General features: G+C 64.2%; 20 protein-coding genes (1 of these 20 only partly in view). 17 read left to right on the forward strand and 3 right to left on the reverse strand.

The window, feature by feature from the left end:
- The 7 genes from QZ307_RS00075 to QZ307_RS00105 all read left to right on the forward strand — a co-directional run.
- Nucleotides 1-29,259: the 3' portion of an LPXTG cell wall anchor domain-containing protein gene (locus QZ307_RS00075; protein ID WP_295994091.1), read on the forward strand. 40,818 nt of this gene lie to the left of the window's left edge; 29,259 of the gene's 70,077 nt are visible here — the last part of the coding sequence; the start codon falls outside the window, past its left edge; the stop codon is at nucleotides 29,257-29,259.
- A gap of 225 nt (nucleotides 29,260-29,484) precedes the next feature.
- Complete coding sequence (locus tag QZ307_RS00080; RefSeq protein ID WP_295994093.1) at nucleotides 29,485-30,306, forward strand: AzlC family ABC transporter permease; 822 nt, start codon at nucleotides 29,485-29,487, stop codon at nucleotides 30,304-30,306.
- Complete coding sequence (locus tag QZ307_RS00085; protein WP_295994095.1) at nucleotides 30,303-30,641, forward strand: AzlD domain-containing protein; 339 nt, start codon at nucleotides 30,303-30,305, stop codon at nucleotides 30,639-30,641. The genes QZ307_RS00080 and QZ307_RS00085 overlap by 4 nt, the downstream gene beginning before the upstream one ends.
- A gap of 144 nt (nucleotides 30,642-30,785) precedes the next feature.
- The gene (locus tag QZ307_RS00090) at nucleotides 30,786-31,688 is read left to right on the forward strand and encodes an HAD-IB family hydrolase (protein WP_295994143.1); all 903 of its coding nucleotides are present in this window, start codon (nucleotides 30,786-30,788) and stop codon (nucleotides 31,686-31,688) included.
- Between the two features lie 74 nt (nucleotides 31,689-31,762).
- Nucleotides 31,763-33,151 (forward strand): ribonucleotide reductase subunit alpha, encoded by a 1,389-nt coding sequence (locus tag QZ307_RS00095; RefSeq protein ID WP_295994097.1) that lies wholly within the window; start codon nucleotides 31,763-31,765, stop codon nucleotides 33,149-33,151.
- Between the two features lie 68 nt (nucleotides 33,152-33,219).
- Nucleotides 33,220-34,038, forward strand: a complete 819-nt coding sequence (locus tag QZ307_RS00100) for an adenine glycosylase (protein ID WP_295994099.1) — start codon at nucleotides 33,220-33,222, stop codon at nucleotides 34,036-34,038.
- A gap of 190 nt (nucleotides 34,039-34,228) precedes the next feature.
- The gene (locus QZ307_RS00105) at nucleotides 34,229-34,798 is read left to right on the forward strand and encodes a manganese efflux pump MntP family protein (protein ID WP_295994101.1); all 570 of its coding nucleotides are present in this window, start codon (nucleotides 34,229-34,231) and stop codon (nucleotides 34,796-34,798) included.
- Between the two features lie 783 nt (nucleotides 34,799-35,581).
- Here QZ307_RS00105 and pheA read toward each other — a convergent pair.
- Nucleotides 35,582-36,430, reverse strand: coding sequence for a prephenate dehydratase (gene pheA / locus QZ307_RS00110; RefSeq protein WP_295994103.1), 849 nt, complete (start codon nucleotides 36,428-36,430; stop codon nucleotides 35,582-35,584).
- 279 nt (nucleotides 36,431-36,709) lie between these two features.
- Here pheA and QZ307_RS00115 point away from each other — a divergent pair, with 279 nt between their 5' ends.
- From QZ307_RS00115 to QZ307_RS00145, 7 genes are all read left to right on the forward strand, one after another.
- Entirely contained in the window at nucleotides 36,710-37,987 is a 1,278-nt protein-coding gene (locus tag QZ307_RS00115; RefSeq protein WP_295994105.1) for a hydrogenase small subunit, read from the forward strand.
- A 73-nt stretch (nucleotides 37,988-38,060) separates the two neighbouring features.
- A complete protein-coding gene (locus QZ307_RS00120) occupies nucleotides 38,061-39,677 on the forward strand; it encodes a nickel-dependent hydrogenase large subunit (RefSeq protein WP_366143061.1) in 1,617 nt (538 codons plus the stop codon).
- Between the two features lies 1 nt (nucleotide 39,678).
- The gene (locus QZ307_RS00125) at nucleotides 39,679-40,365 is read left to right on the forward strand and encodes a cytochrome b/b6 domain-containing protein (RefSeq protein ID WP_275207987.1); all 687 of its coding nucleotides are present in this window, start codon (nucleotides 39,679-39,681) and stop codon (nucleotides 40,363-40,365) included.
- Between the two features lie 229 nt (nucleotides 40,366-40,594).
- Nucleotides 40,595-43,285, forward strand: coding sequence for a YhgE/Pip domain-containing protein (locus QZ307_RS00130; protein WP_295994112.1), 2,691 nt, complete (start codon nucleotides 40,595-40,597; stop codon nucleotides 43,283-43,285).
- A complete protein-coding gene (locus tag QZ307_RS00135; RefSeq protein ID WP_295994115.1) occupies nucleotides 43,278-45,470 on the forward strand; it encodes a YhgE/Pip domain-containing protein in 2,193 nt (730 codons plus the stop codon). Before QZ307_RS00130 ends, QZ307_RS00135 begins: the two co-directional genes overlap by 8 nt.
- A 237-nt stretch (nucleotides 45,471-45,707) precedes the next feature.
- Entirely contained in the window at nucleotides 45,708-46,148 is a 441-nt protein-coding gene (locus QZ307_RS00140) for a viscotoxin-A3 (protein WP_295994117.1), read from the forward strand.
- Complete coding sequence (locus QZ307_RS00145) at nucleotides 46,148-46,657, forward strand: hydrogenase maturation protease (RefSeq protein WP_295994119.1); 510 nt, start codon at nucleotides 46,148-46,150, stop codon at nucleotides 46,655-46,657. Before QZ307_RS00140 ends, QZ307_RS00145 begins: the two co-directional genes overlap by 1 nt.
- On the opposite strand, the gene nth is transcribed toward QZ307_RS00145, so the two are convergent.
- A complete protein-coding gene (nth, locus tag QZ307_RS00150) occupies nucleotides 46,654-47,316 on the reverse strand; it encodes an endonuclease III (protein ID WP_295994122.1) in 663 nt (220 codons plus the stop codon). The two genes, QZ307_RS00145 and nth, sit on opposite strands and share 4 nt — an antisense overlap.
- A gap of 447 nt (nucleotides 47,317-47,763) precedes the next feature.
- Here nth and mfd point away from each other — a divergent pair, with 447 nt between their 5' ends.
- Both mfd and QZ307_RS00160 read left to right on the forward strand, forming a co-directional pair.
- Nucleotides 47,764-51,597, forward strand: a complete 3,834-nt coding sequence (mfd, locus tag QZ307_RS00155) for a transcription-repair coupling factor (RefSeq protein ID WP_295994124.1) — start codon at nucleotides 47,764-47,766, stop codon at nucleotides 51,595-51,597.
- Between the two features lie 187 nt (nucleotides 51,598-51,784).
- The gene (locus QZ307_RS00160) at nucleotides 51,785-52,729 is read left to right on the forward strand and encodes a DMT family transporter (protein WP_295994126.1); all 945 of its coding nucleotides are present in this window, start codon (nucleotides 51,785-51,787) and stop codon (nucleotides 52,727-52,729) included.
- Between the two features lie 398 nt (nucleotides 52,730-53,127).
- Here QZ307_RS00160 and QZ307_RS00165 read toward each other — a convergent pair whose 3' ends face one another.
- Nucleotides 53,128-54,081 carry a hypothetical protein gene (locus QZ307_RS00165; protein ID WP_295994128.1) on the reverse strand — a complete coding sequence of 318 codons (954 nt, stop codon included), beginning with the start codon at nucleotides 54,079-54,081 and terminating at the stop codon, nucleotides 53,128-53,130.
- A gap of 212 nt (nucleotides 54,082-54,293) precedes the next feature.
- Here QZ307_RS00165 and QZ307_RS00170 point away from each other — a divergent pair, with 212 nt between their 5' ends.
- On the forward strand, nucleotides 54,294-54,755 hold the full coding sequence (locus QZ307_RS00170; RefSeq protein ID WP_295994130.1) for a hypothetical protein: 462 nt from the start codon (nucleotides 54,294-54,296) through the stop codon (nucleotides 54,753-54,755).
- Nucleotides 54,756-57,671: the final 2,916 nt, after the last annotated feature.

Consider the following 57,671-nt stretch of genomic DNA (forward strand, 5'->3'; position numbering starts at 1 on the left):
GAGCCCGGTCGCTATCGCCTGCGCTTCACCTTCCCGGAGGAGTACTACAACTACTCGCCCACGCAGAAGTCCATCGGCCAGGCCGACCTGTACGCCAATGCCGATGACAAGGACCTGACCGTCGAGCGCATCGAGGCCGATCACGCCAATGGCGTCGACGCGGCCCTGGTGGTTACCACGAGCACCATCAATGTGGAGCCTGTGGCCTACGACCAGTCGAAGGTGGGCGTGGACCAGCGCCGTGCCGATGCGGTGCACGCGGCCTACGACCAGAAGATGACCTCCATGAAGCTGGGCATCGCCCAGGGTGTCACCTTCGAGGGCGTTACCTACCGCGACGACATTCTGGCTGACGGCACTCCCGAGGAGGACATCCAGATCAACTCGCTGCTGGATTCCGTGGGCGTGGGCACTGGCGACACGGAGAGCCAGATGCAGGGTGCTACGGCCACGCCGGAGAAGCGCCTCGAGGGCATCCGCGTGAACGTTTACGAGTACAACAACGGCTCCATCTCCTCGAGCCTGGCCACCGACGCCGACGGCGACGCGGCCACCCTGGTGACCGACGAGACCGGCTTCTTCCGCTTCCGTTTGAAGGCCGGCAAGACCTATATCATCAAGACCTCCGAGACCGTGGCCAACCGCCTGATCAAGCCCACGCTGAACACGTGGACCTCGGATGCCCTGAAGTACCAGAAGGACGGCTTCTACTACAACGACTCCTACGTGCTGGTGGCCGACAACGACCTGCGCTACGTGTCCGGCTCGGCCCGTACCTACCCGCTGACGGCCACGCTGCCGCTGGACGAGGAAGGCAAGGTAATCTACGAGGATCCGGCCAACAAATGGAAGGGCTACGAGCGCCAGGATAAGCTGGCCCTGGGCTACGTCGACGGCACCAAGGGCTACCTGGGCAACAATGTGTGGAACGATGCCAACTACGACGGCGTCCAGCAGGACGACGAGGCCGGCATCGGCCAGGGCCCCGAGAACGGCGGCGTGAAGGTGAAGCTGGAGACGTGGTACTACGCTCCGGTGGAGTCCACGGTGAAATATGTGCAGAAGACGGTGGACGGCCAGCCCCAGTGGAAGATGACCGCCGACGGCAAGTACCCGGTGGAGGACGAGAACGGTAACAAGACCCCCATCATGGAGTGGGTCATGGAGGATTCCGCCGAGTGGGCCTGGCAGCTGTATCCTGGCGATGAGCTGCGTGAGGCCTACACGGGCGATGCCGCCGCTGCGGGCACCTACCTGTTCCGCGACGTGTCCACCTACGTGGTCGATCCGCGCGACACCCGCAACGTGGGCGACGACTACAAGACCAAGCGTCTGGCGGGCTACCGTCTGCGCATCGACCAGGACGACCTGAACGCCCTGGATGAGGACTACGCCATTACCGTGCGCAATGCTTTCAGCACTGACAACGAGGGCAACCTCGGCCAGTCCATCGACTCCGATTCCGATGTGATGACCAAGCCGAAGAAGACGGCAGTGCTGCGTCAGGCCAACGGCACCACTACGAAGTACGCCGACGGCAATGAGTACTACTATCAGGACGAGGACGGCTCCTATAAGCTGGTCACGGCCAGTACGCCCGAGGGCACCCGCTACGTGAAGGTTCACGACGCCGACAAGAACCGCGACCTGTACGTCGAGGCGCGCGATATTCCCGTGTCCAATGTGGCCACCGATATCGACAACCAGCCGCTGGTATACCAGAACCCCGACGGTACCAACACCTCGGTCAAGCTGAACGAGAACGGCAAGCCCATGACCGATGGCACGGGCAACTACGTATACGGCGGCGACGAGGCCTCGACGCTGACCTACTACCTGAACGAGCCGGGCTCCCAGCACGAGCCGGGCAGCTTCCGTAACGAGTTCATCGTGCTTGCCTCTATCGGCCAGCAGACGGCCTCCGGCAAGCTGGTCGACGGCTCCGGCGAGGATCTGAAGCCCTTCACCGAGGTAACCGAGCACACGCCGGTAGAGATCACTTACACCACCACCTATCGCAACGAGACCGATCGCGCTCAGACCATCAGCGTGAACGACCCCTATCCCACGGGCGACAACGTGAAGGTGGGCGCTACCACCTGCAGCCTGAGCGGCGTGGCCGTGAACAAGAACGGCGCGGACGGCGACGGCAACCCGCAGGTGCAGTTCACCGGCATCAAGCTGAACGCCGGCGAGTCGGTGACGGTTTCGGTGACTTACACCTTCGAGACCGTGAAGACCGTGGTGCACGTCGTTACTATCGGCGGCGGCGAGGACGGTGAGATCGAGACGAACACCGTGGCGCACAAGGTCAAGCGTGACCTGGATGCCCTGAAGCCGGTCATGCCGCTGTTCCAGGCGGGCATGCTGTCCGATTCGAACCGCTTCAAGTACGACGACAACATGAACCCGATCGAGACCATCGAGCCGAGCCGCGTGGTGGGCAACTACGTGAAGGCAGACTCGGGTGCGCAGAAGACCTTCGCCCAGGCCGTGAAGGACATCAAGGCTGACGGCCTGACCGTGGGCCGCATCACCTTCGACGCCACGCCGGGGTACCTGCCTGGCACCGTGGTGAGCCAGATGCCCAACCCCGGCCTGAAGAAGCATGACAACGCGCCGGTGAACCTGGTCATCGCCGGTTCGGCGGATAGCATTGGCGGTGCCACCTACGATGCCTACGACAATATGCTCACTTTGGGCACCGTGGACGGCGTGGCTCTGCCCGTGAACCGTTACGAGGACACCGATGCGGCCGAGACGGCGCTGAACGACCTGTGGAACCAGGTAACCAGCTTGAACCGCCTGATTCCCAAGCAGCCGTCGCTGCCGCCCGTGCCCATCAACAGCAAGGCCGAGGAAGAGGCGCTGAATGCCATCGATCCGAACGCGGGCAACCTGAACCTGCAGATTCCGCGTGTGTACGGCCCGAACCATGAGAAGTACAGCAAGGAAAACTACATCGACAAGATCACTGTTCAGGATCCTGACAACATCACCGAGCTCGAGTGGGAGGCCGCCGAGGCCAAGGGCATGCAGGCCTGGGCCTCCGATTGGGCCGATTTCCTGGCCAAGTGGGGACCGATTCTGGGCTTCTGCTACTACGACGTGAACGAGGAGCTGGTGGCCATCCAGACCAACTCCGAGCAGACGAACCATTACGTGCAGCCTTACAACGCCAAGGGCATCATCATGTCCGCCGATAGCGAGATCAACTCGTACCTCACCTACGAGGCAGCCTACAAGGGCGACAAGGACTTCGAGTACACTCTGAACGAGGCCGATCCCGAGGTGGCCGGCAGCAAGACGCGCAAGGCCACGCTGCCCGACTTCCCCGGCTACGACGCCATTTACAAGAAGCTGAAGACGGACTACGATGCCGCTTTGGCGCGCTACAACGCGGCCAAGGCCATCTACGACACGCTGAACGACGAGTACAACTCCTATAAGGCCAAGATGCGCATCTACCTGGCCGAGAAGCTCGAGTACGAGTCTGAGGAAGACTACGGCTCCGGCAAGATGCTGTTCACGGACGATGAGGCCCAGACTGTCAACCCCACGGTGTACGACCTGGGCGACGCGGCCCGTCTGTACAACTGGGACGCTGGCCTGGTGCCGGTGCCGCGCTCCAGCATCACCGGTAAGGTGTGGGACGACTCGTTCTACGAGACCAATGCCAATACCGACGATGCCGCAGCCCGCGACAAGGCTTACAACGGCATTCAGGACGACGGCGAGCCCGGTCTGGCCGATCAGGAGGTGTACCTGACCCAGTGGTACTACCTGCCCTTCGCCAATTTGAACGGCAACGAGACCGCCGAGGAAGGCGACGAGGAAGCCGAGACTCCGACGGCCGAGGACTTCCTGTTCCAGACGAAGGATCTGGCCTCGATGGACGCCGACGAGCTGAAGGCCTGTGCGCTGGAGGCCGGCGTGCCCGAGGACGCCGTTGAGGCTGGCCAGTACGAGGCCGCCGCTGACGGCTCCGGCTTCTGGGTGCGCAACCTGCAGTTCGGCAAGGATAAGCTGACGAGCCACACCACCGTGGAGCAGGTGACCGACGAGGACGGCAACCCCGTGGTGGACCCGGAGACCGGCTCCTTCGCCGAGAAGAAGACCGTCACGCCGCGCTCCACCGACGCGTGGAATGTGGAAGGGGAGGACGGCGTCATCGCCGTGAAGACTTCCGACGTGCGCCACTATCAGGAGACGGTCACCGAGGGCATGGGCGACGACGCTCACGACGTGGTCTACGACCGCGTGGACGAGTCGACCCGCGGCGTGTACACCTTCGACAACCTGCCCGCTGCCTACACCAGCGCCGACGGCAGCCATTACCTGGCCAGCTATCGCGTTGAAGTGGGCGACCTGAAGCTGACGTCCTTTGATGAGGACTCCACGGCTGATGACGAGAAGTGGCTGCTCACTCGTTACCACAAGACGCTCGATACCGTGGACCCCGCCGATCCGCTGGCTTCCTACGACGTGGACTCCGACGCTACCAGCGAGGTTCCGGCTCATGGCGGTGGCGTGGCCATCACTGCTCAGGACACCGTGGTCACCTTGGACGGCACGGCCCATGACGGCGTGCGCGCCCATACCGGTCACATTATCCTGGCGGACAAGGCCAAGAACACGAAGTACAGCAACATCGATAAGACCACTACGGCCATCGACCTGCAGGCCTCGAAGGTGACGGTGCCCCTGGCCGACATCATTGAGAAGACCGTCGAGGGCGACGGCGCGGTCGAGGGCGATTTGCTGGTGCCCACCGATCGCTACATTACCTACGACTGGCTGACCTACAAGCCGCTGCTCGACGAAGAGGGCAACGAGGTGATCGATCCGACCACTAAGATGCCCGTGCGCCAGGTGCAGGGCGGCGATGCCGGCGAGATCAAGCCGCCGACGCAGCGCATTTCCGGCGTGGTGTTCAATGATGTGGACAACGACGGCCTGAACGGCACCGTTGCCGCGGGCGAGACTGACACCGTGGTCGATCAGCCGGTGGCCGGTGCCCAGCTGACGCTCGAGCGCTACTACACCCTGGCTGAGGGCACCGAGGCCGACGATGCTGCGGTGGTGGGCAACGGCTGGCACGCCGATCCCACTTGGGCCACGGCCGAGGCCGTCGAGGCCTACGAGACCGATCCCACCGTGGGGCTGCCCGGCGACAACCACTACGGCTCCTATGAGGCCGAGGCCGACGAGGAGGCCATGTACTACCGTTACGTGACCAACCCCAACGGTGAGGGCGGTTCGTACGTGGCCATGACTCAGGACGATTTGGAGGCGCTGTTCGCCGGCGGCAATACGAGCGCCGAGGCCTTCGAACAGATCGAGGCTCCCGGCCCCGGCACCAACGGCAAGTACGAGCCGCTCGAGCTGGTGAAGTACGCCGACGGCACCATCTGCCCGCGCATCGAGACTGTTACCTACTACGAGAAGGTGGCCGGCACCGACGGCGCCGCCGATAGCTACCGCGCCCTGTCCGAGGCCGAGTTGCAGGCGAAGTTCAGCGCCGAGGTGGCCGAGGTTTCGGCCTGGGCCAAGAAGAACCCCGCTGCCGACGATGCCGATGCGGAGTACGAGCCCGTGCTGCTGGTGCGCAACGCCATGGGCATCGCGGTGCCGAAGACCTCGGAGGTCGAGGGCACCCACAATGCGCTCACCCTGGCCGATGGCTCCTATGAGTTCACGAACTTGAAGAGCCAGGGCTGGCTGTCCTTCGACGAGGACGGCAACGTGGTGGCCGACGGCACCGAGGGCGCTACGGCGAAGCTCGTGGTGTTCGGCTACCGTGTGCGCCTGACCGAGGCCGACTGGTGGAACCGCTACTGGGGCACGGCCAAGTACCTGCAGGGCGCCAGCTATGTGCCGGAGTCCGACGACTACCTGGCCGACTCCGATCTGGTGCATCGCGACGGCTACCTGATGAGCGGTACGGCCGAGGGCACCGACGCCGAGGGCAATACCGTGGCCGACTCCATGGAGTACACGGTGCTGCTGAATGTGGAGACCGCCGATACGCCGTCCGCCAACAAGCGCAAGGCCGGCAACCCCGACAACCCGAACCAGAACTCTCAGGACCGCTACGGCACTAATGATCGCTACGGCGAGAATGCTGTGGCCACCGTGCTGACCACCAACGCTGCCCGCGAGCTGGCCAACGCCGCCGCTGGCATGGGCGTGGCCACGCAGGACGACGGCGAGGGCGCCGACGACGCGCTGGACACCAGCTTCCATCCGGTGCTCACCTACGACCTGGCCCGCGGCGCCGACCGCGCCGGCAACGACGCCGGCCTGCGCGAGCCCGTGCAGCAGAAGATCGCCGGTCGTGTGTTCCAGGACGCCGACTACGACGGCACCCTGAACCATACGCCCACGGCGAATGAGACCGAGGGCGAAGAGGCTGCGCCGGCGGTTACCACCGATCGGGGCATGGCTGGCAAGCGCGTCATCCTGAAGCAGTGGTACTTCAAGCCCGTTACCGAGACCGTTACCGAAGAAGTGGACGGCGTCGAGACCGAGGTGGAGAAAACTGCCTGGAAGTGGGTGCAGAACAAGAACTTCGGCAACGATGCCTACACGGTGGCCGAGAACCTGGTTACCTACGAGAGCAAGACCGTGACCAATGCCGACGGCACCACGTCCGAGGTATCGGTGGTGAAGGAGTCCGAGAATGCGGCCTATGCCGACGGCCTGACCACCATCATCCCGAACGCCACCTACGTGGAGGGCGAGGGCGTGTCCGTGCTGACCGATGCCGACAGCTTCGGCGACGATGATACGCAGCTCACCGTGGCCGGCGACTACCTGTTCGATCGTCTGCCCGCTCGCTACGTGGAGGCCCGTGTGGCCGGCACGCCGGGCGTGGAGGGCGACGAGGACGAGGGTATCGAGGAGGTGCCCGCTGTCCCCGGCACGCTGGATGCGCCGGCTGAGGAATGGCTGGCCGGCTACACCGTCGAGGTGCTGGGCGGTGCCGTGGACACCACGAACACCGAGGCCATCCCCGGCCTGCCCGCCACGCTGCTGCAGACCGACGACGTGGACGACAAGCAGAATTCCAAGGCCATCAGCGCCCTGGCGGCCCAGGCCGACGAGCAGAACTTCGCCGACTACACCGACGGCAACTACCCGGTGCGCATGAACGAGCTGACGGTCCAGACCACCGACGGCGCGGGCACCACCGTGAAGGCCACCATGGACGGCAAGATCATTCTGGCCGCCCAGGCTTCGGCCCAGGCCGCCGCCGAGGGCGCCGAGGCCACGCGCAACGCCGCCACGGGCACCCGTGCCACGGCGGCCACCGAGGCTGCCCGCGGCACCCAGCCCCAGTACTACGTGAACCAGACCCGCAAGGCTCAGGCCGCTGAGGACGACGAGTACCTGGCCGCCGGCTCCGCTGCCTCCGCCACGGTGGCTCCCACCGATGCCGAAGGCAACCCGGCCGACCAGACGGTCATCTACGACTGGTCCTGCGGCCGCGACGAGCTGCGCATGCATGCGGGCTTCGGCGAGTACGGCTTCACCACCATCTCCGGCAAGCTGTGGCAGGACCAGAACTTCGACGGCATCCTGAATCCCGGCGAGACGGTCATCCCGTCCGGCAAGCTGGCCATCACCCAGTGGTTCTACGTCACCGACGAGAAGCTCATCGCTGCCTTCAAGGCCGACGAGGACAACTTCGAGGTGGACGAGATCACCAACACGCTGAGCCGCGAGGCCGATGGCACGCCGAAGGACACCGAGGCCGGTGCCTGGGTGCGCGTGAAGAACGCCGGCACCGAGGGCGCCCGCTCCACCTTCACCCGTCCCGAGGCCCTGACCGACCCGACCACGGGCGTGTACAAGTTCGAGAAGCTGCCGAGCTACGTGTACCTGGCCGGCGACGTAACCGAGGCCGGCACCGACGAGGAAGGGGAGGAGACCGCCGCCGCCAACACCCTGCGCGTGCTGCAGCCCAATGACACCGACCTCACCGAGATGCTCGAGGCCAACGAGGTGGCCCTGGACAAGCTGTTCATGACCGCCTACCGCATCACCTTGTCCGAGGTGGCGCCGAACTACGCGCTGACTACCTTGCATGTGGGCGTGAACATCGGCGACAAGACCTTGGGAGACCTGTCCACCATCACCCAGAACGGCGCGGCCCTGGAGGATTCCGACTCCGACGCCTTCCGTCCGAACCCCAACGGTGACCGTGTCATCCAGGTGGTGGAGGAGTACTTCGACAACTCCTTCGACGGCGAGAACACCTTTGAGGAGTACGAGGAGAACACCCAGCACAAGTACGGTGACGACGACCGTGCCCAGGCCGTGGAAGACGCCACGCCGAACGTCAACGGCACCGGCACCGTGCAGAAGAGCCTGTGGCGCACCGACGGCTACGTCATCGTGGCCGCCCGCGGCGCCGACGGCAACCACTACCTGACCGCCGGCGAGAACGGCGCTGTGAACCATGACGCCGCCAGCTACCAGTACGAGCAGGTCTACAACGGCGTGCGCTATGACGTGCCGCGCCCGATGTTCGCCCAGCGCGGCGGCCAGGTGGGCCTCGTGAAGATTCCGCGCACGAGCCTGACCGGCCGCATCTGGGACGACACCGGCGTGAAGAACGCCGACGGCACCTACGACTACGCCACGGGCTACAACGGCGTGCAGGACGAGGGCGAGGCCGGCATCCCCGGTCAGACCGTCTACCTGACCCAGTGGTACTGGAAGCCCAAGGCCATGACCGCCAACGCCCAGTCCGGCGAGGGCGAGTGGGTGCGCAACGAGCTGTTCGGCGCCGACACCTACACCTCTAACAAGTACAGCAAGGCCGAGGGCGAGGCCGACGCCGCCATCATCTACGACGGCAACGCCAAGGCCGAGGGCGAGACCCACGGCGCGCCGCTGACCGCAGTGGAGGGCAAGAACGGCGTGCTGTCGGTGCAGACCAACGAGGACGGCCAGTGGCTGGTGGAGAACCTGCCCACGGTGTACGTAAGCGACGACGATCAGTACTACCTGGCCTCCTACCGCGTGGAGTTGGCCGACCTGTACCGCGAGGCCTCCAACGCCGCCGACGGCACGGTGAACCAGTGGGTGCTCACCCGCTACCACCACGACGGCGTGGACGCCGACGACGCCAACCGCGCCACCGTCAACGGCTCGGCTTCCGTGGTGTCCGACTCCGACGTGGCCCTGACCAACCGCTTCGGCGTGGCCGGCGGCATGATCATCGCCAGCCGCAACAGCGCCGACACCACGGGTATCGCCTCCGACGGTGCCGGCGTGGACGGCGCCGCCACGGCCCGCACCACCCGCAGCCACGACGGCCAGATCATCCTGGCCCAGGTGGCAACCGACGAGAACAACAAGAACGCCAACGTGACCCTGCCCGCTAGCGACGGCATGGGCACCGAGGAGGAGACCTACGACTGGATCGCCGATCCGGATACCACCGACGAAGGCGTGGCTGTGCCCGTGGAGGCCGGCGACGTGGGCCAGGTGGAGGCTCCGCGCCAGTCCATCTCCGGTTTCCTGTGGAACGACACCGACAACGACGGCATCTACGACGGCCCGACCGACGAGGTTACCGACGAGAACGGCGTGACCACGGCCGCCTTCGCCGGCGAGCCTCTGGAGGCCGGCCGCACGGTGGCCCTCGAGCGCTGGACCATCACCGCCGAGCAGACCGCCGACGGCTCCTTCGCCGTGGCCGAGGATGCCCAGTGGACCCGCGACGCCGACTGGGCCGACAACTGGGCGGCCTACGACGCCGACCCGACCGTGGGCCTGCAGAAGACCGTGAACGGCGCTAACGTGAATGCTCAGCGCACCACCGTTACTGACGAAAACGGCGCCTATAGCTTCGGCGAGCTGCCGAGCCACCTGTTCGTGCCCGGCACCACCACCGAGGTGGAGAAGGAAGTGGAGCAGCAGGCCACCGACGAAGAGGGCAACCCGCTCTTCGACACCGAGGGCAACCCGGTGATGGAGACGGTCACCGTGACCGAAACCACCACCGAGGGTGCGAAGATCGTGCTCTACGGCTACCGCGTGCGCGTCATCGACGTTCCCTTCTGGGAGCGCACCATCGGCGCAGCCAAGTACCGCCAGGGCGATGACTTCACCGTCGATTCCGACCTCATCTACGCGAACGGCTACCTGAACGCCGAGGGTGAGTACGACGTGCTGCTGAACGTGGTGACCGCCGAGTCGCCGCGCACCAACCACCTGGTGGCCCCGCAGTCGCTGAACGCCAACCAGAACACGCTCGACCGCTACGCCGCCGACCAGCTGGCCGCGAATGCCGAGGCGGAGGTGGCCGAGCCTGCGGCGGTGACGGGCCGCAACGGCGAGAACCTGGGCACCGTCACGGACGGCTCCGGCTACACCGTGGCCGAGAACGGCCGCTTCACCTACGACCTGGGCCTGGGCGCCGACCGTCGCTTCAGCGACGCCGGCCTGCGCACGCCCGTGGCCAGCAAGATCGCCGGCGTGGTGTTCAACGACACCGACTACGACGGCACCCTGAACCGCACCGCGGTTGAGGGCGAGGGCGACGACGCGACCACCACGGTCACCCGCGAGCCCGGTTACGCCGGCAAGAAGGTCATCCTGAAGCAGTGGTACTACAACAACGACACCAAGGAATGGACGCTGAACGCTGACTTCGGCAACGACTACTACACCAAGGCCGAGAACGGCGCTTCCGTGACCACCACGGCGCCGGCCGATCAGCTGTTCACCCTGCCGAAGGCCACCTACGACGTGAACCGCAAGGGCGTGTGGACCCTCACCGAGGCCGACGGCTCCTACGAGTTCGCCAACCTGCCCACCCGCTACACCGTGGTGCGTCAGAACGAGGAGGGTGTGCTGGAGGCCGCCACCGAGTACCTGGCCGGCTACACCGTCGAGGTGCTGGGCAACGACGATACGGCCGAGCAGTCCATGAACGGCATGCCGGCCACCCGCATGCAGGTGAACGTGGAGGGCAAGGAGAGCTCTGAGCTCGATGCCGCCACCGACCCGCTGAACTCCAAGGTGCTCTCGGCTTCCGCCAACAAGCGCACCGACCTGTACGTCGCGGGCAACTACCCGCTGCGCTGGAACGAGTACACTACCCAGGCCCAGGCCCCGGCCGAGGGCGCTGAAGTGGCCTTCAGCAAGGCCACCCTGGACGGTCGTATCGTGCTGGCCGCCAAGGCCACCGACAACGCCGAGGGCGAGGGCGCTCCCGTCCAGCCCACCGGCTCCACCCAGGGCCAGTACCGCGTGACCACCACGGGCAAGGCTACCGATGCCGCCGATGCCAAGGACGAGCCGGTGGACTTCGACTTCTCCGTGGCCCGCGAGGAGACGAGCCTCCACGCTGGCTTCGGCCTGTTCGGCAACACCACGGTGACCGGCAAGGTGTGGCAGGACGACAACTTCAACGGCATCTACGACACCGCCACCGAGCAGCCTCTGGCCGACAAGCGCCTGACGCTGACCCAGTGGTACTACGTGGCCGGCACCATGGCCGGCGAGGGCGATGCCGCTACCTTCGTGCCCGCCGAGGGCGAGCTGGTGGCCGACGGCGCCACCGTCAACCCCGTGAAGGAGACCATCAAGGGTGCCGACGGCAATCCCGTGACGGTGGTGCGCGGCGCGTGGGTGCAGGTGCCCGCCGCCGTGTTCCCGGCCCAGTCCGCTACGACGGACAAGAACGGCTCCTACGCCTTCAGCGAGCTGCCCAGCTTCGTGTACGTGGAGAACGAGAGCGGCAAGAACACGGTGCACGAGCCCGGCGAGCAGGCGAGCAGCCCGCTCGAGAACGCCAAGGTGGTAACCACCGACAAGCTCTACGTGGCCTCCTACCGCCTGGTGCTGGCCGAGGTGGCTCCTTCGTTCTCGCTGACCAAGGCCCATGTGGGCATCAACCGCACCACCTCTACCTTCACCACCGACGCCAACGGCAACGTGGTGGAGACGAAGACGCCCGTGGACACCTCCGATCCGTCGAAGACCGACGGTGTGGAGGACGTGGACTCCGACGCCTTCCGCGTGCCCGACGGCACCGCCGAGGGCTTCATCGAGCTGCGCCAGGAGTTCTTCGATGGCGACATTGCCGGCTGGCGCACCGACGGCTACGTGCTGACCGCCGACCATGCCGACGAGGGCGACGGCCACCAGTACGAGACCGACTATAACTCCGTGGCCTACGACGTGCCCGATCCGATGGGCACCCAGCGCGGCGGCGAGGCCGGCCTGTTCGCCGTGCCCCGCGCCTCCATCGAGGGCAAGTTGTGGAACGACGGTATCCATGGATACGGCGCCGAGGAAACTTACAACGGCGTGCAGGACGAGGGTGAGCCGGGCCTGGAGGGCGAGACCCTGTACATTACGCAGTGGTACTACGATCCGGCCAACACCAACCCCGCCGACGGCGACAGCCACTGGTTCCAGAACAAGAACTTCGGTTCCGACCGCTACACCTCGAACCGCGCCATCAAGGGCGACGGCGACCTGGAGCCCATCATCTACGACGGCAGCACCATTTCCGAGGACAACCCCACGGGCAATGTGCTGGAGTACGTTGTGGATGAGAACGGCAACGTGAAGTCGGGTATGGAGGGCGTCCTTCAGGTGAAGACCGACGAGGACGGCGTGTACCGCTTCGCCAACCTGCCCACGGCCTACGTGACCGATGACGATAAGCACTACCTGGCCGCCTACCGCATCGAGCTGGAGGACGTGTACCATAGCAAGAACCTGGACGGCTCCGACAACGAGTGGCTGCTCACCCGCTTCCACACCGAGAACGCCGATCGTACGGCCGACTCCGACGCGGCCGATGTGACCGAGCGTGGCGTGGCCGGCGGCATCATCATCGAGGGCAGCTATAACGAGGGCGAGAAGAAGGCCCTGAGCCGCGCCAACGACGGCCAGGTCATCCTGGCGGCCGAGCGTGCCACCAACGACGCCAATGCCGGCAACGCTGGTGGCTGCGTGGCCATCCCGAACGGCAACGCCATGGACACCGAGGCCAGCGTGCTGTACGACTGGACCCGTGTGGTCACCGAGACCTACAACGAGACCGTCACCGACGAGGAGGGCTTGGAGACCGTCATTCCCCATACCCGCCACGTGGCCCGCGGCGGCGATGTGGGCCAGGTGCAGGCTCCCGTCCAATCCATCAGTGGCAAGCTGTGGTTCGACAACGACAACGACGGCCTGCAGGGCTCCGAGGGCGACGAGCCGGCCGAGAACCTGGCCGTTACGCTCGAGCGCTACTACTATGTGATCAACTCCGAGCAGAAAGAGTGGCTGCGCGACGACAAGTGGGATCCGGCTGACGGGGAGAAGACCGCCTGGGCCGACGCCAAGCAGTGGGCCGCCTACGACGCCGACCCGGCGGCCGGCCTCGGCACGGCCGACGAGCATGCCGATAAGGTGGCCCGCACCGTGCGCACCTCCACGGCGGCCGCCGGCATTACCGGCAACGGCGAAACCGACCCGGTGGCTCCCGTCGAGGGCGGCGTATTCACCTTCGAGAACCTGAAGACCCAGGAATGGGTGGGCACGGGCGCGAACCGCAAGCTGGTCGTCTACGCCTACAAGGCCCGCGTCACCGACGAGCAGTGGTGGCTCGGCGCCTACGACACCGCCAAGCTGCAGGTGAACGGCTTCGACTCCGCCAGCTACACGGCCGACTCCGACCTGATCCACAACACCGGCTACCTGATGGCCGAAGACGAGTTCGACGTGCTGCTGCAGCTGGCCGACAAGTATTCGCCCATCTCCAACAGGCAGGACGCACCCAACTCGAAGAACCCGAACAACCGCGAGGACGAAGCGGCCAAGGACGTCTCCGACGTGACGAGCGACGAGCGCTGCTACGATCTGGCCTGGGGTATCAACCGTGCCAGCAACGACGGCGGCCTGCGCCTGCCGCTGTTCCAGCACATCGCCGGTCTGCTGTGGCGCGACTCTGACGGCAACTTCACCGAGACGGACACCACGAAGACCGACTACAACGGCATCCAGGACGAGGGTGAACCGGGCCTGGCGAACAAGCGCGTCATCGTGAAGCAGTGGTTCTACGACGCCGAGGCCAAGACCTGGACGCAGAACAAGGACTTCGGCAACGACGACTACACCCATGCTGAGTTTGGCGCCACACGCAATCCGGCTTCCGCCACCGTCACCACCATCCCCGGCGCCACCTACGATGCCGTCGAGGGCGGCGTGTGGGTGACCACCGACGATGACGGCCATTACCTGGTCGACAAGCTGCCCACCCGCTACGTGGCCGAGCGTGCTATTGTGGACGGCGTGAAGCAGCTGTCCGAGGCGCGCCTGGCCGGCTACACCGTGGAGGTGCTCGGCAACGTGCACAACGCCACGCTGACTGACACCGAGGCTCGTGCTCAGGCCGTGGCCGGCCTGCCGGCCACCCTGGTGCAGCAGGGCGACGACGACCTGGTGAACTCCCAGGCCGCCAGCACGAAGGTGTCCGCCACTGTGGATGCGGCCGGCAACGCCAACGGCAACTACCGCCTGGCCTGGAACGAGGAGACGGCCCAGTACGACTACGCCGACGGCACCGCCACCAAGTACACCATGGACGGCAAGATCATCCTGGCCGGCAAGGCCGTGGCCGATACGTCCGAGGACGGCCTGGTGAAGGGCAGCCAGCCCCAGTACACCGTGACCACCAACGGTCTGGCCGCCGACGGCGCCGAGGCCAGCGAGATTACGTTCGACTGGTCGCTCGGCCGCAACGAGGACAACCTCGACGGCGGCTTCGGCGCCTTCATGACGGCCAAGATCACCGGCACGGTGTTCCAGGACAAGAACGTGGACGGCTTCTTCAGCGAGAAGGACATCTACGGCAACGCCACGAAGGACAAGCCCGTGGCAGGGGAGACCCTCCAGGTGGCCCAGTGGTTCTTCGTGCCCAACGGCGACAAGATGGCCGACGGCACCACCTTCACGGCTGACGCTTTGATGGCTGCCGACTATGAGTACGACGCCAAGAGCAGCGACGACGGTATCTGGTTCAAGTCCAAGAACTTCACCTACCGTACGAACGTGGCCGACCTGCCCACGATCGACGTGACCGAGAAGGACGAGGACGGCAACGAGACCACTACCCAGAAGCCCGTGGACATCGATACGCGCATCGCCGTGGACGACGCCGGCTACTTCGAGGGCGCCGTATCCAACGCCGAGGGCACCTACCTGTTCGACGAGCTGGTCAGCTATGTGCACGTGGACACGCTGGACGGCACCGTGGCCGACATCCAGCCCTACTTCCCGAACCGCAAGCACGTGAACCTGCCCGTGGGCGCCGTGGCCCTGCCCGGCACCACGCCCGACACCCCCGAGGCCAGCGACGGCTCCGAGGGCGAGGGCGACGGCGAGAACGCTGGCGAAACCGTCGAGGGCGGCGAGACCGTCGAGGGCGAGGACGCCGGCGAGAATACGGACGGCGAGGGCACCGAGGGCGACGGCGAGGATGCCGGCGAGACCCCCGAGCAGCCCGAGGTGCCGGCCGAGCCCATCATGGGCGAGGGCGTCACCATGGACGTGGTGGACACTGCGGCCGACCCGCTGGCCGTGACCGCCGCCAAGGCCGGCTCCGACCGCATCTACATGACCGCCTACCGCGTGAGCCTCGACGAGGTGGAGCCTGACTACGCCATCTCCTTCCCGCACCAGGGCCTGGTGGAGGATGAGTCCGGCAAGCTGGGCAATGCCACCAACCTCGATCACGACCTGGATATCACCAACGACTCCGATGCCATGCGCACTGAGGGCAACACGGTGGAGCTGTTCGAGGAAGTGGCCGACGAGACCGACGACACAGCCACGCCGGTGCGCGTGACCGTGGTGGACGGCGATAGCACCAAGGAAGTAACCGTCCGTACCGACGGCTACGTCATCGTGTCCGCCGAGATCACCGACAAGGCCGAGACCGTCGAGGGCGGCCAGTACCAGATGAGCAACGGCGCTGCCGCTGCCTCCGGCGCGGCCGTCATCGGCGCCGAAGTGTTCTACAACGGCAAGCGCTACGACGTGCCCCGCACCGTCGACACCCCGCTGCGCGGTGGCGACGCGGGCCTGGTGGAGCTGCTGAAGGCGAACATCTCCGGCCGCGTGTGGAACGACGTGAACTACGACGGCCTGCAGGCCACCAAGACCGCCATGGTGGACGGCGAGTTGACGACTGTGGTGGACAACGATGCCGAGCCTGGCATCGAGAACGAGGAAATCCGCCTGTCCCAGTGGATGTACGTGCCCAAGACCAAGTGGGCCGACTTCGTGGAGAACCACGACGATCTGGTGCGCGCCTCCTTCGGTCTGACCGAGGGCATCGGCGAGGACGCCAACGGTAACGGCAAGCTGGACAAGGACGAGATTGCCGCCTCCATCGAGAAGGGCGTGTGGATCCGCAACACGCTGTTCGGCGAGGAGCGCTACACCGCCTACACCACCACGACCACCGACGAGAACGGTAAGGTCACCACTACTCACAAGCCCTACATGACCGACTCCTGGTACAGCGAAAACGGCATCGTGTCCGTGAACACTTCGGCCGGCGAGGACGTCAGCCTCACCAAGGCTGCCAAGGGCGTATACCTGTTCGACAAGCTGCCCACGGTGTGCGTGGTGCAGAACAAGACCTACGACGAGTTCTACCTGGCGGCCTACCGCGTGGAGATCCCGGCCATGAACGTGACCGACCCGCTCGATACCGTCACCGGCTCCGAGAAGGACACCTGGCTGCTCACCCGTCATCGCGCCACCACGGGCGATGCCATGAAGTCGATCAACTTCGACTCCGACGTGAAGGATCTGACTAAGACCGGTATTGCCGGCGGCTACATCGTGTCCCAGCAGAACGACTACCGCGACACGAACGACGAGACCAAGCCGGCCGAGCGCCAGAACAACGGTCAGATCATCCTGTCTACCCTGGTCGACGAGAAGCACCCGGGCAACCAGAACACCACCGAGGACGTGGAGAACAACAACAACATGTGGGAGGGTGACGACGTCACCAAGTATGACTGGATGCTGGAGCTTCCCGACGGCACCGCCCTGCACCATGGCGGCGACATCGGCGAGGTGCTGCCGTGCTACGAGACCATCACCGGCACCGTGTGGATGGACAAGAACAACGACGGCCTGCAGGGCAAGTACAAGGCCGACGACGGCTCCGAGCAGACCGAGCCCGGCATGAACGGCATCAAGGTGTCCCTGGAGCGCTACTACTACGTGGCCGACGACGCTGACGCCGAGTGGACCTGGGATACCCAGTGGGCCGACGAGTACCCGACCGACTACACCGACAAGACCCAGGCCAAGACCTCGCCCATGAAGCCGGCTGTGGCCAAGGGCTGGACGAAGGCCGCCGACGGCTCCTACACCTACACCGAGATGGCCTACGCCAACACGGAGACCAAGACGGTGGACGGCGCCGACGGCACCTACGAGTTCAAGAACTTGAAGAGCTCCGATCTGCGCTGGGTGAAGGACGGCAAGATCGTGGACGACGGCACCGACGGCGCCAAGCCGGCCGTGGTCATCTACGGCTACAAGGTGCGTGTGACCGATCCCGAGTTCCGCGGCCGTCACCTGCTGGCCGCTAACGTCCACGAGTCCAGCAACCCGGCCACGCCCGAGGACTACACCATCGACTCCGACCTGAACTACAACAACGGCTACCTCATGGAGGAGAACGAGTACGCCGTGCTGCTGAACGTGGAGGACACCCAGGACTACGTTGACGGCAACGCCGTGGACGCCCAGGGCAACCCCACTAACACCGGCACTACCGCCGTGTCTGTGAAGTCGCAGTCCTCCAACCTGGTGACGGCTGGCAACTCGCTGAACCCGAACCAGAACGAGGCCGACCGCTACGGCCGCATGCCCGAGGCTTCCGTGGTGAAGACTACCGACGAGGCCACGGCTCCGGCCACCCTGCGCTACGACCGCGCCAAGGGCGCCAGCCGCAAGAATAACGACGCCGGCATCATGGAGATTCCGAAGCACTACATCGCCGGCTACGTGTGGCGCGACGCCAACTACGACGGCATCTACGACGAGGCCGCCGACAGCTTCGCCGTGGACGGCGCTACCTACACCGAGGAAGGCCTGGTGGGCAAGAAGGTCATCCTGAAGCAGTGGTACTTCAAGCCCGCCACCGACGCCCAGGGCGACGCCACCGGCAAGGGCGGCGAGTGGGTGCAGGTGACCAACTTCACCAACATCGATCCCACCGTGGGCGGCGGCGCCGAGACCGTGGCCGACGTGCTGGCCGTGGTGGCCTCTGTGGCCGCCCAGGCCGCCGATGCGGTGGACGCCGACGGCGCCGTTGTGTGCAGTACGCTCACTAAGGCGGCCGAGGGCGAGGGCGAGAAGGCCACCCGCGACGGCTACTACTACTTCGGTAACCTGCCGGTGTACGTGGCCGTGGAGGGTACCGAGTACCTGGCCGGCTACACCGTGGAAGTGGTGGGCGGCACGGCCGAGGAGGCCCTGAACGTGCCTGTCACGAAGATCGAGGAGCCCCAGGAGAATCTGACCAAGGCCGATCATCAGTCCACGGCCCAGGTCATCGGCACCCAGCTTTTGGCCAACGCCAACGTCACCTACACTGACGACGCGGCCACCCACGCCGACGTGGACACCTACGCGAACACCAACTACCCGCTGGGCTGGGCACATCAGACCGGCCAGGCGCCGAAGATGTTCGACAACGACGTGACCCTGAGCAACCTGCAGAACACCTCGAACTCCACCCTGGACGGCATGATCGTGCTGGCCGGCAACACCACCGACTACACCCAGGAAGACAACTACAAGGTGGACCAGGTGCGCGAGGACGCCGACGGGAACAAGGTGACCGTGTCCTTCGATATGGCCACGGGCCGCGACGAGGACAAGCTCTCCGGCGGCTTCGGCTACTTCGGCACCACCGAGGTGTCCGGTGCCGTGTGGTTCGACGCCGACTTCGACGGCGTGAACGAGCTGGGTGCCACGAGCACCGACGGCGACTACGCTATCCCGGATCAGACCGTCGAGCTGACCCAGTGGTACTACCTGGCCGGCTCTGTGGTCGACGGCAAGTTCGTGGCCAACGAGGTGAAGAACAACAAGAACCAGGTGCTGCGTGCGGCCCGTACCTACGAGCTGGACATCACCGATACCCACGTCATCGAGCTTGTGCGCGACGCTGACGACAAGGTGGTCGGCGCCTGGATCAAGAACCCGGCCTTCGGCGAGGAAATCACCGAGACCGTGGAGAACGAGGACGGTACCAGCACCACCACGGTGACCGGCCACACCGGCAAGTTCGCCATGAAGACCGATGCCAACGGCGCCTTCGCCTTCAACGACGCCAACACGAAGGGTCTGCTGTCCTACGTGCAGTTCGACGCTGAGGGCAACCCGCTGGCGGCCGGCGACCCGGCGGCCACCGACGACGTGCTGGCCCTGGCGGCCTACCGTGTGACCGAGCCCACGCTGCCCGCGGGCCACGTGCTCACCGTGTACCACAACAACGAGCAGGATTCCTCGACGGCTTGGGCCACCAACACCGACTCCGACGCCAAGCGCGACGTGCTGCGCAGCGCCATGGTGGACGGCTACGATACGCCCATCGTCACGAGCTATCCGCAGTTCGAGGCCGAGGGCGAGCAGCCCGACAACGACTTCGCCGGCACCACCGGCTACATCCTGACGGCCAACAGCGAGACCCCGGCCGCCAACACGCCCTATAAGCTTTCCATGGGCGGGGTGGACTACGACGTGGCCAACCGCGTGGCGAAGCGCCAGAACGTGAACACCGGCCTGTTCAAGATTCCCACCTCCCAGATCACCGGTCTGGTGTGGGACGACACCGAGCATGAGGACAACACCGCCTCTGACGGCGTACGCGCCGACGACGAGCCGGGCCTGATCGACCAGACGGTGCTCGCTACCCAGTGGTACTACGTGCCCAAGGGCGCTGCGGCCTTCGAGCAGATCGAGACCGGCGAGGCGGCCGGCATCGTCGAGTGGGTGGCCGCCGACGGCTCCAAGTCCACCGACGAGGCCGATCGCGCCAGCGCCGTGGGCGCCTGGGTGCAGAACGTCGGCTTCGGCAGCGACTGGGTGTCCACGCAGGCAGCCATCGTGAAGAACCCGGTGCTCGGCGAGGACGGCGAGGACACCGGCGAGGTAACCGAGACCGTCGTGCGCGTGCCCGTGGTGACCAACGGCGTGTCCCAGAAGGATGCGGCCGGCAAGGCTGCCGCCGTGGCCGTGAAGACCCTCGCCGGCGGCGTGCGCACCGCCAAGGACGAGGACGGCAACGACGTGACGCTGCCCCAGGGCTCCTACGTGTTCGACAACCTGCCCACGGCCGTGGTGAAGTACAACACGGCCACCGGCACCGACGAGTACTTCCTGGCCGCCTACCGTGTGGAGCTGCAGTCCACCAACAACTACCCGGCCGATCCGTGGCACCTGACCTCGCAGAACCAGGGCGCTGGGCTGACCGTTGACTCCAACGCCGTGGCTGCCGAGATCGGTGTGGCGGGCAACGCCGAGGAAGCGGGCGTGGCCGGCACCGAGCATGAGGACTACTACCATAGCTATCCGGTCATCGAGCGCTACGCCGACGGTGCCCTGCGCGCCAACAGCGGCCAGGTGATCCTGGCCACGGCGGCCACCGCCGATACCAAGGGCCTGAAGGTGAGCTTCTCCGAGATTCCGGCAGCCCACGCCATGGACACCGCCGACGCGGTGACCTACCAGTGGACGGCCCCGCTGTACACCAAGGCCGCCGGTGACGTGGGCGAGATCGAGCCCGCCTACCGCACCATCGCCGGCTATGTGTGGAAGGACAACGACTACCACGACGGCTTCTACACCTACCGCCTGTCTGCCCAGGCCACCGATCCGGGCTACCCCGATCCCGAGGAGACCGGCAACTACGCGGACCGCAGCAAGCTGAAGCTGGAGAAGCCCGAGGAGGGCCGTATCGGCACCAACCTCTTCCTGCGCCAGTGGTACTTCGACACCGAGGCCAATAACGGTGCGGGCGAGTGGAAGCCCATTAAGGAATACAACCCCGACGTCACGTCCGAGGACGGCTCGTTCTGGTACGCCAAGACCAAGACCCAGGCGGCCAACACCGCCAAGGACACCGTGGACGGCTACTACGAGTTCACGAACCTGCCCGTGCGCGTCATCGTGGACGGCAAGGAGTACCTGGCCGGCTACACCGTGGCCGTGCTCGGCAACCTGTCCTACAAGCCCTCCGACCATGAGGCCCAGGCCACGCCCGATCCGACGTGGGAGAACCGCACCGACTACGACACCTGGAACTCCAAGGCCTACTCCATCGTGAAGTCGGCCGACGCCGATGCCGAGCGCTACGGCGTGGGCACCTTCCCGCTGAAGCGCAAGGCGGCCTACAGCTCCAACGGCGACATCCATACCCTGGACTCCATGCTGGTGCTGGCCGGTTCCACCGAGACGGACGCCCAGGGCGATGACGTGGCCACCACCCAGTACCCGGTGCGCGCCGAGGGCATGAACGGCACCGAGAGCGTGACCGTCTCCTTCGACCTGACCTTCGGCAAGAACGAGACCCGCATCAACGGCGGTTTCGTGATGCCGCCCGCGGCTCCCATCGAGGGCTACATCTGGAACGACAAGGACTACGACGGCATCCGCGAGGAGGGCGAGGCCGGCATCGCCGACGTGCAGCTGCGCATTACCCAGTACTATCTGCTCAACGGCAAGTGGGTGCGCACGCCCAACGATCCCACCTACGTGCGTACGGCCAAGGCCGACAACGAGGAGGGCCTGGAGGTTGGCCAGTACAAGACCCAGGAGATGCCCGCCAGCTACCGTCCCGACGAGCTGTCCACCAACGAGTACCTGTGCGGTTACCGCGTGGAAGTGGTGGAGCTGCCGGCCGGCGCTACCCTGAGCCGTCCGCATGCTAGCGAGAACCACACCGAGTCCAGCTACAACGACGATTCGGACATCTACCGTACCGACAGCGCCTTCCCGCTGGTCAACCGCTACCTTGAGGTGAAGGACGGCGAGGAAGACGCCAAGGTGCGCGCCGACGGCATGGCCATCATTGCCCGCAAGCTCATCGAGGGCAAGGATGTGGCCGACGCCAGCAAGATCAAGTACGACGACGTCACCTACGACATCACCACGGCGGTGCAGACGCAGCAGGGCGGTGACGCCGGCCTGGTGTACATTCCCAGCACCACCATCAAGGGCATCATGTGGGACGACTCCTACGTGGCGCCCGAGGACGGCGACGACGTGAAGGAGCTGGCCGCCCGCAACCGCGCCTACAACGGCGTGCGCGACGAGGGTGAGCCCGGTCTGGCCGGCCGCACCTTGAAGCTGACGCAATGGGCCTACGACAACGGCGCCTGGACCCAGGTGGGCGCCTTCGGCGGCGGCACCGGCGTGGCCACCGCGGTGACCGATGCCAATGGCAACTACGCGTTCAAGAACGTGCCTTCGGCCATTCGCCAGTCGGTGGGCGACCTGAATGCCAGCCGCATTACGGTGTACGAGGCGGACGGAACGACCCCGGTGGCGTCCGAGGAGCTGCGCAACGACCGCTACCTGTTGGCTTCCTACCAGGCCGAGCTGAACGGCCTGGAGAGCGGTGCCGACGACGGCGAGTGGATGCTCACCCGCTACCACGAGGGCACCGACACCACCCGCGACGCCGACGTGGCCGGCACCAAGCGTGCCGGTGTGGCCGGCGGCATGCCCGTCAGCGACATCACCACCATTGTGGATACCAACGGCACCGAGCAGACCGGCACCCGCTTCGGCGTGGGCGGCTCCACCAAGGGCGCCCGCATCGTGGTGGCTTCCGAGGGCGTGCTCGGCACCACGAACCTGGCTGCTTCGAGCGACTACATCAACGTGCCCATGGCCCAGCTGCTGTCCGGCGACGGCATCAACGGCACGGCGGCCTACGACTGGCTGACCGTGGATAAGGAAGCCACCCTGGGCGGCGACATGGGCGCAGTGAAGCCCACCCCGCAGCGCATCTCCGGCATCATCTGGAACGACGCCAACAACAATGGCATCCAGGAGACCGGCGAGAAGGGCGTGGACGGCTACAAGGTGACCCTCGAGCGCTACTACTTCCCGGTTGACGGCTCCGCCGCCGGCTGGGTGGCCGATGCCGACTTCGCCTATAGCGAGGAGGACGGCGTCGTGTCCAACAGCGTGACCACCAAGACCCAGAGCCTGGCCGGCCCCGAGTACGCCGCATCCAAGTACCGTCCGCTCGACGGTGCCAGCGAGCTGCTCTGCGGCCAGCAGATTCTGGGCGCCTCGGTGGCTCAGTCCGGCTTCTACGAGTTCAAGAACTTGAAGGTCACGGGCATCGAGAACGGCGTGCGCGTCGTGTACGCCTACAAGGTGCGCGTGGACGAGCCGGGCGTGGTGGATGAGAGCGTGTTCAAGGCCAAGTACCAGGTGACCGACGACTACACCACCGACTCCGACCTGAACGAGAAGAACTACCTGGTGGCCGACGACGAGTACATCGTGCTGCTGGAGACCGTGGCCACCGACGGCACCACGCCCGACGGCCGCGAGTCCCAGGCCTCCAACATCGTGTACGCGCCGGCCTCGAACAACGCCGATCAGACGCCGAACGTCGACGCCACGACCGGCGTGGTCAAGCCGCTCATGACCAAGAACGGTCTGGTGGCCTACGACCTGATGATGGGCGCCGACCGCACCCACAACGACGGTGGCATCATCATCCCGCCCACCTACGCCATTGAGGGCTTCGTGTTCGAGGACGCCGACTACTCCGGCACCTACGACTACCTGCTCCAGCACGACGTGGAGGACAAGAACGGCAACCTCATCGACTACGTCGAGCGCGGCTACGTGGGCAAGAAGGTCATCCTGAAGAAGTGGTACTACGACAACGGCGCCTGGAAGCAGGTCCAGACCCTCGACACCCTCACCGGCACCACGAACGTGGAGGACGCCGAGAACGGTTCCGTCGAGGTCACGGGCTACTACAAGTTCGACAACCTCTCCACTACCTATCGCGAGAAGGTGAACGGCAAGTGGAAGTACTACCTGGCCGGCTATACGGTCGAGGTAGACGGCACCTCCGAGGACACGGGCATGGTGAGCCTGCTGGCCACCACCAAGCAGTGGGATACCACCGATGCCGACGCCTGGAATTCAAAGGCCGAGCCCATGGTGACCACCGAGGATGCCAGCAATGCTTCCTTCGCCGACTACACCATGAACAACTACCCGGTGCGTTGGGCCGAGGAGACCATCCAGACCGGCACCGAGCCCCACAAGAGCTCGGAGGAGGCCGACGGCGTGGCCAAGAACGTGCTTGAGGGCAAGATCGTGCTCGCCGGCATTGGCGACGAGCATTCGGTGGCCGCCCAGAAGCAGGTGTACGGCACCGGCGACGATGCCCTCATCTTCGACTTCGCCCTCGGCCAGGGCCAGACGGCCATGAACGCCGGCTTCGCCCCGCCGGACCACTCTAACCTCGTGGGCGCGGTGTGGTTCGACGAGAACTACGACGGCATCCGCGACAACCTCATCCCGGGCGTCGACGACAACGCCGGCACGGCGGGCGAGGGCACTGAGGCGGGCATCGACGGCATGACCGTGGTGCTGACTCAATACTACTTCGTGCCGAAGTACGATGCCTACGGCCACCAGCTGCTGGAGGACGAGGACGGCAACGTCTTCTACGAGGATCCCGCCACGGGCCGCCTGCGCCTGCACCAGCGCTCCACGACGGTGTCCAACATCGTGGTGGACTCCAAGAACGACGTGTACCTGGTGCGCAACGGCCGCCTGTTCCTCTACAACCCCGAGAAGCTCGATCGCCCGCTCACCGATTCCGGCACGTGGGTTGAGAACCGTGCCTTCCCGGGCAATGTCGAGGCTCCCAATACGGTCGAGTTCGACGGCACGAGCTTCGATCTGCAGCCGTGGATGATGACCACCAAGACCGACGAGAACGGTGCCTACAACTTCGGCAACCTGCCCGCCTACGTGCTGGTGGACTACGAGCTGGTGAACAGCAAGCTGTCCGGCATCAACGCCGCCAACCCCTCGCAGGAGAAGATCGACGAGGACGGTAACGTGGTGAAGGACGCTAACGGCTACATCCAGTACGACATCGACAACTACGGCAAGATCTACCAGCCGCAGTCCGTGGACACCGGCCTGTCCGCCAGCCAGGTGGCCGAGCTGCAGCGCCGCCCCGTCACGGTGGAGATGATTAAGAACCTGACCAAGTCCGAGCTGCAGAAGCTGTCTGCCGAGCAGATGGCCGCCATCCTGAAGAAGGTGGAGACCCAGGTGGAGCAGCCGGTGATGGTCCAGAAGGTCGACGAGAACGGCCAGCTGGTGTTCGATGAGAACGGCGAGCCGGTCATGGTGGAGAAGACCGAGCCGAAGCCGGTGACCGACGAGAACGGCGAGGTCGTCATGGCTCCCGCCTTCGACGAGAACGGCCAGCCGATCTACGAGACCAACGAGGACGGCACGCTGAAGGAGGTGCCCGTCACCGACGAGGACGGCAACCCGGTGTACAAGACCGACGAGAACGGCGAGCCGGTGCTCGACGAGGACGGCAACCCCGTGCCCGAGACCACCTACGTGCCCGTCATGGAGCCGGTGATGGAGGACGTGGTGGTGACCGAGACCGTCACTATCGAGACGAAATCCGACCTGGAGCTGGCCTTCGACGAGATGGTCACCAAGTACCTGATGACCTACAACGAGGCCACGGGCACCTTTGACACCGCCGCCGGCAAGCCCGCCTTCGCCACGGCGAAGCCCTACCTGGCCGGCTACTCCATCACGGTGCTGTCCGACAAGAAGGATCCGGAGACGGGCAAGTCCTACGTGGCCTCCCGCTTCCATGTGGATTCCGGCAGCAACCCGGACAAGGACTCCGACCTGCGCACCTTCAACGCGTCGCTGTCCGGCAAGTACAACAACGACCAGGTGGAGACCTACGCGGTGGTGGCCCAGGAGGCCAAGAACAACAAGGAGAACGACACCTACTCGGTGACCTACAAGGGCATCAAGTACGACCTGGCCAACCGCTTGTTCCTGAAGCATGCGGGCGACGCCGGCCTGGTGCTGCAGGATCCGGTGTACATTGCCGGACGCATCTGGGACGACGTGAACGCCGACGGTTTGCAGGATGCCGAGGAAGAGGGCATCAAGGGCGCCGTGGTGAAGTTGACCCGTTACTGGTACGACGACACCGGCATGGGTGCCTACGAGCCCACGCCCGGCCGCGACGAGGAGGACTTCACCCCCGAGAACTGCACGCTGACCGCCGAGGAGATCGAGGCCATCCGTGCCATGACTCGCGATGAGGTGACCGTCGAGTGGATTATGGCCGCCAAGAAGGGTGACGCGCTGCGCCTGCTGAACAAGCGCTGGGGCGACGTCATCTTCGGTGGCCAGGTGCCCAAGGTCGACGAAGAGGGCAACATCATCTATCAGGTCGACCCGGAGACCGGCGAGACGCTGAAGGACGAGGACGGCAACGACCTTCCCGAGATGGAGGACATCGAGGGCGATCCGGCCCTGGCCGAGGCGTACAACAGCCGTATGGCCGAGCTGGAGCCGGCGGGCCTGTGGCGTCGCGACTGGGCCTTCGACCAGCGCGATGTGGCGGTGCTCACCGAGGCCGACGACATCGAGCACTCCGATCACCCGACGGGCGTGGCCACCTTCAACCTGGAGGAGCTCGCCAACCTGGTGCACGAGGAATACAACATCGAGAAGGACTACGTGTACGGCTCCGCCTTCGACGAGACCGTGAGCACCACCGGCCAGTGGGCGTTCCTTGCCAGCGGCACGGGCAGCCACAACCTGGTGGACAGCAACGGCGAGTACATGCGCGACGAGACCGGCATGCCCATCAAGACCAAGGTGCTCTACGGCTACCGCGTGGAAGTGGTGAGCTACCCCGACGCCGACAACTACATGCCCACGCTGCAGCACACGGGCATCGGCGATGCGGACAGCCCGCTCATCGATACCGAGCTTGAGGCGACCGAGGCCGATCGTCTGAACTCCGACTTCGACGAGAACACCTTGGCCCTGCGCCCGAACAAGGCCGACATCAAGCTGCCGAGCCGCCTGACCACCGACGACGGCCATGCCGTGGGCGACCTCATCGTGCTCTCGCAGCTGGCCGACGAGGACGAGGGCTCCTCGACCCCCGGCCCCTACGCCACCTACGAGGATGTGAACGATCAGCGTCCGTCCACGCCGGGCGAGGACGAGGGCGAGACCGGCGAGCCCACCGACCCGGAGAACCCGGGCGAGGGCGAGAACCCCGGTGAGGGCGACGACGGCGACAACGCCGAGAACCCCGGCGAGACCACCGATCCCACCGACCCCGAGAACCCGGGCGAGGGCGAGGATGCCGGCGACGGCGAGCAGGGCGCCGAGGGCGACGAGGCCGCCACGGTGTCGTTGCCCGGCAACGCCCTGACGGCGGATCAGATGGCGCAGGCCCTGGCCGACACCGACGCCGCCGAAGGCACCGAGGGCGACGAAGGCGACGATACGACCACCGAGGGCAGCGACTGGACCGACGAGGAGCAGGCTCTGCTCGAGAAGATCCAGGCAGCCACTTACGAGGAGCTGGAGAACCTGAGCGACGCCGAGAAGAAGATGATCTTCGGCAACCCGGTGCTCGACGCTGACGGCAACCAGATGACCGACGAGAACGGCCTGCCGCTCTACGACGACAAGGGCGATATGCGCCTGCTGCGCGCCTACGAGGCCCGCATCGCCGAGCTGGACGCCGCCCGCGGTGCCCGCGTGTGGTCCGACATCAACTGGTACGACTCGCTCGACCACGACTTCGGTCTGGTGAAGATTGCCAAGGCCCACATTGCCGGCATGGTGTGGCAGGACGACGGCTACGACGGCAACCGCGACGACAGCGACACCGGCCGCTTCGCCAACGTGCCCGTGGTGCTCGAGCGCTACTGGTACGGCCGCACCGCCAACGGCTCCATGGGCTGGATTGCCGACGACACCTTCAACGGCTCGGCGGCCGCCCGCACCGCATCCGACGCTAACGGCGAGTGGATCTTCGACAACCTGGATGTGGCCGGCAAGCGCAAGGTGAACGGCGTGGACCAGATCGTGCTCTACGGTTACCAAGTGAAGGTGGACGACCTGCCCAAGGGCTATGGCGTGACGCTCATGAACAAGGGCGCCTCGGCCGAGACCGACTCCGACCTGAACGAGATGACCAAGGTGCTCGACCCGGCCAAGCCGCAGGGCGGCATGATCGTGCTGGCCAACACCACGAGCCGCGGCCACCTGGTGGGCCACTCCGTCTACGTGGGCGGCCCGAACGGCACGAACTGGCTGGTGAGCGAGGGCGTCGACTCCGACTACAACGACACGGGTCTTGTGCCTTATCAGCTGGCCACCATTGCCGGCGTGGCCTTCATCGATCCCGAGAAGGACGGCAAGAAGGACGACACCGCCAAGATGGTGCCCGGTCAGAAGGTGTTCCTGGAGCGCAAGACGCTCGACACCGCGGCCGTGGGCTTCAGCGGCTCCTCCTACACCGCCACGGCTCTGGCCCAGGTGCAGGGCGACACCATCAAGTCCGACGACGGTTGGACCGAGGTGGCCTCCCAGACCACCGACGGCGAGGGCGCCTACCGCTTCGAGGGCCTGCCCATGGTGGACGAGAACGACAACCCCTACATCTACCGGGTGCGTTCCACCATGGCCAAGGGCTACGAGTTCGTTCCGCTGAACAAGGGCGGCAACGACAACAACGACAACGACTGGGGCAAGGCCTCCGGTTCGGTGCTCGGCACCGGCGAGGTGGGCATTACGCCTTCCATGGCCGTGCTGGGCAGCTTCAAGGCGGTCCGCACCGAGCCCAACGCCTACGGCCAGAAGTTCAACATCCTGGCGGCCTACAACTGGACGCCGGAGGATGGCCGCTCGGTCGACCTGGGTATGTACAACGCCGATGAGCACAACAGCGACAACCCGTGGAACACCGTGGTGGTCACCACGCCGTGGGGCACGCAGCTCATCCTGGTGCACCTGCCGCAGACGGGCGACGAGCTGATGCCGTGGATCATCGCGGCCGCCGTGATGGCCCTGGCAGCCCTGGCGCTGCTGGCGGCCGCCCGTCGTCGCAAGGACGAGGAAGAGGACGAGGAGGACCGCGAGTAGGGAAGAAATGACGGAGAGCGGGAGCTGGGAAGGAGCTCCCGCCTAGATACGAGGAAGCGCCGGGTCTAAGGGCCCGGCGCTTTCGTTTTGTGCCAGCTTGGGACGGGGCGCACAAGGCGGCGCGCGGCGTTTGCCGGGGGAGAGCCGTGCGCCTGCTCAAAAAACTTCCCGCAAAGGGCGCTCCCGCGCCGAAAATGAAGGATGGGGCGGCGGGGATTGGTTATAATGGGGCGCATGTTTTCGCGCGAGCACATACTTTCGGCCTTTTCGGCGGCGGTTCCCATTATGCTGGGCTATGTGGCCATTGGGCTGCCCTGCGGCATTCTGGGCAATACCATCGGGCTCAACCCGCTGCAGGTGTTTCTGCTTTCGCTGCTGCTGTATTCCGGCGCCGGCCAGTTCATGATCCCCAACATGTTCCTAGCAGGGTCTTCCGTGGCCTCCATCACCGCCAGCGTTTCTTTGGTGAACACGCGCCAGATGCTCTACGCGGCCTCGTTCGCGCCCGAGTGCGCCGGCTGTCCGCGCTGGCTGGCGCTGCTGTTCGCCGCCACGGTAACCGATGAGTCCTACGGCGTGAACACGGCGCGCTTCGCCGAGGGGCGCTGGTCGGTGGATCGCGCTCTGATGGTGAACCTGTTCTCCCAAAGTTCGTGGGCCCTTTCCAACGTGGTGGGCTGCGCGCTGGGCTCGGTGGTGGACATTCCTGTGAGCATCGCCGCCTTCGCCATGACGGCCATCTTCATCTGCCTGCTGGTGACCCAGCGCTTCACCTCGGCCAACATCGTGGCCATGGTGGTGGCCATGGTGGGCGTGTTTGTGTGCAAGAGCCTGGGGCTTTCCGGGCTGGCCATTTTGGTGGGGGCCGTGGCGGGCGTGGCCTGCGCCATGGTGTTTTCGCTGGTGCGCGGCAAGGGCGCGGCCGAGGCCTCCTTGGCAGGCGACGCCGCCGATGCTGCCGAGGGCGGCTTGTCGGAGGTTGCCGGGGCGCCGAAGGAGGAAGGCTTGTCGGAGGATGCCGGGGCGCCGAAGGAGGACGGCCGATGAGCTGGGACGAGTTCTGGATTGTGCTGGCCGGTTGCGTGCTGGCCATGTGGGCCTGTCGCATCATTCCGCTGTTCCTGCTGAAGGGTAAGGCGCTGCCCGAGAACCTCGAGCGGGCGCTGGGGTTCATTCCGCCCGCAGCCTTCGCGGCCCTCGTGGCCAACGATCTGCTGAACCCCGGTATGTTCGACAACGGCCTGTGGCCGGCGGGCATTCCACTGGTGGCGGCCGTGGCCTCGGCGCTGGTGGCGGTGAAGACGAAATCGCTTCTGTGGACGGCCGTGGCAGGGGTGGCCGTGTACGCGGCCTTGGCCTTCTTCGCGGTGCCCGCAGTCTAGAGGCGCCCCCGCTCGGGGCTTGACGAGCGGGCAACGGGGCGGTGCCGCTATTTGGAGATTGTATCGACGCTCCCGCGGGGAGGCGCGCGCCTGCGTACAATGGAGCTGTGAAAGTACTGTCGATCGGAAGGGTCGTTCGTGATCATGCCCGTAGCGCAAAACTCCTACGTGCTCATTCCCGAGGACCAGGGGGGCGACGCTCGTCGCGATGAATGCTGTGGCGCCGATGCCCATCTGCCCGCCGGCATCTGCCGGGTGACGCCTCAGGGGCTCGGGGCCGATCGACTGATGGGGGAAACCTGGCAGCGCTCGCCCGAGGGCAAGGTGAAGGTGGCGGCCTTCGACTTCGACGGCACCTGCATCCACGGCAATTCGCCGGTGCTGCTGGTGCGCTATCTGGCGCGCAAGCGCATGCTCGCCCCCTCGGTGGTGATGCGCATTCTCCTGTGGGCCGGCTGCTACAAGGCGCGGCTGCCCCAGAACGAGAGCTGGGTGCGCGGGCTCGTGTTCCGCGCCTTTGCCGGGCGTCCCGTCGGCGAGGTCAACCGGTTTCTCACCGACTTCTACGACACCTACATCGACCAGCGCTTCCGCTCGGCGGCCCAGGAGGCCATGGAGCGCCACGAGGCTGCCGGCCATGCCGTGGTGGTGGTCTCGGCCAGCTTCGAGCCCATCATCGCTGCGGCCATGGTGCGCCGGCCCATTCAGTACGCGGTGGCCACGCGCATGAAGGTGGCGTCCGACGGCACCTACACCAATCAGGTGGAGGGGCTGCCCATCGAGGGACCCCAGAAAGTGCAGGTGCTGGGGGAGTTCTGCGATGCGCTGTTCGGCGTCGACGGGTGGGAGCTCGCCTATGCCTACGGCGACCATCATTCCGATCGCGCCCTGCTCGGCGAGGCGGAGCATCCCTGCGCCGTCACGCCCGACCGGCCCCTGACGCGCACGGCCAATGCCGAGGGCTACGACATCCTCGATTGGGAGGAAGAGCCCGGCGCGGAGGAGTCGGAAGGAAAAAACGGAGAGAGCCCTATCCAAGCGGACTAATGTTCGATATAATGCCACCGATACACGATTCGCGGGCCGCAAGGTCCGCTTGCAGCATTTGAGAGGTACCAGCTATGCGAGAGAACATGGATGCGAACATGCCCCCGTGCGACGACGGCGCGGCGGCTGCCAGCGATTATCTGGCCCGGGCCGTCGCGGCCTGCGAGGCCGGCGACGCGCGCCTGGGGCTTCACCTGTACCTGGCCGCGTTCGAAGAGGCTGTGGAGGGGGCCGACACGCCGTCCGAAGACGCCATTTTCGGGCTTAAGCAAGCGTGGCGGGTGGCCTGCTCCGCCAAAGAGCGCGCCCTGGCCGAATACATCTTCGAGCGCTTGGAGCCCTATCTTTCCAACGACGAGGCGGCGGCCTGCGCCGAGCAGCTGCAGGGCCTCGCGCTCGACCGGCTCGAGGAGTTCGGCGTCTCCCGCAACGATATCGAGGAAATGTCCGCAGCCCTGTCCCAGGACATGATGGCCATGGGGCCGCCGCTGGCCCTCATGCCGCCCCTGCCCACGCCTCCCGCAGCCGAAGACGCGCCCGAGGTGCATCCCATCGACATTATCACCTACGACACCGTGGCCGGTTACGGCTCGGTTATCGAGCGCATGCGCGCCCTTGGCGTGGGTATGGCCGGCAATCCCGAGTTCGACGACTTCGTTTCGCTGCTGAACGCGCGGCACGGTCTCGACGCCATGCCGGTCATCGACAGCCTGCTGTTCTGCTCGCCGGCCCGCGAGGACGCCGGGCGCTTCATGCTCGCCACTGTGGGCGAGCTGGGCTTGCCGGCCGTGCGCATGCGCATGGAGGAAACCTTCCAGGGCGCCTCGGTGCTCTGCGTCAGCGCCCAGGCTGAAGATGCCGAGAAGCTCGGCGCCCTGCGGCGCGGCTTCGAAGGCGGCGGCGTGCTCGTGCTGGAAGACGTCGATCTGTGGGGCTCTCCCGTGGCCGAAATGACCGATGACGTTAGCAGCTTCCTTATGGCCAGCATGTCGCGGGGCGCACGCGAGGCGGTCAACCTCATCCGCCAGGCGGTCGAGAACCCCGAGGTGTACGTCTTGGCCTCGGCCACGTCCATCGATGACGTCGATCCCTTCTTCCTCGATCTGCTCAACCCGGTGTCCTGCATCGACATCGAGCTGCCCACCGTTGAAGAGCGCGTCGACGTTTGGATGGACATTGCCCGCTCGCACCCCTCGCTGCGCTCGCTCAATCGCGACGAGCTGGTGCGCCTTACAGCCCATATGCCCCGCTACGATATCTACATGGCCGCCCGCGAGGCCGTGGAAGAGGCCTACAAGCAGGGCCTGGTGGCTCGCCGCTACCAGCCGGTCACCCGTCAGAACCTCTTCGACAAGCTGGCCGCCTATCAGCCGCTCGACTCAGCCGAGTACGCCGAGCTCGAGCGCGTGGTGGTAACCGATTTCTCTGCGGGCCTCGATAATCTGGAGGACCTGCTCTCGTGAGCCCCAGGGCCCCAGAAGGGGGAGCATGGCCTTTCCAGGACCGCAGCCTCGGCCAATTTGTCGACGATATGCTGGCAGTGTCGGCGCCGCTCTATCGCGATTTGCCCTGGCGCGGCATTGACGACCCCTACGCGGTGCTCGTCTCTGAAATCATGCTGCAGCAAACCCAGGTGGTGCGCGTCGAGCGCTTCTGGCGCCGCTTCCTGGAAGATTTCCCGACTATCGACGCTTTGGCGGCCGCTGCCGTGCCCGACGTGCTCGAGCGCTGGCAGGGGCTCGGCTACAACCGCCGCGCCCTGGCCTTGAAGCGCACCGCCGATCAGTGCGCGGCCGAGAACGCCGGATGTTTGCCTGCCACTTACGAGGGCCTGTTGGCGTTGCCCGGTATTGGGCCGGCCACCGCGGCCGGCGTCATGGCCTTCGCCTATCAGCAGCCGGGCCTGTATCTGGAAACCAACGTGCGCGCCGTGTTCCTGCACGAGCTCTTTCCCGATGAGGAGCAAGTAAGCGACCGCGTGCTCGAGCCCCTGGTGCGGGCAGCGGCCTTTCATCCTGTGGCAGCGGCTGATCTGCGCCGCTGGTACTACGGCCTGCTCGATTACGGGGCGCACCTTAAGGCCACGGTGCCGAATCCCTCGCGCCGCAGCGCCTCGCACAGTCGCCAGTCCACCTTCGAGGGCTCGCGGCGCCAGAAGCGCGCCTGGGTCGTGCGACGCGTGCTGGCAGCCCCGGAAGGGGTGAAGGCCACTCAGGTTCTGGTCGATCTCGAGCACACCGAGCGCGAGGCAGGACGGCCGGAAGTAGGGGAGGAACTTTTCGCTTCCATTGTGGACGACTTGGTGTCCGAAGGATTCTTCCGCCGCGTGGGGCAGGTTCTCGTCCCCTAGGAACGGACGCTGTGCTAGCATAGGGGCACCCGCAGGGGAGTAGTCGGCGCAGCACGCTGCGCTACCGCGTCAACATACTGCCGTTTCGGCTGGCGCGGTATGAAATGACAAGACGTGCGGTGTGGCCGAGGCTGCACCTTTGAAGCGTCGGCGCAGGCCGGCGTTTTTTTGTGTCGAAAGGAAGACGAGCGTGGGATTTGTCGAGCTGGTGCTCATGGGCGTGGGACTGTCCATGGACGCCTTCGCCGTGGCCGTGTGCAAGGGTCTTTGCATGCCGAAGGTGCGCTGGGGACAGGCGGTGGTCATCGCCCTGTTCTTCGGAGGCTTCCAGGCGCTCATGCCCCTTGTCGGCTGGGCCATAGGCTCGCTGTTCTCCAGCTACATTACGGCCGTCGACCACTGGATTGCCTTCGGGCTTCTGGCCTTCATCGGCGCCAAGATGCTCTGGGATGCGTTTCATGAGGAAGACGAGGAAGTGGTGTGCAAGACGCGCCTCGACCTGCGCGAGCTGACCTTGCTTGCCGTGGCCACCTCCATCGACGCCCTGGCCGTGGGCATCACCTTCGCCTTCCTGGGCGTGAACATCCTGGCGGCCATTGCTGTCATCGGCGTCACCACCTTCGTGTTGTCGCTGGCGGGCGTTGTGGTAGGCAACGCCTTCGGCTCCCGCTTCGAAAAGCCGGCTACCATCGCCGGCGGCATCGTGCTCATCCTCATCGGCCTGAAGATCCTGCTGGAGCATTTGGGGGTGCTGGGGTAGGGGACGGCTCTTGTGTTGAGCCGTTGGTTGTGAAGGTCGGCTCCCGCTTGCTCGGCCCTCGGCCTTGCGCGCGGTTGCTCTTTTCTCCGGAGGCGACTTGGTGAGTCTTTCGGGGTTCTCCGCGGGCGGGGGCGGCATCCCGCTCCGCTGCTCGCGCCGCTCCGCTGCTCGCTTCGCTCGTGCGCTCCGCTCCTTCATGCATCTACTGGGCGACCTTCGGTCGCCTACTTTTTGGTGTTCAGACGGTGCCCTCCGGGGATGTCGCCCCCGCCCGCTACAGCGCCAAGGGTGGTATGGGTCTTGGAGGAGGTGTGGCTGGCTCAGCGAATGGCTTCAGTTAGGTTCCAGAAGAGGCTGCTTTGGTACCCTACGGGTCGCCAGAATACACGGGTTCGGTTCTCCTGCTTCGCAAAACCCCAGGTCAGACGATTTCCGTTAGAGAGGTCGGGGAACCAAACTGCCCCTTCTTGGAACCTAACGTTGCTAGGGAACCAAACTGCTCCTTCTTGGAACCTAGCCTACAGCTTAGAATTGAATTATAGGGTCTTGGGGTAAGATCGGGTTCAAATCTGCCTTCCTGATACGACCCAGAGCGAGTAGCGGACGGCCCCGCCGCCCCCGCAGGGCACCGTCTGAACACCAAAAGAAAAAGCGACCGAAGGTCGCCCAGTAAATGCATGAGGGAGCGCAGCGCACGAGCGAAGCGAGCAGCGGAGCGGCGCGTGCCCGGAGTGGGGCAGCGGGGCCGTCCGCGGCCAGGTGGAATAGCGCCTCGGCCCCTCGCTATTCGATGGGGTAGCTTCCCAGGACTTTGACTTCGCGCAGTTTGAGGCGCAGGCATTCCAGGGCCGTTTGTACGTCGATGTCGTGGATGGAGCCTCCCAGCTCGACGAAGAACATGTAGTCGCCCAGCTGCTTTTTCGTGGGGCGCGACTGCAGCATGGTCAAGTTGATGCCGGCGTAGGTGAACTCGGACAGGATCATCTGCAGGGCGCCGGGTTTGTCGGCGCGCAGGAACAGGGCCAGGGAGGTCTTGTAACGTGTGCCCGTGAGCAGGTTCTCGTCGGCCATGCGTCCTACCAAGGCGAAGGCCGTCTGGTTCTCGGGGTTGTCCTGGATGGACGGCACAAGGATCTGGGCGCCGTGGACTTCGGCGGCCAGGCGGTTCGAGATGCCGGCCACGGTGGGATCGCCGGCGGCCATGCGGGCGCTCTCGGCTGTGGAGGATACCGCTAGGGTAGGGGTGTCGGGCAGCGAGGTGCGCAGGAAGCGGCGGCACTGGGCCAGGCCCTGGGGATGCGAGGCTACGCGCTCGATGGTTTCCAAGGTAGCTGTGGGGTGGGCGACCAGGCAGTGGTCCACGTCGATGACCTCTTCGGCCAGGATAACGGCGTCGGTGCGGAAGGCGAAGTTGTCCAGGGTGGCCGTGACGGGGCCTTCCAGGGAGTTCTCCTTGCCAACGACGCCGAAGCGGGCCACGCCCTCGTCGACGCAGTCGAACACCTCGTCGAAGGAGGTGCACTCGATGAGCTCGGGCTCGACAATGCCCAGGCGCGCGGCGAAGCGCAGGGCCGCCTCGTTGCAGTAGGTGCCCTTCGGTCCCAAAAAAGCGATGGCGTTGTCGAAGCTCATGGTGGAAATTCCTTGCGACGGGGTTGTTGATAGCCATCCATAATACCGCTTTTCCGAGACGGCCCCCGCGAAAACGGGAGTTTGACCCGTAAGCGACCGTCAGCGTATATCGGCGCAGGCGACAGCCTTGTTACCAGCCTATAAGCGCGTAACATTTTCGAACCGTTGGGGGAAGTATTTCGCTTTTTTGTACGCTTTATGAACGGGTTGTGGTGAAGGTGAGGCTAATCTGATTCCTGCATGTAAGAGAGACGAGAACACCTATGAGGAGGTGTACGCATGGAAAATCAGGCAACGATGTCAGAGTTCGACAGCATCTTGTCTTCGCGTGGCGTGTCCCGCCGCAGCTTCATGAAGCTGTGCGCCGGCATCGCCGCTGCCGCTGGTCTGTCCCAGCTGGCCGTGCCGCGCGTGGCGCAAGCGCTCGAGGAGTCTGTTATCGGCGCGACGTCGGGCAACCTGTATCCGGTCATCTGGATCGAGGGTGCTTCCTGCACCGGTTGCACGGAGTCTTTCGCTCAGGTGGAGACCCCGGACGTTGCATCGGTGGTGCTTGACTTGATCTCCCTGAACTACTCGGAGACCCTGTCTGCCGCTGCCGGCCATTCCGTGGAGGAAGCTAAGGCCCAGACGATTGCTGCGGGCAACTACATCCTTATTTACGAGGGTGCCGTGCTCGAGGCCTTCGACGGCAACGCCTTGCGCGTGGCTGGCGAGACGGGCATCACTGCTCTGGTCGAGGCCGCCGAGAGCGCCAACGCTGTCGTGGCTGTCGGCTCCTGCGCCGTCAACGGCGGCTGGATGGCTGCTCATCCCAACCCGGCTCAGGCCCTGGGCGTGCAGCAGTACCTGGAGAAGGTCGGCGTGACCACGCCGGTCGTCAACGTTCCCGGCTGCCCGGTGAACCCTGAGTGGGTCATGTCGGTGCTGGTGGACGTCGTGGTCCTGAAGGACATGGACCTGCTGCTGAACCGCTTGAACGAGTTCAACATGCCGGGCGACCTGTTCAACCAGACCATCCATGACAACTGCGAGCGTCGCGGTCACTTCGAGAACGGCGAATTCGTCTACGAGTTCGGCTCGAAGGAAGAGGAAATGGGCTACTGCCTGTATCCCCTGGGCTGCAAGGGCCCTCAGACCCGCTCCCAGTGCGGCGTCACCCTGTGGAACGACCGCCGCAGCTGGTGCGTGCAGTCCGGTGCCCCCTGCATCGGCTGCTGCGAGGCTAAGCCGAGCGATCCGGGCGACAACTGGGTGGAAGTGAACACCCCCTTCTACAAGCGCATGCGCAACCTGCGCATCGGCAACTTCGAGGTCCAGCCCACCACCATCGCCGTGGCTGTTACCGGCATTTTGGCGGCGTGCCTTGTGGTGCACGGCTTTGGCATGAAGATCTCCGGCCGCATGGATGGCGGCGCGCCCTTCGAGAAGATCCGCAAGTGGGACTCCAAGCATCCTGAGCAGGAGATCGGCACCTACGCCGACCCGGTCAAGGGCGGTCCCGTCGAGTCCGAGGATCTCGTTCACAAGAACGCCGATCCCCGCAAGAAGAACTAGAGGGAGGTGAGCTGACTTGACACGTTCTGTTATTGATCCCATTACCCGTATCGAGGGTCATCTTCGCGTGGAGATGGAGGTGGACAACGGCGTCGTAGCTGACGCTTGGGTCTCCGGCGGCTGCTTCCGTGGCATGGAGCTGGTGGTCCAGGGCCGTACCCCCGAGGATGCCGCCCAGATCGTCGAGCGTATCTGCGGCGTGTGCCCCATTTCTCACGCCCACGCTTCGTCCATCGCCGGCGACAAGGCCTACGGCATCACCATTTCCAACAATGCTCGCATCATCCGCAACCTGCTGGAGGGTGCGCAGTTCCTGCACAGCAACATCCTGTGGCTGTACAACCTGGCGGCTCTGGACTACGTCAACCCGCTGAACGCCCTGAATGCCAACGTGGCCGAGGCCTACGCGGTGGCCCAGGAGAACAACCTGGCCCTGCACTCCGACCTCTACCAGCTCTATGACAAGCTGGCGGCCTTCGCGGCCAACGGCCAGCTGTCCATCTTCTCGGGCAACTGGTTCGACGCCGACAACGGCGAGGCCTACAAGCTCACCCCCGAGCTCGACCTCATCCTCACCTCCCATTACCTGGAGGCCCTGAAGATGCAGGCTCGCGCCTCTCAGATGTCCGCTCTGCTGGGCGGCAAGATGCCCCACATCATGACCTCCATCCCCGGCGGCAACATGTGGGTGCCCACCGAGTCCAAGCTGGACGACCTGCTGGCCATGGCCACCGAGGTGCGCGACTGGGTGAATGATACCATCCTGTCCGACACCGTCGCTCTGGCTGGCCCCTATGCTGACGCCCTTACCTGGGGCAAGGGCTGCGGCCGCTACATTGCCTGGGGCGTGTTCGAGGGCAACGGCTGGCCCTACGGCGACAACTACATCGAGCAGATGAAGAACCGCTACCTGCCCATGGGCGTGCTCGACGAGCAGTTCGGCGTGTCCGACGTGGAGGAGCACCTCATCACCGAGTACATGGGTCACTCCTGGTACAAGGGCGACGAGACCTACACCTCGCCGTACTTCATCACCGATGCCGACTACACCGACTACAACGTGGACGACCGCTACAGCTGGGTCAAGTGCCCCGCCTACGACGGCAAGCCCATGGAGGCCGGTTCCATGGCCCGTATCTTCGCTGCCTACGTGCGCGGCGTTCCCTTCATCAAGGAGAACGTGGACGCGGTGCTGGGCATCCTCGGCGCTCAGCCGGGCGATCTGTCCGCCTTCCAGTCCACCCTGGGCCGTACGGCCATCCGTCAGGTGGAGACCATGTACGTGGCCGATCTTATGGTCGAGTGGGTCAACGAGCTGGCCGAGGCCATCAAGGGCGGCGACTCCGAGTACTTCCGCGAGCCCGAGCGCCTTACCGGCGAGGGCACCGGTTTCTGGGAGGCCCCCCGTGGCGCTCTCTACCACTCCGAGAAAGTGGTGGACGGCAAGATCGAGGGCTACCAGATCATCATCCCGTCGACGTGGAACCTGGCTCCCATGAACGCCGAGGGCGTCCATGGCCCGCTGGAGCAGGCCCTGATCGGCATCCCGGTGGCCGACATCGAGAAGCCCATCAACGCCCTGCGCACGGTCCACAGCTTCGACCCCTGCACCGCTTGCGCCGTGCATGTCACCGAGCGTGGCACCGGTAAGAGCTTCGAGACCGTCACCAGCCCTTGGGGGGTGAAGTAAGATGGCTCATCTCGCACACTACAAGGAGGCTCATCCGCTTCCGTTCGTGATCACCCACTGGATCAACCTCATCGCCATGGTGGTGCTTATCCTGTCGGGCTTCCTGATCCACTTCCCGTTCCTGCCGTTCCTCATGGGCATTGCCCGCGGCTGCCACATCTTCTTCGGCTTCGTGCTGTTCATCAACTGCGTGGTCCGCGTGGTCATGGCCTTCTTCGTGAAGTCGGCTCCCACGGGCGGTACCCGTCAGCAGGTTACCGACTTCAAGACCTGGCTGCCCCAGAAGGACAACCGCCATCAGGCCGGCGCTTGGATCACCTACTACCTGTTCCTGAAGAAGGAGCATCCGCTGGGTGCCAAGCTGGGCGTGCCGCAGAAGATTTCCTACCTGCTCATCCCCATCCTGATCCTGATCATGTTCTGGACGGGCCTGTGCCTGTGGGGCGTGACCATGAACGTGCCGTGCTTCCTGGCAACCACCAACCTGGTGGGCGGCTTGATGTCCATGCGCATCATCCACTACTTCATGATGTACGTGTTCATCTGCTTCATGTTCATCCATGTGTACCTGGCCAACGTGGAGGGCTTCGAGCCCACCAAGCTCATGTTCGCTCACAAGGAGCATGGCGGCCTGGTGTACGATCCCGATCTGCACAACATCGTTGGCGAGGATCGCGACGTTCACTAGAACCGCATCCAAGCTTTCGCAAGCAGGCAAAAGCGGCGACTCCGAAAGGGGCCGCCGCTTTTTCGTTGACGGAAAGGCACGGTTCGTTAACAGGGGATTGGCGGGTTTTCTGGTTGCGGTATCATGACCTTTATACTTCGATACTGCTGTCCCTCGTCGGTGCGTTTGCGTTCCCAAGGCGCAGGTCGAAGCTGCGTTATTGGCTTTTACGAACTAAGAGGTTTGCGCTGTGCTCAATGTCCTGCGCATTTTGAAGCGCGATATTTTTCGCTTGCTGAAAACGCCGCCGGCGCTGGTGGTGTATTTCGCGCTGCTCATTTTGCCCTCGGTGTACACCTGGTACAACGTGGTGGGATTTTGGAACCCCTACGAAAACACCGGGGCTTTGCAGGTATGCGTGGTCAACCAGGACAAGGGCGGTTCCTCGGATTTAACGGGCGAGTTGAACGTGGGCGACCGCATCGTGGACGAGCTGCACGAGAACAAGCAGCTGGACTGGACATTCATGGACTACGACGAGGCCATGAACGAGGTGCAGTCGGGACGCGCCTACGCGGCCTTCGTCATCCCCGAGAACTTCACTGCCAACTTGCTGACGCTCACCACGGGCGATTTCACCCAGCCCCAGCTGCAGTACTACGTGAACGAGAAGGCGGGCCCGGTGGCACCGAAGATCACCGACACCGGGGCCAGCACGCTCGATGAGACCATCAACTCCACCTTCGTCTCAACGGTGACCGATGTGGCGGTGAAGACCATCGACAAGACGGTCACCGATTCCGAGGAGTCAGCGCGGGAAACCCGCTCGCGGGCGGCGCAGAAAATCGAGCAGTCGCTTACCACGCTGGGCGACGTGCGCACGTCCCTGGAGAAGGTCGATAAGACCACGGCCAAGGCCAAGAAGAAGTCCGAAACTGCCCGCTCCTCGCTGAAAAACGCCAAGAGCGCGGTGGAGAAGGTGCAGGAAGGCTTGGGCTCCGTGGCCTCGCAGAGCACGGCGCTGCAATCAAGGCTCACCGAGTTTTCCGCCGCGGCGCTGCCAGCGGTGCAGAAGGGCTTGGAGGCGGCCACTACCGCCTCGTCGAAAGCCGATGCCGCTGCGGCTTCGCTCATGGGAACCACGGGGGAGGCCCAGGGGTCTATTCAGGCGGCGCTGACTCAGGGGCAGACAACGGTCGACGAGGGCACCGCTCTGGCCGCGTCGATGCGCCAGCTGGCCGCCAACCTTCCCGCCGACAGCGCCGTGCGCAAGAGTATCGAGGACGCGGCCTCTACCCTTGACGAGCGCACGACCACAGCCCAAACGACCCTCGATACCCTCAAGAACTTAAACGAGCGCACGCTTGCCTCCACTAAGGCTCTTTCCGAAGCCACCGCCGCCGTCGACAGCGCGGTGCTGCAGGCCACGGGCGGGGCCAGCGATTACGCCACGGTGCTCTTCGGCACCACGGTGCCCGCCGTGAACGAGGCCCTTGACGCCCTCGGGCGCGCTTCCGATTCGCTGCAGCATTCCCTCGACAGCCAGCTGCTCGTCATCGACCAAACCACCGCCGTGCTCGATCAGCTCGATGAGACCCTGGATACGGCCGACAAGACGGTCGATCAGACGGACAGCCTTTTCGCCTCCCTGCAAAGCGAGCTCGAGAAAGTGCACACCGACGTCATGGCCTTCGGCGAGTCGGGGGCGCTGGCGAAGCTTATCGAAAGCGGCGGCCTCGACCCCGAGAAAATTGCCAGCTTCATGGCGTCTCCTACCGAAGTGGTCACCGAGCAGCTCTACCCGCTGAATGCCTATGGCAGCGCCATGGCGCCCCTGTTCATGAACTTGACGTTCTGGATCGGCGCCTTCATGCTGCTGGTCATCATGCGGCAAGAGGTGGACAGCGAGGGCATTCCCAACCTCACGTTGGGGCAGCGCTATTGGGGCCGGTTCCTGTTCCTGGCGGTTATGGCCGTCATCCAGGCGGTGGTGTGCTGTGCTGGCGTGCTCTTCCTGGGCGTTCAGGCGGCGAATCCGCCGGCGCTCTTCGTAGCGGCTGCCTTGGCGTCGCTGGCGTACCTGTCCATTATCTACTCGCTCTCGGTAACCCTGCAGCACATTGGCAAGGGCATCTGCATCGTGCTTGTGTTCGCCCAGATTCCGGGTGCCACGGGACTGTATCCCATCGAGATGACCTCGCCGTTCTTCCAGGCCATCTATCCCTTCTTCCCGTTTACCTACGGCATCGGCTCCATGCGCGAGGCCATATGCGGGTTCTACGGCAACCAGTTCGCCACCGATTTGATGGTGCTCGGGCTCTTTTTGGTGATCGGCATGGCGTTCGGCCTGCTGGTGCGGCCGCTTATGGCGAACGTGAACCTCATGGTGGCGCGCCAGGTGCGCGAGGGCGGCATTTTCAACGGCGAGGACGTGCAGATTCCCGTGCGACCCTATCGCATCTCCCAGATTCTCAGCGTGCTCTCCGACAAAAACGCCTACCGGGCCGAGCTGGATCGGCGCTACGAGCGGTTCACCCGTTGGTACCCGCGCATTATGCGCACGGCCCTGGTGCTCGGCATTGCGGTGCCCGTGGCCATTGCCCTGGTGTTCGCGCTCACGCCGGCCGAGAAAATCTGGATCCTCACCTTCGCGTTGCTGTGGCTTGTGGCCATTTTCGTGGCGCTGGTGGTGGTCGAGAGCATGCGCTACAGCTTCGAGCGTCAGCGGCGCCTGGAGGATATTCCCGAGGCCACGCTGCTGGAAATTTACGATGCGCGCACCATGATGAAGCATGCCGAAACCTCGACCACCGAGGCGGCCGTGCGGGCTGCGCAGCGCTCAGCGCACGCGACCGCGGGCGCGGAAAGCGAAGGCGGCGAGGCGAGCGTCGACGGGCCGGGTGTGGCGCAGAAGCCTGAGGGCGGTGAGCGCCGTGGGTAACATCTTCCGCCTGTTCCGCAACGATGCGAAGCGTCTCTTCGCCAATGTCATGAGCATTATCATCACCGTGGGCCTGGTGGTCATGCCGTCTATTTTCGCCTGGTACAACATTATTGCCTGCTGGAACGTGTTCGATAACACGGGCAACTTGACCGTGGCCGTGGCCAATACCGACGAGGGCTACCAAAGCGATCTGGTGCCCATCAAGATCAATGTGGGCGAGCAAGTGGTGTCGGCCTTGCGGGCCAACGACCAAATCGACTGGATCTTCACCGACGAAGAGGACGCCATCGACGGGGCGAAATCGGGACGCTACTACGCCGCCGTGGTCATTCCGAAGGACTTCAGCCGCGACATGCTCACCTTCTACTCGGCCGACGTGGAGCACGCCGACATTGTGTACTACGCCAACGAGAAGAAGAGCGCCATTGCCCCCAAGATTACCGACAAGGGCGCCGATTCGGTGTCTTACCAGGTGAACTCCGTTTTTGCCGAAACGCTGAGCGAGGTGTCCCTTGGCTTGGCCGAGGCGTTTTCCACCTACGCCGAAGACGACAACTGGGACGGGCGCATTGCCCAGCTGGCCGACCATGTGCGCACCGTAGCGAAATCGGTGGAGGATGCGGCGAAGGTGCTGGGCCTTTACAGCAACCTGGCGCAGGCTTGCGAGAACCTGGCCACCGACTCGGGGGCGCTGGCCGGCAACGCCATGGAGGCGGCCGACGCCACCCTTGATGCGGCGGCCGAAGGCGCGGCGTCCGTGCCTTCGTCCATCAGCAACATGAAAAGCTCCACCCAAGGGCTTTCCGACGCCCTGGAAAAGAGCCAGTCCGGCTTCGACAACGCCGCCGACAAGATATCGACCCTCTTCGCCACCGCCTCCTCGGACACCGCTGCCACGGTGCAGGATCTGCGCAGCCAGGCCAAGGTGGTGGAGGCCCAAACCGATCGCTACCGTCAGCTGGCCCAAAGCCTCGAGGCCCTCGGCGACAAGCTGCCCTCCGAGGTGCAGCCCAGCGTGACGGCGGTGGTCGAGCGCCTGAACAGCGTGGCTACGTTGTCGGACTCTATGGCTAAGAACTTGCGCTCGGCGGCCGACAAGCTGGAGAAGGGCGATACCGCCATCAAGGCCGATCGCGATGCGGCGCTGCAGCGTGCTAAGGAGGCCAAGGCGGCCATCCGCGAGATCAAGAGCGATTTCGACACGAACGTCAAGCCCTCGCTCGACAAGCTTGTCGAGCAGTCGAACAACCTGTCCGAGAAGATCGAGGGTATCCAGGGCACCTTGAAGAAGGTCAGCTCGCAGCTTTCCTCCTCGGCCGACTCGGCGGCGACGGCGCTGGGCGGCACGGCCAAGAAGGTGAAGAACGCGGCCGACAAGCTGCAGGAGGTGGCCGACAACTTGAAGGGCATGGCCGCCGACATCGACAAGGCCCTGGCAGCCGGCGATCGCAATGCCCTCAAGGACGTGCTCAGCGCCGACGTCTCGGTGCTGTCCAAGGCGCTCTCGGCGCCCGTGGGCCTCGAGCGCATCGCGGTGTTCCCCGTGGAGAATTTCGGTTCGGCCATGGCACCGCTGTACACCACCTTGGCGCTGTTCATCGGCGCCCTGCTCATTCTTGTAGTGATGAAGCCCACGGTGTCCTCGCGCGAGATCGAGGAGGCGGGCTTGGTGAACGTGAAGCCCCGCCAGCTGTTCCTGGGCCGTTTCGGGGCCATGGCGCTCGTCTCGCTGGCGCAGACCACGCTCATGGGCCTTGGCAACCTGTTCTTCTTGCAGGTGCAGGTGGCCCATCCCTGGCTGTTCATGGGGGTCTTCTGGTTCGCGGGCCTGGTGTTCACCTTCCTTATCTACGCCCTGGTGTTTTCCTTCGCCAACCTGGGCAAGGCCATTGCCGTGCTGCTGCTTATTATCCAGGTGACGGGCTGCGGCGGCTCCTTCCCGTTGCAGCTGCTGCCGGGGTTCGTGCAGGCGCTGAGCCCCTGGCTGCCAGCCACTCACGTGGTGAACGCCATGCGCGCCGCTATGATGGGCACCTACGGCAATGACTACTGGGTGCAGATGGGCGAGTTGGCCTTGTTCCTGGTGCCGGCGGCCCTGCTGGGCCTGGTGCTCCGCAAGCCCCTGGCAAAGTTCATGAACTGGTACGTCGAGCAGGTGGAGTCTTCCAAGCTTATTGGGTAGGGAAGTGACGGCTGATTGCTTTCGACGGTTATGCATCATTTGGAAGACGTCTTAGCGTGGTAGGAAAGTGCGGGCTGATTGCTTTCGACGGGCTTACGGCGGGTTTTGCCGATTTGCCCTCGAACGTTGGGCTATGCTACGGCTTCGATTCGGTAAAGTGAGCCTGATCTAAGAGAGTAAGCGCAGGTGCGGACGGGGCGCGTTCCGTCGCGCCTGAGGCAAGTGAAGGAGCACGCGATGGCTGGAAGTCCTTTGACCGACGAGCAAATTGCCCAGGAGGAGAAGTTCCTGAAGGGACTTCCCCGGGTGAACCTGGGGGCGCTATTCTTGGCGCCCGTTTGGGGCCCGGCCCATGGCATGTGGGCCGCGTTCCTGTTTTTTGTGGCCTGGCTGTTCGTGGACAACGTTATTTACGCGGCCACGGTGGAGCCTACCGTGCTTAACGTGGGTCTGGCGGTGCTTATGACCGTGGCCCTGGTAGGTGGCACGTTGGTGTTCGCCATTGTGTCGCAGCCTTTTGCAGCGCACCGGGCCGAAGCCATGGGCGAGAGCCGTGCTGACTACCTGCGCCGTCAGCGCGTGTGGGCGGTGGCGTCCTTTGTGGTGGCTGTTATCGTGGTGGTGCTGGCCAGCTATTACAACCTGGAGATCCGCCCCTTTATGGAGGTTGAGGCCTAATGGCGGATGCGGGTCAGCGTCGGGCTGTGGTGTTCTGCGTGGGCAATCGGCTCATGCTCGATGACGGCGTGGGGCCGGCGGTCTACGACCGTCTGGTGGCCGACTACCTTATTCCCGACAACGTGCAGCTCTTTGACGTGGGCTGCATGTCACTGGATATGCTGCCCTATGTGGATGACTACGACGTGGTGCTTACCGTGGATGCGGTGGACGGTACGGGCGATGCGCCCGGTACGGTGTACCGTTTCGAGCCTGACGCCATGGCGCGCCACTCGGGCCCCGAGGCTTCGCTGCACGATCTGAAGCTGGTGGATTTGTTCGACGCCGCTAGCTTGATGGGGTTCGAGGCCGAGGGCTACTGCCTGGGGATGCAGGTGGGGAATCCTTCGCCCTCGGAGTTCACCGTAGGATTGACGCCGGAATGCGCCGAAGCGCTGCCTCTGCTGGTGGAGACGGTGGTGGCGGAGCTGCATCGCCGCGGGTTCGTGCTGGAGAAGAAGATTTCCTAGGCCCACTGGCCGCGGGTGGGGCAGAGATCTCCGACGATGCAGTCGGCGCAGCGGGGATTGCGGGCGCGGCAGAACTCGCGGCCGAAGTGGACCCACTGGTGGTTGATGTAGAGCCACTGGTCGCGGGGGTATACCTTCAGCAGAATGTCCTCCACCTTCTGGGGCGTGTCGGCCGAGGGGCCGGCCAGCTTCAGGCGGTGGGCGATGCGGTAGACATGCGTGTCGACGGCGATTCCCTGGGGGTCTTTGAAAGCCTCGCACATGACGCAGTTTGCTGTCTTGCGACCCACGCCGGGCAGCTTCTGCAGCAGGTCGACGTCGGCGGGCACCTCGCCGCCGAACTCGGCTACGACGGTTTGGGCCAGGGCTACCAGGTTCTTCGCTTTGGAGCGGAAAAAGCCCAGGGAGTGGATGATCTCGGAGACCGCCTCGGGCGAGGCGGCGGCCAGGTCGGCCGGAGTGGGGAAGGCTTCGAAAAGCACGGGGGTCACCTTGTTCACAGCGGCGTCGGTGCACTGGGCCGAAAGCACCACGGCCACGGTCAACTCGAAGGGCGTGCGGTAATCCAGCGACGCCTTGCCGGGCCCGTAGTGGGCGAACATGCGCTCCTCGATGGCGGCGGCGCGCTCGCGCTTCGAAGCAAGGGATTCCCGGGCCATGGCAGCTCCTTCAGATCAAGAGGCGGCCGCGCCCCAATCGCAGCGCGGCCGCATGTAGGTGGAAAGGGCGACCGCCCGGCCGAAGCGAGGCGGTCGCGTGATGGTCTCGATCTTAAACGAAGCAGCGAACAGCTGGAGCGCGGCAAGCGAACTACTGGCGAATATCCACGAAGCGCGGGTTGGATCGTTGCGTGATCGGCGTCTTCCGCGGAGGCGAGGCGGATGGGACTTTGGCGGTTCTCTTGAAGCGCTGAGTGCGGCTAATGAGGTAATGATGGGCTTCTGCGAGGCGCGTAGGTACTTGGATGCGCCTGTTCGCTTTACTACTTCGTTACCGCTGAGCGGCCACAGGAGGCGGCGGCGCGGCTGATGCAGTACACTATGCGCAGCGCATGCCGCCCGTGGGGCGGCTTTTCGCATGTGGACTGAACGGCCGAAGGATACGCCATGCTCATTGATTCGCTGACTTTCACCTTGGAGAAATCCGGCTGCCTCGATGCTTTTTGGGGGAAGCTAGACGAGGGACAGGACGCCACCTTGGCCGTGGCCGCCTCGGCGCGGCCGTTTCTGGTGGCGGCTCGCTTCGCCCATAAGCCCCAGCCCACGTTGGTGGTGGTGGCCGGCGAAGATGCCGCCGTGGCGTTTGCGCGCAATGTGGCGGCCTATGTGGGGGAGGAGCGCGTGCTCCGCTTCCCCGAGCGCGCCGATGTGCCCTTTGCACCCAAGGTGCCCGACGCGCGGGTGATCTCGCAGCGCATGGAGGCGGCCTGGGCGCTGCAGTCGGGGCGCGAGGTAGTGGTGGTGGCCAGCGCTCGGGCGCTGCTGCGCCTGCTGCCGCCGACGGATGCCCAGGTGGCGCGTCCGCTCGTACTCACGGCGGAAACCGAGCTTGAGGATATGGGCCGCGAGGGCCTGACTGAGCTCGACGACTTGCCGCGCCTGCTGGAGGCCATGGGCTATGCGAACACCGGCGAGTTGGACGGCCCCGGCACCTTCGCGGTGCGCGGTGGCACCATTGACGTATTCCCCGGTAACTTGACCTTCCCCGTGCGTCTGGATTTCTTCGGCGACGAGCTGGACGAGATTCGCCGCATCGTGCCTGCCACGGGGCAGACTATCTCGTCGCTGCCTCAGGTGGACATCTATCCCGTTACGGAGTTCAACTGCTCGCATCGCTCGCTTCTGGCGGCGCGCAAGGCGTTGGAGAAGCCGGCGCTCACGAACCCGGCTCTGCGCGATGTGCTGGAGAAGCTGGAGGGCGGCCTGCGCTTCGAGGGCGCCGATGTCATCCTTCCGTACCTGTACAAGACACCGGTGACGCTGGGGGCCTACGCCGGCGCGGGCACGCTGTGCGCGCTCATCGAACCACGCAGCCTCTTCGACGATGCGGCTCACGCCTTCGATGACCTGGCCGAACGCGCCCGCGGTACCAATATTGCGCTGGAGGGGCTCTACGCGGCGCCCGCGGCCCTGGATTTCGGGGGCGAGGAGCGCGCCACCTATGTGTCCATCATGCGCGTGGGCAGCGAGATCGACGACGAGCTGCCGGTGAAGCGCGTGGACGTGGCCGGCAACCCCGACAAGATCTTCGGCAAGCTGCGGAATCTCACCGATGACCACTACACGGTGGTGTTCAGCGCGCCGAATTACCGCGCCCGCGAGAACATGCGCCATGCCCTGGTGGATCGCGGCATTCCCATCCAGGTGGTGCAGCCCGAAGGGGCATCGGCCGTTGGCGACGAAGAGGGCGATGCGGATCAGTCTACGATAGTTCCCGATACGCCGGGCCAGGCCAAACGGCGGCTGCGGCGCAGCGTGGTGAACATCGTCGACAACGACATCCCGTTGGGCATGATCATCCCGAAGGCGCACTTAGCCCTGGTCAGCGCCGCTGATACCCAGGGCGCGCGGGCCGCCAGCCGCACGCGTCGCACCCGCGTAGACGCCACCGAGGTGACCTTCCCCTTCAAGCCCGGCGACTACGTGGTGCACGCGGCCCACGGCATCGCCTTCTTCCGCGACCTGGTGCGCCGCGAAGTGGACGGCACCGAGCGCGACTACCTGCAGCTGGAGTACGCCGAGGGCGACAAGCTGTTCGTGCCCGTGGAGCAGCTGGACCGCGTCACCCGCTACGTAGGACCCGAGGGAGGCAGCCCGCGGCTCACCCGTCTGAACACGAGCGACTGGTCCCGTGCCCTGAACAAGGCGCGCAAGGCCACGAAGAAGCTGGCCTTCGACCTGGTGGACGTATACGCGCGCCGCGCCGCCACCCAGGGCTTCCGCTTCTCTGCCGACACTCCGTGGCAGCGCGAGATGGAGGAGGCCTTCCCGTACCAAGAGACGCGCGACCAGCTGGCGGCCATTGCCGACGTGAAGGCCGACATGGAGGGCCCGCGCCCCATGGACCGTCTCATCTGCGGCGACGTGGGCTTCGGCAAGACCGAGGTGGCCCTGCGCGCGGCGTTCAAGGCCACCCAGGACGGCAAGCAGGTCATGGTGCTGTGCCCCACCACCATTCTGGCCCAGCAGCACTACACTTCGTTCAAGGACCGTTTCGACCCCTTTGGCGTGAAGGTGGAAGTGCTCTCGCGTTTCCGCACTCCTGAGCAGCAGAAGGCGGCGCTTGAGGGCTTTGCCAAGGGCGACGTGCAGGTGCTGGTGGGCACCCACCGGCTGCTGTCGCGCGATGTGAACCCGCATGATTTGGGGCTGGTCATCATCGACGAGGAGCAGCGTTTCGGCGTGCAGCACAAGGAGCAGCTGAAGAATTTGCGCGAGTCCATCGATGTGCTCACGCTTTCAGCCACGCCTATTCCGCGCACCATGCAGATGTCGCTGTCCGGCGTGCGCGACATGAGCCTTATTCTCACGCCGCCCGATGAGCGGCGTCCGGTGGAAGTGCATGTGGGGGAATGGGATCCCGACGTGGTGTCTGCCGCCATCCGCTTCGAGCTGGCCCGTGGCGGCCAGGTGTACTACGTGAGCAACCGCGTGCGCTCCATCGACGAGGCTGTGGATCGCGTGCACGAAGCGGCCGGCGAGGCGCGCGTGGGCGTGGCCCACGGGCAGATGACCAAGGAGGAGTTGGAACGGGTGATGGAGGAGTTCGCCGCCGGCGAGCTGGACGTGCTGGTGGCCACCACCATCATCGAAAGCGGCATCGACAACCCGCACACGAACACGCTCATTATCGAGGACTCCCAGCGCCTGGGCCTGGCGCAGATGTACCAGCTGAAGGGTCGCGTGGGTCGCTCGTCTACCCAGGCCTATGCCTACTTCATGTTCCCGGAGAACGTGCCCTTGACCGATGAGGCCGCGGCGCGCCTGACCGCCATCAACGAGTACCAGGATTTGGGCAGCGGCATGCGTATCGCCATGCGCGACCTGGAGATTCGCGGCGCTGGCAGCATGCTGGGCGCCGAGCAGTCGGGCAACATGTCGGCCGTAGGTTTCGACCTGTTTGCCCAGATGCTGTCCCAGGCGGTGAACGACACCCGTGAAAAGGGCGAGGCCACCGGCGACTTGCCGCCAGCGCTATCGGACATCACCGTAAACGTGCCGGGCCATGCCTACCTGCCCGAGGAATACATTCCCGACGCCGATACGCGGGTGCTGTGGTACCGCAAGTTGGCCAGCGCGCCCACCGTGGACGATGTGGAGGCTCTGAGGGAAGAGCTGCTGGAAAAGGCGCCCGACATGCCCGATGCGGCGGCCAACTTGTTCGAGCGCGCGTGGCTCAAGGCCTTCGCCAACGAGCACAACGTCAAGGTGATCTCGGTGGTGGCCGGCAACTTGGTGGTAGATCCCATCGATATCCCCCAGGACAAGATGAAGCCGTTGCGCCGCGCCGGGGCCCGCTACAACACGGACAAGCGCAAGCTGACGCTGCCGCTCCGTTATTTCACGGACGAAGAGCGCGACAACCTGATGCCACCCATCGCTCGCTTCCTAGAGGAGATGTTCGGCGAGAAAGACGAGGACGAGTCGGTGCCCTTTGCCGAGGTGGAGGGTGCGTCGTCGGAGGCCGGATTGGGCGCAGGTAAGAATGACGGCGCTGGCAGTCCGGTGCCTTCTCTTGCTGGCGGGGTTGCTGGCGCGGCGGCTACTCGTACGCCCGCTGGGCCGGCGGGATCCGGAGCTGCCCCACGCAGCGCTTCGGCTTCTGGCCGTCCTACGGCCCGCAGCGAGCGCCGCGCTCGCAACCAGGCCAAGGGCGAGGCGGCTCGCGAGCGCTTGGCGGCAAAGCGCGCCGCTCGCGCAGCGAAGCGCAAGGAAGAGTAGGGGCGCTGCAACGCTTTTCTTGCAGGACGGGTGGGTTTCTGCAGCGGGAAAGCAGCGCGAGAGGTTCGGCGCCCGTATCGCATGCATGCTGGGGATAGGCCGAAGAGGGTACGACGTTTTAGGAGCGCCCAAGACGTCATACGGACGCTGATCAGCTGTTCTGATGCCCCCAGGAGGGAAGGAAAACGTGGCTGAAAAACCGAATTTCTGGATAGGGTTTGCCTGTGCCCTGGCGGGAGCTCTTCTTTGGGGCTTCTCGGGCGCCTGCATCCAGTTTCTGGCGGAAAACTACGTCGTGCGGTCCTCGTTCATCTCGTTCGTGCGCGCAGCCACGGCTGCCGTGCTGTTCCTTGCCTTCATGCTGGCGGCTCGTCGCGAGAGCCTTTTGTCGCTGGCGCACAGCAAGCGAGCGTGGCCTGGGCTTCTGCTCTTCGGCGTGGGGCTCTATCTCAGCCAGATTACCTATGCTGTCTCGGTAGCGCTTACCAACGCCGGTACGGCAACGGTTCTTCAGGCCACCTGCACGGTATTCGTCATGCTGTTCACCTGCATGAAGCTGCGCCACTGGCCGCGGCCCCTGGATTTGCTGGGACTTGTGTGCGCCATGGGAGCGGCGACGCTCATCGCCACGCAGGGCGACTGGGGCGTTATGGTGCTGCCTGTGGCCGGTTTGGCCTGGGGCATTGCCAACGCGCTGTCCGAGACGCTGTACATCATGGCTCCGCAGCGCTTGTACCTTCATTGGGATCGGTTCACGGTTATCAGCTGCGGCATGGTGATCAGCGGCGTGCTGGCGGCTTTGGTGTGGGCCTGCGGTGCCCTGTGGGGCGATGCGCCTCAGGTACCTGCGATGGACGGCCTCGGCTGGGCTGCCCTGGTGCTGGGCGTGGGCGTCATGGGCACTTTTGCGGCGTTCGGGCTGTTCCTCTACGGTGTTTCCGTGGTGGGCTCGGTCCACGGCAGCTTGCTCGGTGTGGCCGAGCCCGTGGGCGCCATGGTCATTGCCGCCGTCTGGCTGCATACTGCGTTCAGCGCCGCCGATTGGACGGGGCTCATTCTCATGGCGGCCATGATCGTGCTGGTATCAATTTCCGGCGCCCGAGGGGAGAAGACGGCGGAAGGCGGACGATAGAATTTGCTGGTGGCTGCAGCAGCTGTTGGGTTGACTCAAAGTGTTGGCTACCGCCCCGTCTTAAGCTATCTGTGTTCCGTGGCTCCATGCTCGCCCATGTTGCTGCGCTAGATAGCCCTAAGATTGGCTGCGGGGAGCGAAAGCGCGGGGTAATTGGCAAAAAATGGGAGTTCTGACTAGCTGAAAAATGGATTTGAGCTATTTAGAGCTCGTCGAGCATGGGGACTGGCTCCTTTGTTGCTGATTGTTGCTGTTGATTGCGCAAAGAAAGCTACTGAAAATGCGGAAGATGGCATATCTCTGTGTTAGTTCTAGTCAAAACTCTTATTTTTTGGCATGCGGATCCCGTTTGTGTTTCCCGAACTGCTCATGGGACTTCATTTAGCTGATGGGGCAGGTCAAAAATCAAGGGAGAGGACGGTTCGGTGCAGTTCCCGCTTTCTTTTCTCGTAGTCTTTTATGCTGCATCGCTGCCTTTTCCCTAGAGCGCGGGCGATTGCCTTGGCGACGAGGTCCAATTCATGGATCGACTTTAGTTGAGAGTTTGTCACTACGATAACCTCGACACCGGTGGCTTGCAGTAGGGTTCGTCTCGAGGCGTCATGTTGGATTTTCGCGGTTCCACTGTGAAATTCGTTGCTGTCGTACTCAACGGCCAATTTCGCTGCTGGCCAAGAGATGTCTACCCAACGGGTGTCGTTTCCGCGCCTTTGTTCGACGGCTGATGACACATCAAAAGGCCTATTAAGTATGGGATGCTCAAAGCCATAGCCGCCCAGGCGAGGAGGAAGGGAAAGGATGAGAGCAAGTTGACTTTCTCTCAGTGAGCAGGAGTTGTCATGGACGAGTTCTATGTTTCGTTTGGCCCGCGCTAGGCAGTATCGCGGTGTGAGGTGGTTGAGAAATTTTTGAATCTTGCTTTTGGATGTACATGGGGGTAGATGATACGCGATGGCGTCTGAGGCTTGGCGAGCATAGGTGCCGCAGAGCTCCATTCCTAGAGCAATGCACTCTGTATCCGAAAGGAAGCGATGCATTTGAAGGAAGAGCAGTTCAGGAGAGGGCAGGGAAATATGTCGGTCAAGTGAAAGGACGGCGTTTCTCGGCTTGGGTGCGCTGTCTACAATGTATTGAACCTGCTTGCGGGGAAGACGACAACGGTCTGCCGATACCTCGACGACAAGGTCGACTATTCGGTTTGAAAGAAAGCGTTGGGCGTGATCGATCTCCCAAAGTTCGGGTGCCTTACGCTGTCCTTTGGCGGAAACGGGGCACAGTTGATGATAGCTGTTGTCACAACGTGTTTGGCGAAGAGCATCAAGGGCGCTGGGACCGGCGAATAGTATCGACATGAGAATTCCTCCCGTTTAGTTTGGGAAGTACCTTAATAGGGCTGATTCGCAGAACATTCGCCAGGGGCTCTCACCGAACTCGTGTGGAAAGCAAAAGATGTTGAGGGAAAGATGTAACGGGGCTCTGACGGTAGGGGCAACAGTACGCCCTACGAGATTGGGAAAGGTAAAGTACTCAAGGACAGGATTGCCGGTTAGGAAAGAAGGTTGCCATGGAAAAGTTGCCTCCGCTTCAGAAGTTTTATGAGGCTTATAGCGCTATCGCGGACGATCGATTCGATTTGGCGCCCCAGCAATTGACGGTGCGCTCGTCGGATGGCACGAAGGAGTACACCGTCACCTGGGACGATGAGGGCCATTACCGCTCTAACGACAATGCCACCTATTGGCAGGGCTACGCCGGGTATCCTGTGTTGGTAGCGTTGCTGCTGCAGGGGCGTTTGCCGCTGGACGAAGAGGTGGCCACTTGGTTTGTCGATGTGCCCTGGAAGCAGCTGAACGAGGCGCACAAGCGCGATTACGACGCAGCCCTCGAAGAGGCTTTCGACCTCAAGGGGCTCGATATGGCCCAGCGTCTGCAGGCCGAGGCAGCGGCTGATGCCGATCAGGAGGCTTTGGCTGAACTGGCTGTTGCGGTGGGGCGGTTGAGCGAACCCGTGCGCAAGCTGGGATAACGCAATTCCCCTGATCATTGTGGTCTTGATGATTGCGCCACTAAAGATTTCAGATTGTAAACATAACGTTTTTAACCTGTTACTCTCGTTACTAAATTGCTAACGCAGGGCTATAATTTTCCCATATAAGCAAAGGGGGTAGTGTGCCCTCAGGCTGATTTGCCCAGGTTGGGCTCGATATATAGGGAAGATCGAAAAGGTGAACGTCATGAATGCTTCACAGGACCATCATGATCGTAACATGATTAACGTCGCGGGGGGGGGGGGCTCTCTGTAACTAACCTCCCCTCGGGAGGTTCGGCCGCGCCCTCGGAAGAGGGGGCGCATGGGAAGGGCTTGAAGAGTCCTCGGCGCGTAAGCCGTCCGCGTCGCGTGCTTTCTCTTTTTCTTTCGTTTGTGCTTGTTACCACCTGCTGGAGCTGCTCGTCTATCGAGCAGGCGCGTGAAATGGTCATTGGCGACGACGTTGTGCCAATGGCGGCCAATCCAGCCCAAGGTGATCAAATTCTTGACGACATCGGAAACGGCGATGTCATACCTGCCGATTATTCCGCGACTTCATCCGACGAAAAGCAGGATTCTGCGGAGGAGCCTGGCGCTGTCGCGTCGAATGACAGTCCTTCTGAGCCGGAGCGTCAGGACACCGAGGGCGACGGTGCCGCTTCGCCATCTGGCGATTCCGACGCAAAAAACGAGGCCGAACATGTGCCCTCGATTCCCACTCTATCGGACATGCAGGAAAGCAAGCCTGATCAGGAGCTTGTAGATGCTCTTCTTCCTGGTTCTCTGGCATTGCCCGATGAGGTTCTGCCTACCGTAGAGAAGAGCGAGGGCAAGCTCTCCGATGTGTTCGATCCCCATCTGGCCCTTTGGGGAGCACCGCATTCCTCTCAGCAGGGCTATCTTGTCTCACAGACGCCGCTCAACGCCTCTTTCGTGGTGAATGGTGCGGCTTTGGCGGGCGGATCCTTAGGCGGCGCGGAGGCGGGTGACGCTCTGACGTTCTCGCTCGATCTTCCCTACGCCTACGCGAGCGGAACTGGGGAAGCGCTGGCTACGACACTCTCAGAAGAGGAGTGGCGCTTGCGCAGCTCGCTCGAATCGGCGTTGGAGCTTGCGAAGATGCAGGCAGAGGCGGGAGGCAACGGCCAGAAATCATCGGATGTATCTCAGGAAGACGTTTGGAAAATCGCTCTTGACCAGGCGAAAGAAGTAAATTCTTCAACGGCACCGCGCGTCGTGCTTGTCGCAGACGATGTGCCTCAGGGCTACAGCGTCTGGCAGCGCCATGGCGAGGGCTGGCAACGCCTGGGGGAAGAGGAGCTCAAGGCGGGCGTGAGCGGTCGCGTTGTTTTCCGCTACGAAGGCTACAGCTACGGTGACTCGGCGGAAGAGGTGGCGCTCCAGGAGGATCCGAAGGCCTTGGCTGAGGCGCGGAAGCAGGTAAAGGCCGGTGCCTGGACTGCCTCGTCAGAGGTGCTGACGTTTACGCTGCAAGTAAAGGGAGATTTGCCGGAGGGGCAGTCGCTTTCTGCGACCTGGGGTTATGACGTCCGTTCCTATACGGATGCCCAAGGAGCCGTGACCTTCGGCATGGCGCGTCGAGCGGCGGTTGACTCCATTCCGCTGGCAATGGCGTCCTCAAAGGCGAAAGCCGCATTCGAGGTGATGCCCCTGGTTGCCCCCGAGGGATGGAGCGCTCATGTGCTGGAGCTTTCTGTTCCAGAGCAGGCTCTCGATGTCACCGGAGCGAACTTTGCCGCCACCTATCCCGGGCAGTTGTTCGATGCCGAGAGGGTTGTTGCCTGGGATGTGACAGCGGTTGACCCCTCGAAGTTGTCGGGGCTGAACCCTATTGACGAGGCGGCGGCTGTGGCTTTGGGCGCGGTGCCCTACGAGGCCGAAGTGAGTGAAAAAGGCCAGATCAGCGTCAATGCTGGTGACAAGGCTGCTGTCAATGCGGGAGATCGTCGCTTGCTGTATCTGGCGGTTCCCTGGGAGGCCAACGCCCAAGCGCTCGCGGAATCCCTGGGCATTGCCCAGGCTCCCTTGGCCAACGAGGGACTGCCCCAGCGCACGGGGGCGCTCTACGATGCCGTGACCGCTCCCCAAGTGAAGGAAGGCGACGCTTCGGTGAAGGCCGTCTTCGAAGCCGAGCCGATCTTTACCGAGTCTCAGGAACCGCGGGCACTGCGCCAGCGCGTTGAGGCGGTTGTGGAGATAACCGAGGGAGTGCTCCCTGCGGAGCCCGACCAGGATCAGGGGACAACCCAGGAGGGAGAAAACGCCCCGACGCCCTCGGATGAGCCCGAAAGCGATGGCGGCCCAGCGCCCGACGATGCATCTGCCGAAAACGACACAGACGCTGGAACACCGGAAGAAGACGCAGCGACACCCGGCGACGAAAGCGCCCAGAACGAGGGCAGCCGCGAGGGAAAGCTGGACAGCGCCCTCTGCGATCTGCTCGGCTCCTACGCGATGGTTATGCCGCTTTTTGACGACGCGAGCACGGGTGGCCTGCACGAGTTTTTCAATCCCTATCCCAATCCTCATGGCAGCGTGCTCTCGCTGCCCAACTCGCCCAATATCTTCCTGGTGCAGCGCGGTAAAAATGCCGGCATGACCATTCAGCTCGAGCGCAATGGCGCTTTGTATTTGGGCAATCGGGAACACCCGATGGAGTACAAGATCGTCATTCCGTTCCTCTACGAGGAAGACGGGCAAGTAAAGTCTGCCGATACGCTGACGGAATACGCTGCGGCTCTTGGTAAAGCCACCTCGGAAATTGACTACAGCAACATTATGCGCTTGAGTCTCACGCCCTCCGATTCTGCGGCCTTCTTCACTGAGTGGGATGTGTACATGCTTCCCGATAAGGATTCTCCCGAGAAGGACTACATCCCCGTTACCTATACG

The organism is uncultured Adlercreutzia sp. (genome assembly GCA_910585575.1).
Taxonomy (GTDB): Bacteria; Actinomycetota; Coriobacteriia; order Coriobacteriales; family Eggerthellaceae; genus Adlercreutzia.

What these genes read in the sequence shown, in the direction of transcription:
- QZ307_RS00085 (WP_295994095.1), top strand. Translation starts at nt 30,303, where the DNA reads ATGAGCTGGGACGAGTTCTGGATTGTGCTGGCCGGTTGCGTGCTGGCC.
- QZ307_RS00115 (WP_295994105.1), top strand. Translation starts at nt 36,710, where the DNA reads ATGGAAAATCAGGCAACGATGTCAGAGTTCGACAGCATCTTGTCTTCG.
- pheA (WP_295994103.1), bottom strand. Translation starts at nt 36,430, where the DNA reads ATGAGCTTCGACAACGCCATCGCTTTTTTGGGACCGAAGGGCACCTAC.
- QZ307_RS00140 (WP_295994117.1), top strand. Translation starts at nt 45,708, where the DNA reads ATGGCTGGAAGTCCTTTGACCGACGAGCAAATTGCCCAGGAGGAGAAG.
- mfd (WP_295994124.1), top strand. Translation starts at nt 47,764, where the DNA reads ATGCTCATTGATTCGCTGACTTTCACCTTGGAGAAATCCGGCTGCCTC.
- QZ307_RS00170 (WP_295994130.1), top strand. Translation starts at nt 54,294, where the DNA reads ATGGAAAAGTTGCCTCCGCTTCAGAAGTTTTATGAGGCTTATAGCGCT.
- QZ307_RS00120 (WP_366143061.1), top strand. Translation starts at nt 38,061, where the DNA reads ATGGAGGTGGACAACGGCGTCGTAGCTGACGCTTGGGTCTCCGGCGGC.
- QZ307_RS00125 (WP_275207987.1), top strand. Translation starts at nt 39,679, where the DNA reads ATGGCTCATCTCGCACACTACAAGGAGGCTCATCCGCTTCCGTTCGTG.
- QZ307_RS00095 (WP_295994097.1), top strand. Translation starts at nt 31,763, where the DNA reads ATGCGAGAGAACATGGATGCGAACATGCCCCCGTGCGACGACGGCGCG.
- QZ307_RS00090 (WP_295994143.1), top strand. Translation starts at nt 30,786, where the DNA reads ATGCCCGTAGCGCAAAACTCCTACGTGCTCATTCCCGAGGACCAGGGG.
- QZ307_RS00100 (WP_295994099.1), top strand. Translation starts at nt 33,220, where the DNA reads ATGCTGGCAGTGTCGGCGCCGCTCTATCGCGATTTGCCCTGGCGCGGC.
- QZ307_RS00145 (WP_295994119.1), top strand. Translation starts at nt 46,148, where the DNA reads ATGGCGGATGCGGGTCAGCGTCGGGCTGTGGTGTTCTGCGTGGGCAAT.
- QZ307_RS00165 (WP_295994128.1), bottom strand. Translation starts at nt 54,081, where the DNA reads ATGTCGATACTATTCGCCGGTCCCAGCGCCCTTGATGCTCTTCGCCAA.
- QZ307_RS00080 (WP_295994093.1), top strand. Translation starts at nt 29,485, where the DNA reads ATGGGGCGCATGTTTTCGCGCGAGCACATACTTTCGGCCTTTTCGGCG.
- nth (WP_295994122.1), bottom strand. Translation starts at nt 47,316, where the DNA reads ATGGCCCGGGAATCCCTTGCTTCGAAGCGCGAGCGCGCCGCCGCCATC.